Source organism: uncultured Citricoccus sp. (assembly GCF_937871995.1).
GTDB lineage: Bacteria > Actinomycetota > Actinomycetes > Actinomycetales > Micrococcaceae > Citricoccus.
In genome coordinates this window covers 1-56,949 of sequence record NZ_CALMQR010000102.1, presented here as the reverse complement: position 1 = coordinate 56,949, position 56,949 = coordinate 1, and the positions used below count along the sequence as shown (strand labels likewise).

At 73.2% G+C, this 56,949-nt stretch carries 51 protein-coding genes and 3 tRNA genes (1 of these 54 only partly in view); 34 read left to right on the top strand and 20 right to left on the bottom strand.

From position 1 onward, the window contains the following. Both Q0283_RS12200 and Q0283_RS12195 read right to left on the bottom strand, forming a co-directional pair. Positions 1-359, bottom strand: the beginning of a protein-coding gene (locus Q0283_RS12200) for a S9 family peptidase (protein ID WP_298044848.1). The gene continues 1,882 nt to the left of window position 1, outside the view; 359 of the gene's 2,241 nt are visible here — the first part of the coding sequence; the start codon lies at positions 357-359; its stop codon lies beyond the left edge, outside the window. Positions 360-392: 33 nt separating this feature from the next. Then, entirely contained in the window at positions 393-1,799 is a 1,407-nt protein-coding gene (locus tag Q0283_RS12195; protein ID WP_050813572.1) for an NCS2 family permease, read from the bottom strand. 190 nt (positions 1,800-1,989) lie between these two features. On the opposite strand from Q0283_RS12195, the gene Q0283_RS12190 reads away from it, so the two are divergent. Both Q0283_RS12190 and Q0283_RS12185 read left to right on the top strand, forming a co-directional pair. Next, positions 1,990-2,754: an MBL fold metallo-hydrolase gene (locus Q0283_RS12190; protein WP_183527710.1), complete on the top strand. Its 765-nt coding sequence runs from the start codon at positions 1,990-1,992 to the stop codon at positions 2,752-2,754. Then, a complete protein-coding gene (locus tag Q0283_RS12185) occupies positions 2,751-3,974 on the top strand; it encodes an MFS transporter (RefSeq protein WP_298044847.1) in 1,224 nt (407 codons plus the stop codon). The genes Q0283_RS12190 and Q0283_RS12185 overlap by 4 nt, the downstream gene beginning before the upstream one ends. 1 nt (position 3,975) lies before the next feature. On the opposite strand, the gene Q0283_RS12180 is transcribed toward Q0283_RS12185, so the two are convergent. Next, on the bottom strand, positions 3,976-4,899 hold the full coding sequence (locus tag Q0283_RS12180; RefSeq protein ID WP_298044845.1) for a phosphatase PAP2 family protein: 924 nt from the start codon (positions 4,897-4,899) through the stop codon (positions 3,976-3,978). A gap of 108 nt (positions 4,900-5,007) precedes the next feature. Between Q0283_RS12180 and Q0283_RS12175 the strand changes: the two genes are divergently transcribed. The 4 genes from Q0283_RS12175 (at position 5,008) to Q0283_RS12160 (ending at position 10,860) form a co-directional block, all read left to right on the top strand. Next, entirely contained in the window at positions 5,008-5,610 is a 603-nt protein-coding gene (locus tag Q0283_RS12175) for a hypothetical protein (protein ID WP_298044844.1), read from the top strand. 13 nt (positions 5,611-5,623) lie between these two features. After that, positions 5,624-6,643: an o-succinylbenzoate synthase gene (locus tag Q0283_RS12170; protein WP_298044843.1), complete on the top strand. Its 1,020-nt coding sequence runs from the start codon at positions 5,624-5,626 to the stop codon at positions 6,641-6,643. 110 nt (positions 6,644-6,753) lie between these two features. After that, positions 6,754-8,832: a PhoX family phosphatase gene (locus Q0283_RS12165; protein ID WP_298044841.1), complete on the top strand. Its 2,079-nt coding sequence runs from the start codon at positions 6,754-6,756 to the stop codon at positions 8,830-8,832. A 102-nt stretch (positions 8,833-8,934) separates the two neighbouring features. Next, positions 8,935-10,860, top strand: coding sequence for a 2-succinyl-5-enolpyruvyl-6-hydroxy-3-cyclohexene-1-carboxylate synthase (locus tag Q0283_RS12160; protein WP_298044839.1), 1,926 nt, complete (start codon positions 8,935-8,937; stop codon positions 10,858-10,860). On the opposite strand, the gene Q0283_RS12155 is transcribed toward Q0283_RS12160, so the two are convergent. Then, positions 10,857-12,083 carry an FAD-binding oxidoreductase gene (locus Q0283_RS12155; RefSeq protein WP_183527697.1) on the bottom strand — a complete coding sequence of 409 codons (1,227 nt, stop codon included), beginning with the start codon at positions 12,081-12,083 and terminating at the stop codon, positions 10,857-10,859. The genes Q0283_RS12160 and Q0283_RS12155 overlap by 4 nt on opposite strands. An 86-nt stretch (positions 12,084-12,169) precedes the next feature. Here Q0283_RS12155 and Q0283_RS12150 point away from each other — a divergent pair, with 86 nt between their 5' ends. Continuing rightward, positions 12,170-12,619, top strand: coding sequence for an Lrp/AsnC family transcriptional regulator (locus Q0283_RS12150; RefSeq protein ID WP_183527695.1), 450 nt, complete (start codon positions 12,170-12,172; stop codon positions 12,617-12,619). Here the strand turns inward: Q0283_RS12150 and Q0283_RS12145 are convergent. Continuing rightward, positions 12,582-14,021, bottom strand: coding sequence for an isochorismate synthase MenF (locus Q0283_RS12145; protein WP_298044838.1), 1,440 nt, complete (start codon positions 14,019-14,021; stop codon positions 12,582-12,584). The genes Q0283_RS12150 and Q0283_RS12145 overlap by 38 nt on opposite strands. 55 nt (positions 14,022-14,076) lie before the next feature. Between Q0283_RS12145 and Q0283_RS12140 the strand changes: the two genes are divergently transcribed. Together Q0283_RS12140 and Q0283_RS12135 are read left to right on the top strand one after the other, a co-directional pair. Then, positions 14,077-15,396, top strand: coding sequence for a geranylgeranyl reductase family protein (locus tag Q0283_RS12140; RefSeq protein WP_183527691.1), 1,320 nt, complete (start codon positions 14,077-14,079; stop codon positions 15,394-15,396). A gap of 9 nt (positions 15,397-15,405) precedes the next feature. Beyond that, on the top strand, positions 15,406-16,476 hold the full coding sequence (locus tag Q0283_RS12135; protein ID WP_183527689.1) for a polyprenyl synthetase family protein: 1,071 nt from the start codon (positions 15,406-15,408) through the stop codon (positions 16,474-16,476). Here Q0283_RS12135 and Q0283_RS12130 read toward each other — a convergent pair. Both Q0283_RS12130 and Q0283_RS12125 read right to left on the bottom strand, forming a co-directional pair. Further along, entirely contained in the window at positions 16,452-16,949 is a 498-nt protein-coding gene (locus Q0283_RS12130) for an HIT family protein (RefSeq protein WP_183527687.1), read from the bottom strand. The two genes, Q0283_RS12135 and Q0283_RS12130, sit on opposite strands and share 25 nt — an antisense overlap. Continuing rightward, entirely contained in the window at positions 16,946-17,425 is a 480-nt protein-coding gene (locus tag Q0283_RS12125) for a hypothetical protein (protein ID WP_183527685.1), read from the bottom strand. The genes Q0283_RS12130 and Q0283_RS12125 overlap by 4 nt, the downstream gene beginning before the upstream one ends. Positions 17,426-17,567: 142 nt before the next feature. On the opposite strand from Q0283_RS12125, the gene gabT reads away from it, so the two are divergent. Continuing rightward, positions 17,568-18,923, top strand: a complete 1,356-nt coding sequence (gene gabT / locus Q0283_RS12120) for a 4-aminobutyrate--2-oxoglutarate transaminase (protein ID WP_298044836.1) — start codon at positions 17,568-17,570, stop codon at positions 18,921-18,923. Positions 18,924-18,951: 28 nt separating this feature from the next. Here the strand turns inward: gabT and rarD are convergent, their stop codons facing one another. The 5 genes from rarD to Q0283_RS12095 are packed head-to-tail and all read right to left on the bottom strand — an operon-like array spanning position 18,952 to position 26,644. Further along, positions 18,952-19,860, bottom strand: coding sequence for an EamA family transporter RarD (gene rarD / locus Q0283_RS12115; RefSeq protein ID WP_183527681.1), 909 nt, complete (start codon positions 19,858-19,860; stop codon positions 18,952-18,954). Further along, complete coding sequence (gene eccCa, locus Q0283_RS12110; protein ID WP_298044835.1) at positions 19,857-23,921, bottom strand: type VII secretion protein EccCa; 4,065 nt, start codon at positions 23,919-23,921, stop codon at positions 19,857-19,859. The genes rarD and eccCa overlap by 4 nt, the downstream gene beginning before the upstream one ends. Next, positions 23,918-24,991, bottom strand: coding sequence for a hypothetical protein (locus tag Q0283_RS12105; protein WP_183527669.1), 1,074 nt, complete (start codon positions 24,989-24,991; stop codon positions 23,918-23,920). The genes eccCa and Q0283_RS12105 overlap by 4 nt, the downstream gene beginning before the upstream one ends. Further along, positions 24,991-26,349 carry a type VII secretion integral membrane protein EccD gene (gene eccD, locus Q0283_RS12100; protein ID WP_183527667.1) on the bottom strand — a complete coding sequence of 453 codons (1,359 nt, stop codon included), beginning with the start codon at positions 26,347-26,349 and terminating at the stop codon, positions 24,991-24,993. The genes Q0283_RS12105 and eccD overlap by 1 nt, the downstream gene beginning before the upstream one ends. Before the next feature lies 1 nt (position 26,350). After that, the gene (locus tag Q0283_RS12095) at positions 26,351-26,644 is read right to left on the bottom strand and encodes a hypothetical protein (protein WP_183527659.1); all 294 of its coding nucleotides are present in this window, start codon (positions 26,642-26,644) and stop codon (positions 26,351-26,353) included. Between the two features lie 193 nt (positions 26,645-26,837). Between Q0283_RS12095 and Q0283_RS12090 the strand changes: the two genes are divergently transcribed. The 4 genes from Q0283_RS12090 (at position 26,838) to htpX (ending at position 29,994) form a co-directional block, all read left to right on the top strand. Continuing rightward, positions 26,838-27,167, top strand: coding sequence for a hypothetical protein (locus Q0283_RS12090; RefSeq protein ID WP_010143169.1), 330 nt, complete (start codon positions 26,838-26,840; stop codon positions 27,165-27,167). A 55-nt stretch (positions 27,168-27,222) separates the two neighbouring features. Next, entirely contained in the window at positions 27,223-27,525 is a 303-nt protein-coding gene (locus Q0283_RS12085; RefSeq protein WP_010143170.1) for a hypothetical protein, read from the top strand. 126 nt (positions 27,526-27,651) lie between these two features. After that, complete coding sequence (locus Q0283_RS12080; protein WP_298044833.1) at positions 27,652-29,040, top strand: FAD-dependent oxidoreductase; 1,389 nt, start codon at positions 27,652-27,654, stop codon at positions 29,038-29,040. Between the two features lie 90 nt (positions 29,041-29,130). Continuing rightward, positions 29,131-29,994 carry a zinc metalloprotease HtpX gene (htpX, locus tag Q0283_RS12075; RefSeq protein ID WP_183527655.1) on the top strand — a complete coding sequence of 288 codons (864 nt, stop codon included), beginning with the start codon at positions 29,131-29,133 and terminating at the stop codon, positions 29,992-29,994. A 1-nt stretch (position 29,995) separates the two neighbouring features. Here htpX and Q0283_RS12070 read toward each other — a convergent pair whose 3' ends face one another. Then, positions 29,996-30,478, bottom strand: coding sequence for a hypothetical protein (locus tag Q0283_RS12070; protein ID WP_183527653.1), 483 nt, complete (start codon positions 30,476-30,478; stop codon positions 29,996-29,998). A gap of 8 nt (positions 30,479-30,486) precedes the next feature. Further along, entirely contained in the window at positions 30,487-30,975 is a 489-nt protein-coding gene (locus Q0283_RS12065) for a YajQ family cyclic di-GMP-binding protein (protein WP_010143175.1), read from the bottom strand. 130 nt (positions 30,976-31,105) lie between these two features. Between Q0283_RS12065 and Q0283_RS12060 the strand changes: the two genes are divergently transcribed. From Q0283_RS12060 to Q0283_RS12050, 3 genes are all read left to right on the top strand, one after another. Continuing rightward, a tRNA-Tyr gene (locus tag Q0283_RS12060) sits at positions 31,106-31,190 on the top strand. 80 nt (positions 31,191-31,270) lie between these two features. Continuing rightward, entirely contained in the window at positions 31,271-32,437 is a 1,167-nt protein-coding gene (locus tag Q0283_RS12055) for an RtcB family protein (RefSeq protein WP_183527651.1), read from the top strand. A gap of 82 nt (positions 32,438-32,519) precedes the next feature. After that, positions 32,520-33,575: a DUF368 domain-containing protein gene (locus tag Q0283_RS12050; RefSeq protein ID WP_298044832.1), complete on the top strand. Its 1,056-nt coding sequence runs from the start codon at positions 32,520-32,522 to the stop codon at positions 33,573-33,575. Between the two features lie 9 nt (positions 33,576-33,584). On the opposite strand, the gene Q0283_RS12045 is transcribed toward Q0283_RS12050, so the two are convergent. Next, positions 33,585-34,034 (bottom strand): hypothetical protein, encoded by a 450-nt coding sequence (locus tag Q0283_RS12045; protein ID WP_183527648.1) that lies wholly within the window; start codon positions 34,032-34,034, stop codon positions 33,585-33,587. A 207-nt stretch (positions 34,035-34,241) separates the two neighbouring features. On the opposite strand from Q0283_RS12045, the gene trxA reads away from it, so the two are divergent. Next, on the top strand, positions 34,242-34,613 hold the full coding sequence (gene trxA / locus Q0283_RS12040) for a thioredoxin (protein ID WP_183527646.1): 372 nt from the start codon (positions 34,242-34,244) through the stop codon (positions 34,611-34,613). 3 nt (positions 34,614-34,616) lie between these two features. Here the strand turns inward: trxA and Q0283_RS12035 are convergent, their stop codons facing one another. Next, the gene (locus tag Q0283_RS12035) at positions 34,617-35,618 is read right to left on the bottom strand and encodes a DNA-3-methyladenine glycosylase (RefSeq protein ID WP_183527644.1); all 1,002 of its coding nucleotides are present in this window, start codon (positions 35,616-35,618) and stop codon (positions 34,617-34,619) included. A gap of 94 nt (positions 35,619-35,712) precedes the next feature. On the opposite strand from Q0283_RS12035, the gene Q0283_RS12030 reads away from it, so the two are divergent. Together Q0283_RS12030 and Q0283_RS12025 are read left to right on the top strand one after the other, a co-directional pair. After that, positions 35,713-37,203 carry a cystathionine beta-synthase gene (locus Q0283_RS12030; RefSeq protein ID WP_183528553.1) on the top strand — a complete coding sequence of 497 codons (1,491 nt, stop codon included), beginning with the start codon at positions 35,713-35,715 and terminating at the stop codon, positions 37,201-37,203. Between the two features lie 43 nt (positions 37,204-37,246). After that, positions 37,247-38,491, top strand: a complete 1,245-nt coding sequence (locus Q0283_RS12025; RefSeq protein ID WP_183527643.1) for a cystathionine gamma-synthase — start codon at positions 37,247-37,249, stop codon at positions 38,489-38,491. Here Q0283_RS12025 and Q0283_RS12020 read toward each other — a convergent pair. Then, positions 38,478-39,041 (bottom strand): hypothetical protein, encoded by a 564-nt coding sequence (locus tag Q0283_RS12020; protein ID WP_298044831.1) that lies wholly within the window; start codon positions 39,039-39,041, stop codon positions 38,478-38,480. The two genes, Q0283_RS12025 and Q0283_RS12020, sit on opposite strands and share 14 nt — an antisense overlap. A gap of 351 nt (positions 39,042-39,392) precedes the next feature. On the opposite strand from Q0283_RS12020, the gene Q0283_RS12015 reads away from it, so the two are divergent. From Q0283_RS12015 to Q0283_RS11990, 6 genes are all read left to right on the top strand, one after another. Beyond that, the gene (locus Q0283_RS12015; RefSeq protein WP_298044830.1) at positions 39,393-41,270 is read left to right on the top strand and encodes a DEAD/DEAH box helicase; all 1,878 of its coding nucleotides are present in this window, start codon (positions 39,393-39,395) and stop codon (positions 41,268-41,270) included. Positions 41,271-41,340: 70 nt separating this feature from the next. After that, a tRNA-Thr gene (locus Q0283_RS12010) sits at positions 41,341-41,412 on the top strand. 56 nt (positions 41,413-41,468) lie between these two features. Then, positions 41,469-41,542: transfer RNA gene (locus Q0283_RS12005), tRNA-Met, on the top strand. Between the two features lie 176 nt (positions 41,543-41,718). Beyond that, positions 41,719-43,131, top strand: a complete 1,413-nt coding sequence (locus Q0283_RS12000; RefSeq protein ID WP_183527637.1) for an MFS transporter — start codon at positions 41,719-41,721, stop codon at positions 43,129-43,131. Beyond that, the gene (locus Q0283_RS11995) at positions 43,124-45,313 is read left to right on the top strand and encodes a molybdopterin oxidoreductase family protein (protein ID WP_298044829.1); all 2,190 of its coding nucleotides are present in this window, start codon (positions 43,124-43,126) and stop codon (positions 45,311-45,313) included. Before Q0283_RS12000 ends, Q0283_RS11995 begins: the two co-directional genes overlap by 8 nt. Beyond that, positions 45,306-46,877 (top strand): FAD-dependent oxidoreductase, encoded by a 1,572-nt coding sequence (locus tag Q0283_RS11990; protein ID WP_298044828.1) that lies wholly within the window; start codon positions 45,306-45,308, stop codon positions 46,875-46,877. Before Q0283_RS11995 ends, Q0283_RS11990 begins: the two co-directional genes overlap by 8 nt. Here the strand turns inward: Q0283_RS11990 and Q0283_RS11985 are convergent. Genes Q0283_RS11985 through nirB form a run of 3 tightly spaced genes read right to left on the bottom strand, consistent with a single transcriptional unit; the run spans position 46,849 to position 51,274 of the window. Further along, positions 46,849-47,973: a uroporphyrinogen-III synthase gene (locus Q0283_RS11985; protein ID WP_183527631.1), complete on the bottom strand. Its 1,125-nt coding sequence runs from the start codon at positions 47,971-47,973 to the stop codon at positions 46,849-46,851. The two genes, Q0283_RS11990 and Q0283_RS11985, sit on opposite strands and share 29 nt — an antisense overlap. Then, a complete protein-coding gene (gene cobA, locus Q0283_RS11980; RefSeq protein WP_298044827.1) occupies positions 47,970-48,749 on the bottom strand; it encodes a uroporphyrinogen-III C-methyltransferase in 780 nt (259 codons plus the stop codon). The genes Q0283_RS11985 and cobA overlap by 4 nt, the downstream gene beginning before the upstream one ends. Further along, the gene (gene nirB, locus Q0283_RS11975; protein WP_298044825.1) at positions 48,746-51,274 is read right to left on the bottom strand and encodes a nitrite reductase large subunit NirB; all 2,529 of its coding nucleotides are present in this window, start codon (positions 51,272-51,274) and stop codon (positions 48,746-48,748) included. Before nirB ends, cobA begins: the two co-directional genes overlap by 4 nt. A 185-nt stretch (positions 51,275-51,459) precedes the next feature. Between nirB and nirD the strand changes: the two genes are divergently transcribed. From nirD to Q0283_RS11935, 8 genes are all read left to right on the top strand, one after another. Continuing rightward, positions 51,460-51,858, top strand: a complete 399-nt coding sequence (gene nirD, locus Q0283_RS11970; protein ID WP_298044824.1) for a nitrite reductase small subunit NirD — start codon at positions 51,460-51,462, stop codon at positions 51,856-51,858. Further along, entirely contained in the window at positions 51,855-52,610 is a 756-nt protein-coding gene (locus Q0283_RS11965) for a sirohydrochlorin chelatase (protein ID WP_183527623.1), read from the top strand. Before nirD ends, Q0283_RS11965 begins: the two co-directional genes overlap by 4 nt. Next, positions 52,559-52,777, top strand: a complete 219-nt coding sequence (locus Q0283_RS11960; protein WP_298044823.1) for a hypothetical protein — start codon at positions 52,559-52,561, stop codon at positions 52,775-52,777. Before Q0283_RS11965 ends, Q0283_RS11960 begins: the two co-directional genes overlap by 52 nt. A 302-nt stretch (positions 52,778-53,079) precedes the next feature. Then, positions 53,080-53,754, top strand: a complete 675-nt coding sequence (locus Q0283_RS11955) for an S-layer homology domain-containing protein (protein WP_183527621.1) — start codon at positions 53,080-53,082, stop codon at positions 53,752-53,754. A gap of 119 nt (positions 53,755-53,873) precedes the next feature. Further along, positions 53,874-54,320 carry a MaoC family dehydratase N-terminal domain-containing protein gene (locus Q0283_RS11950; RefSeq protein ID WP_183527620.1) on the top strand — a complete coding sequence of 149 codons (447 nt, stop codon included), beginning with the start codon at positions 53,874-53,876 and terminating at the stop codon, positions 54,318-54,320. A gap of 2 nt (positions 54,321-54,322) precedes the next feature. Next, positions 54,323-54,739: a MaoC family dehydratase gene (locus Q0283_RS11945; protein WP_183528551.1), complete on the top strand. Its 417-nt coding sequence runs from the start codon at positions 54,323-54,325 to the stop codon at positions 54,737-54,739. Further along, positions 54,736-55,794, top strand: a complete 1,059-nt coding sequence (locus tag Q0283_RS11940) for a UDP-N-acetylmuramate dehydrogenase (RefSeq protein ID WP_183527619.1) — start codon at positions 54,736-54,738, stop codon at positions 55,792-55,794. The genes Q0283_RS11945 and Q0283_RS11940 overlap by 4 nt, the downstream gene beginning before the upstream one ends. Next, a complete protein-coding gene (locus Q0283_RS11935) occupies positions 55,791-56,831 on the top strand; it encodes an aldo/keto reductase (protein ID WP_183528549.1) in 1,041 nt (346 codons plus the stop codon). Before Q0283_RS11940 ends, Q0283_RS11935 begins: the two co-directional genes overlap by 4 nt. The last annotated feature ends 118 nt before the right edge of the window (positions 56,832-56,949 follow it).

Below are 56,949 nucleotides of genomic sequence, written 5' to 3'. Positions count from 1 at the left end.
GCGTCACCGGTGTCCCGTGCCCGCACGCGGCACTGCACGCCGTACTGCTTGCCCTCCTCGGTGCGGGAGAAGTACCACCAGTCGTCCTTGCGGGCCGGGACGGACAGGTCCGTCTCCACCGTGTGGGCCTTGATCTCGCCGAAGATGGCCGTGCGCAGCGGCTCCTGGTCCTCGGTGACCGCGGCCGTGTAGGCGTTCTCCGCCTCCAGGTGCGCGATGACCTCGGGGGACTCCTTGTCCCGCAGCCAGTCGTAGTCGTCCGTGAAGGCCTGGCCGTGGTGCTCGCGCGGCACGGGGCGCCGCTCGGCGACCGGCGGGTGCGAGGTGGGGGCCGACGTCGTGGTGTCCGAAGAACTCATGGCCACCATTCAACCCCACGCCGGGGGCGTGGATCACAGCCCCAGCAGGCCCCGGAAAACGCCCATGCCGAAGTAGAGGACGAAGGCGGCGGCCACCACCCAGAGCAGCGGGTGCACCTCGCGGGCCCGTCCCTGGGCGGTGCGGATCACCGCGTAGGCGATCATGCCGGCGCCGATGCCGTTGGCGATCGAATAGGTGAACGGCATGAGGATGAAGGTCAGGAACGCCGGGAAGGCGGCACCCAGGTCCGTCCAGTCGATGTGCAGCACCTGCGTGGCCATCATGAAGCCGACCACCACGAGGGCCGGGGCGACCGCCTCGAAGGGCACCAGGTGGATCAGCGGGGTCAGGAACATGGCCAGCAGGAACAGCACGCCGGTCACCACGGAGGCCAGGCCGGTGCGCGCGCCCTCGCCGATGCCGGTGCCGGACTCCACGAAGATCTGGTTGGCCGAGCCGGAGGCGCCGCCGCCGGCCGAGACGGCCAGGGCGTCCACCATGAGGACCCGGTTCAGGTGCGGGATCTGACCGTCCCGGGTGACGTTGCCGGCCTCGCGGGCCAGGCCCACGGACGTGCCCATGGCGTCGAAGAACACGGACAGCAGGATGACGAACACCAGCAGCAGTGCCATCAGGGGGCCGACCTGGCTGAAGGCCGCGAACAGGTCCGCCTGTCCCACGAGGGACACGTCCGGGGCGCTCCAGTCCGGGAAGGACGGGGCCACCAGGGACCAGCCGGTCGGGTTGACGTTGCCCTCGGCGTCCACCGAGGGGCCGATGTGGAACACCGCCTCGAGGATGTTCGCCAGCACGGTGGCCACCACGATCCCGATGAGGATGGCCCCGCGGGTCTTGCGGATCACGAGCACGGAGGTGACCAGCAGCCCGACGATGAACACGAGCACCGGCCAGCCCTCCAGGTCACCACCGGTGCCCAGCCCGACCGGGACGGTGGTGCCGGCGGCGTCCGGCACGCGGCGGACGAACCCGGCGTTGACGAAGCCGATCATGGCGATGAACAGGCCGATGCCCACCACGATCCCCGTCTTCAGGGCGTCCGGCACGGCGTTGAACACCGCCTGCCGGAAGCCGGTGGCCACCAGCACGGCCATGACCAGTCCGGCGATCACCACGAGTCCCATCACGGCCGGCCAGGTCAGTCCCTGGGTCGTGGCGACGGTGATGGCCACGAGCGCGTTGACGCCGAGCCCGGCGGCCAGGGCGAAGGGATGCCGGGCCCAGACGCCCATGACGATCGTCGCGACGCCGGCCACGAGCGCCGTCACGGCGGCCACCCGGCCGATGCCCAGGGTGTCCCCGTTCGCGTCCGCCCCGGAGAGCACGAGCGGGTTGAGCACGATGATGTAGCTCATCGCCAGGAAGGTCGCCAGCCCGCCGCGGATCTCCTGGGCGACGGAGGAACCGCGCCGGGAGATCATGAAGAACCGGTCGAACCCGTTGCGCGGATGGGCCGCGTCCACGGTGTTCAGGGTCCTGGGATCGGATGTCGGTGCTGCGGTATCGGGCCTGGGCATGGGGGCCATGTTAGCGGCGGCGGGCACCGCGCCGCCTACTTCCCGGGGTTCGGCCGCGCGAGAGGGAGGACCGGCCGGGCGGTAGTCTGGCCCGATGCCAGGCACGGGGTGGGTCCAGCTCTCCGCGCACGCCCACGCCCTGGCCCTGCCGGGCTGGCAGGCCAACGTGGGCCTCGTCGTCGGGACGGACCGGGCCCTGCTCGTGGACACCGGTGCCGGGCCGGTCCAGGCCGCCTGGCTGCTGGACCGCGTACGCGAGCTGACCGCCCTGCCCCTGGTGGCGGTCAACACCCACGCCCACTTCGACCACGTGTTCGGCAACGCCTACCTGGCGGACCCCGGGACCGCCGGCGTGGAACAGGTCTGGGGCCACGAGCGCGCCGCGGCCGCGCTGCGCGAGCACGGCGAGGACCAGCGGGGCGAGGTGCGTGCCCTCGAACCGGCCTTCGCCGCCGGTGAGGGGCCCCACGCGCGGATCCTGCCGCCCACGCACACCGTGGGGGACGAACCGCGGACGATCGACCTCGGCGGGGTCGGCGCCACGCTGTTCCACGTGGGCCGCGGCCATACCGACGGTGACCTGCTGGTCGGGGCCGGTGAGGTCCTGTTCGCCGGGGACCTCGTCGAGGAGGGCGCCGACCCGGCCTTCGAGGATGCCTGGCCCCGGGACTGGCCGACCGCCCTGGCCCGGATCCTCGAGCTGGCGGACCGCTACCGGGTCATCGTCCCCGGGCACGGCGCCGTCGTGGGCATGGACCACGTCCGGCGCATGCTGCACGCCATGGAGCGGGCCGTCGGCGGGGACGGTGCGGTGTACGGCGCGGAGCAGTCGGGGCACCTGGCCCGGCGGTTGTCATGACCAGGCCCCACCCGCTCGCCGCGGCGTTCCAGGTCTACGCGCCCTCGGCCGTCTACTCCGTGGGCGTCGGCGCCATCACCCCGGCCATGGCCCCCGCGGCGACCGCGTTCGGGGCCTCGGTGGCCGTGGCCGCCGCCTCCGTCACCCTCGTCGGGATCGGCTCGCTGCTGGCCAACGCGCCCGCCGCGCACCTGGCCTCCCGGGCGGGGGAGCGCAGGACCATCATCGTCTCCGCCTGGACCGGTGCGGTGGGCGCGCTGGTGGCCTGGGCCGCCGTCGCCGGCTGGCTGTCCGTGCCCGACGCCGCCGGGCTCGCCCTGTTCTTCGCCGGGCTGTTCGTCGTGGGCATGGCCGGGGCGGGGTTCAACCTGGCCCGGCAGTCCTACCTGGCGGTCGCCGTCCCGGTCAGCCACCGGGCGCGGGCGATGTCCACCCTGGGCGGCACCATCCGCATCGGCCTGTTCCTCGGGCCGTTCCTGGCCGCGGGGCTGCAGGCCCTCCTCGGCCTGCACGGGGCGTTCGCGGCCGGTGCGCTGACCATGGCCCTGGCCGCGGCGGGAAGCTTCGCCATCCGGGAGCTGCCCGTGCCGGGCCCGGTGGGCGCGGGGACCCCACCGGTCCCGCAGGCCCGGCCCACCCTGCGCTCGCTGGCCCGGGAGCACCGCCGGGTGCTGACCACCGTGGGCGTGGCCGTGATCTGCCTGTCCGCCACCCGGGCCTGCCGTTCCGCCGTCATCCCCCTGTGGGCCACCCACCTGGGGCTCTCACCCGCGGCGGCGTCCGTCATCTACGGGGTCACCGGGCTGGCGGACCTGCTGATGTTCTACCCCTCGGGGCTGCTCATGGACCGCCGCGGCCGGCGCATCGTGGCGGTGTCCTGCCTGAGCGGGCTGGGCCTGGGCATGGCCCTGATCCCGCTCACCGGCGCTCCGGGATGGTTCACCGCGGTGGCGCTGGTGGTGGGGCTGGGCAACGGCTTCGGTTCCGGGATCGTCATGACCCTGGGCGCCGACTACTCCCCGCGGCAGGCCAGGCCCCAGTTCCTGGCCCTGTGGCGGTTGCAGGCAGACGCCGGCATCCTGGCGGGTCCGGCGATCCTCTCCGCGGTCACGGCCCTGGCGGGGCTCGCCACCGGGATCTGGGTGATCGCGGCAATCGCCGGCGCCGGGGCGGTGGTGTTCGCCCGGGCCCTGCCGCGCGGACCCGGGCCGGTGGCCTGACTCAGCGGCGCCCGGCCTGCCAGCGGAAGAAGGTCGAGAGGAACCCGAAGACCAGCAGCCCCGGTCCCACGGAGAGCAGCAGCCCGGCCAGGAAGTGCCAGCCGGAGTGCCAGTCCGGAACCGGGGTCAGGGCGGCCACACCCCCGGCGGCCTGGAAGGCCAGCCAGGCCCCGGCCGTGGCCAGCAGGCCGCCGAGCCAGAGGGCCACGTCCCAGCCGGGGTGGCCCGCCGGCCGCGGATGACGGGCGCTGGGCCTGCCCACCGTGTTCCAGCCGGGTCCCGTGCGCAGGATGACCCAGCCGGCCGCCAGCGCCCAGGCGGCGGCGACCAGGTAGGCCGCCGCCATGTCCGCCGGGCGGTGCCAGGCCTCGATGAACGTGCCCGCCCCCACCGCGGTGGCGAACAGCGCACCGATCGCGGCCGTCGCCGGACGCCACCGCGGGGCCACCATGAGGAACACGGCCAGGGCCGCGGCCGCGGCGAAGGTGGTGTGCCCCGAGGGCAGAGAGTTGCCCGTGTAGTAGGGCACCCCGTTGTCCAGCACCGGCCGGACGAACAGCACGTTCTTGAGGACCTGGGTGGTGAGGTTGGCCCCCGCGAACCCCGCCGCCGCCACCAGCGAGGCGAACCAGCGCCGGCGCCAGACCGTGAGCACCACGAAGACCGCGACCCCGACCACCCCGACGATCTGCGGCAACCGGACCAGCACCACCGTCACCGAGCCGTGCAGCGAGGCGAGCCGGTGGGTGGCGGCCTCCAGGGCCATGTACTCCGCCACCTGGCCGGTGGAGGTGCCCACGAACGCGGTGAAGACCACCAGGAGCAGCGCGATGCAGCCGGCCAGCGCCAGCAGCCAGGCCCAGGGGTCACGGGCCGGCCGACGGGCGGACCGGACGGGCAGCGTGTCGGGAACGGCAGAGGGCATGGGTTCCATTGTGGTCCAGTCGGCTGGGAGGATCCCGTCACCGGTCCGTCGACCATTCTTCGCCGGACCGTCACGCGGGCGACGGACGGGCGGTCTATCCTCGGCCCCATGTCCAACATCGCGGGGACCACTCCCGAGCACGCCGCGGCACGCCAGGCACTCGCCCTCTTCGGCTCCGTCAGCCGCCAGGAACCCATCGAGTGGGCGGGGGAGACACCCCTGGCCCCGCAGCTGGCCCGGTTCTACCGCGAGGTGGGACCCGAGTGGATCGAGATCGACACCGCCGGGCTGCCCTTCCTGTTCTTCCCGCTCGAACGGCTCTGGGACGAGCAGGCCGGTTACCGATGGAACCGGAGCACCGCGGCCCGGCTGGTGGACTGGAACGAGGAGTGGACGGTGGTGGCCAAGCAGGGCGCCGACCCGTTCATCCTCGACGCGAACACCGGCCAGGTCCTCACCGCGCCCGGGGACGACGGCTGGGAGGACCGGTTGGACGACCCGGAGCCGACCTTCGACTCCCTCGAGCAGATGGCGCTGGCCCTGGCCGCCACCGGCAGCGCCTGGGCCCGGTGGGACGACCCGTTCACCGAGGACTGGACCCTGCGTCCGGAGACCACCGCCGCCGTGGTGCAGGCACTGGAGACCGTCCTCGGTGACCACGCCCGCGCCGTGGCCGTGGCCCGCAAGTTCGGGTACCACCACGCACGCTGAATAGGCTGGGGGCATGATCCCGCCCCTGCTGGCCGGGCTGTCGCTGCCCGGTGCCGACGAACTGCTGGACGGCGCCGTCGTCGTCACCCAGCCCCTGCACACCCGCTTCCGCGGCACCACCGTGCGCGAGGCGATGCTGCTGCACGGGCCGGCCGGCTGGGCCGAGTTCTCCCCGTTCCCCGAGTACGACGCGGGGGAGTCCGCCCGCTGGCTCGCCGCGGCGATCGAGGCCGGCTGGCACGGCTGGCCGGCCCCCGTGCGGGAGACCGTCCCCGTCAACGCGACCGTCCCGGCGGTCCGGCCCGGGGACGTCGGGCGCGTCCTGGAGTCCTTCGGCGCGGTCCCGGCCGTCAAGGTGAAGGTGGCCGAAGCGGGCCAGGACGTCGACGACGACGTGGCCCGGGTGGCCGAGGTGCGCCGCCTGCTGCCGGAGGCAGCCCTCCGCGTCGACGCCAACCAGGGTTGGGACCACGCGACCGCCCTGGCGGCGCTGGGCCGGCTGGCCGGGTACGGGCTCGAGTACGCCGAGCAGCCGGTGGCGGGCATCGAGGGGCTCGCCCGGCTGCGCGAGGCCCTGGACCGCGCCGGGATCGAGGTACGGCTGGCCGCCGACGAGTCCGTCCGCAAGGAGACCGACCCCGTGGCCGTCGCCCGGGCCGGGGCCGCGGACCTCGTCGTGGTCAAGGTCCAGCCCCTGGGCGGGGTGCGCCGCGCCCTCGGGATCGTGGAGGCCGCCGGTCTGGATGCGGTCGTGTCCTCGGCGCTGGACACCTCGGTGGGGATCGCCGCCGGGGTGGCGCTCGCCGCCAGCCTGCCGCGACTGCCCCACGCTTGCGGGCTGGGCACCGTGGCGCTGTTCGCCCAGGACGTCGCGGACCCGCCCTGGGTCCCCGACGCCGGCCGGCTCCGTCCCGGTCCGGCCCCCGTCCCGGTGGCGCGGGGCGCGCTGCGCGCCGGCGAGGACCGGCAGCGGTGGTGGCGGGACCGGCTCCGCGCGGCCTGGGCGGTGCTGGAGGCGGCCCGGCCGGCCTGAGCGACGTCCCGCTCACGAAGTGTTCACCGGGACGTCACCGTTTCGCGTCCGGGACGCATCCTTCGGGGTGAACGGTGGATACGCTCATCCACCACCTTGAGGAGATCTCCTTGCTGAAGCGCCAGCTGCCCATGGCCGGCCACACCCGTGGCAACCGTTCGCCCATCACCTGCCAGCTCAAGTGCGGCAACGCCTGCGCCCATGAAGCCCCCAACACCTCGGGCAACACCCACTTCCGGGACATCGCCGACGCCGCGATCTCGCGCCGCGCCGCCCTGGGCCTGGGCGGCGGACTGGCCGCCGCCGTCGTCGTGGGCGCCCAGGCCGTCTCCACCGCCCCGACCGCGGAGGCCCACGGCGGCACCCACCCGAAGGGCGGCGGCAAGCTCGAGTTCCGGGCCCTCAACGGGGTCCCCAAGACCGTGGACGATGTCACCGTGCCGGAGGGCTACGACTGGAAGGCCATCATCCGCTGGGGTGACCCGTTGTTCGCCGACTCCCCGGAGTTCGACATCACCGCCCAGACCGGTGAGTCCCAGTCCCGGCAGTTCGGCTACAACAACGACTACCTGGACGTCATCACCGACGGCCGCGACGACCGCCGTGGCTACCTGGTGTCCAATCACGAGTACACCAACGAGAACATCATGTTCTCCCCGGAGTACATCGCCTCGAACCCCGAGGACGTCGTCAACGCGGGCATCGCGGCCCACGGGATGTCCGTGGTCGAGCTCCGGCGCGAGGGCAGGGGCCAGCCGTGGGAGTACGTCCGCGGCGGGCGGCGCAACCGCCGCATCACCGGCTTCACCCCCTTCGCGGTGGACGGTCCGGCCGCCGGCTCGGACCTGCTCAAGACCGTGGAAGACCCCGAGGGCACCACCGTGCTGGGCACCCTGAACAACTGCGCCGGCGGCACCACCCCGTGGGGAACCGTGCTCTCCGGCGAGGAGAACTTCAACCAGTACTTCGTCGGCACCGGTGCCGCCGAGGAGCGCCGCATCGGCATCAAGCCGGGCCCGACGGAGCGCAAGTGGGAGACCGTCCACGCTCGCTTCAACCTGAACAACGAGGGCTACGCGAACGAGGCCAATCGCTTCGGCTGGATCGTGGAGGTCGACCCGGAGGACCCCACCTCCACTCCGGTCAAGCACACCGCACTGGGCCGGTTCAAGCACGAGGCCGGCACCGCGGTGCTGTCCCGCGACGGTCACGCGGTGGTCTACTCCGGCGACGACGAGCGCAACGACTACCTGTACAAGTACGTCTCCCGGAAGAGGTACCGCAAGGGGGACAAGCGCCACAACATGACGCTGCTCTCCGACGGAACCCTGTACGTGGCCCAGTTCCGCGGGGACTCCCCGGAGTCCGAGATCGACGGATCCGGTGACCTCCCCTCCGACGGCGCCTTCGACGGCCGCGGCCGGTGGATCCCGCTGGTCCGGGGGAACCGGTCCCTGGTGAAGGGCATGACCGTGGACGAGGTCCTGGTCCACACCCGCCTGGCCGCGGACCGGGTCGGTGCCACGCCGATGGACCGCCCGGAGGACGTGGAGACCAACCCGGTCACCGGCAAGGTGTACATGGCCCTGACCAACAACTCGGACCGGACCGCGCAGACCGCGGACGAGGCCAACCCGGTCGCCGGCAACCGTGACGGCCACGTCATCGAGATGGTCGAGCGCCGCGGTGACCACACCGCCGAGCGGTTCTCCTGGAACATCCTGCTGCTCGCCGGCGATCCCGCGAAGTCCGAATCGGCGTACTTCTCCGGGTTCCCGGCGGAGAAGGTCTCGCCGATCTCCTGCCCGGACAACCTGGCGTTCGACTCCGAGGGCAACCTGTGGATCTCCACCGACGGCGCCCCCGGCAAGATCGGCTTCGGCGATGCCCTGCACAAGGTGACCCTCGAGGGCCGCAACCGGGGCCGCGTGGAGCAGTTCCTCTCGGTCCCGGTGGATGCCGAGACCTGTGGCCCGGTCATCCACGACCGCGACAACTCGGTGTTCGTCAACGTCCAGCACCCGGGCGAGGACGGCGAGTGGGGCAAGCACACCTCGTACTTCCCGGACTACCTGCCGGCCTCCGGCCCGGTGCAGGTGCGGGACCGGGTCGCCGTGCCGCGCCCCTCCGTCGTGCAGGTCTTCTCGACCTCCGGCAACAACGGCACGGGCAGGGGCCGGCGCCACTGACCTGAGCCGACACCCGGGCCGACCCCGAGCGGTGCACGGATCTCCTCCGTGCACCGCTCGGCCGTTAACCTGCTGATCAGCCTCCCTCCGTAGGATGTGCCCATGGAGCACTCCCCGGACCCCACGCCCGCCCTGGATTCCCTGCAGGTTGCCCGCACCGTCACCGACGCCCTGCTCGAGGGCGGACTGCGCGAGGCCGTCATCGCGCCCGGCTCCCGCTCCGCCCCCCTGGTCTACGCCCTGGCCGAGGCCGAGAAGGCCGGGCGGGTGCGCCTGCACGTGCGCATCGACGAACGCGTGGCCGCCTTCACCGCGCTGGGCCTGTCGCTGGCCTCGGGCCGGCCGGTCGGCGTCGTGACCACGTCCGGGACCGCGGTGGGCAACCTGCTGCCGGCCCTGATGGAGGCCGACCACGCGGGCGTGCAACTCATCGCGCTGACCGCGGACCGTCCGGTGGAGCTGCAGGGCACCGGGGCCAACCAGACCACCGCCCAGGACGGGATCTTCCCCCTGCACGTGCGTTTCTCCCAGACGCTGTCCGGAGACGTGCCGGCGCCCGAAGGGTCCGACGAGATCCCCGCCTGGCTGGCCGCCGAGGCGGCCCGGGTCTCCGGTCCGGACGCGGACCCGGTGGCCGCCGCGCTGCGGGAGCACCGCGAGCACCTGGCCAGCACGGTCTCACGCGCGCTGCTGGCGGCCAACGGCTTCGACACCGAGGACGTCGAGGGCTTCGGCGGGGTCCCCGGGGTGGCCGTCCGCGAGTCCGCCCCGGGCCCCGTGCACCTGAACCTGCGCTTCCGGGACCCGCTGGTGCCGGACGCCTCGGACGTTCCCGAGCCAGGCTGGGACGCCGGCGCCGGCGAGGAACTGCTCACCGGACCGGACGGGGACCTGGTCATCAGCCCCGTGGACCTGAGCGAGCAGCTGGACCTGGAGGTCTCGCGACTGCACGAGGCCCGCACCGTGGTGGTGGCCGGGCACGGTTCCGGACCGCTGCCCGCCGCGTTCGCCTCGGCGCTCGGGCTGCCGCTGTTCGCCGAGCCGGGGTCCAACGCGCGGTTCGGCCCCAACGCGATCGGTGCCTACCCGCTGCTGATCGGATCCGCCGGGGGGCTGGGGGAGGACTCGCACCCGCTGGCCGGGCGCATCGAGCAGGTCATCCTGTTCGGCCGGCCCACCCTGACCCGCCAGGTCACCGCCCTGCTGGGCCGGGAGGACCTGCACACGGCGTTCCACCAGCCCGAACCGGTGGCCTGGTTCGTGCCGGGCAGCCGGCGCGAGCGCCCGGTGGAGGACCTCGAGGAGCTCGCCGTCGTGGCCGGCCGCGGGCCCACCGGCTGGCTGACGGACTGGCAGCGGGCCGGCCACCGCGCCCAGTCCGCCCTGGACGAGGCGCTGGCCACCCGGCACGACGACGTCGGCCACCCGGGAGCGCTGCGCACCGGACAGCTGGTGGCCACCACGGTGGCGGGCCCCCTGGTGCTGGGGTCCTCGTCCGTGATCCGGGACGTGAACCTGTCCTGGCGACCGCCCACGGCCCCGGCCTCGGTGGTCTACGCCAACCGCGGGCTGTCCGGGATCGACGGCACGGTCTCCACCGCCAGCGGCATCGCCCTGGCCACCGGCCGGCGCACCGTGCTGCTGTGTGGGGACCTGACGCTGCTGCACGATGCGGGCGGGTTGCTGGTCGGGCCCGGGGAGGCCGAACCGGACCTGGACATCGTGGTGGTCAACGACCGCGGCGGGGCGATCTTCGCCGGCCTGGAGCACGGGGAGGTGGCCGGGCGCCCGGGCATGGGCCCGGTGGTGGAACGGTTCTTCGGCACGCCCCACGCGGTGGACGTGCGGGCGCTGTGCGCGGCCTACGGCGTGGAGTGGGCGCCGGTCACCAGCGAGCGGGACCTGATCGCCGCCCTCGGCCTGGGCAACCCGGTCCGGGGGCGCCGCGTGCTGGAGCTGCGGTCGGACCGGGCCGCCCGGCCGGAGGTGCGCCGGCTCGTGGAGCAGGCGGTGCGGGACAGTTTCTAGCGCAGCGGGTCGAACGGGGCGATCGCCGGGTCGGTCCGGCCGGTGAGCATCTGCTCGGCGAGCAGCCTGCCGGTGGCCGGGCCCAGCACGACGCCCCACATGCCGTGACCGCCGGCCACGAACACGCCGGGGGCGCGGGTGGCGCCCACGATCGGCAGCCCGTCCGGGGTCACCGGGCGTGAGCCGACCCACTCGTCCTGGCGGTGGTCCAGGTCCACCCCGGTCATCAGGTTCCGGGCCTGGTTGACGATCGCCTGGATCCGGCGGGGCTGCAGCGGCTCGTCGGGCCCGCGGAACTCCATGGTGCCGGCGATCCGGAACCGCCCCTGGTACGGCGTGCAGGCGATGCGCTGGAACGGCAGGTACACCGAGTGCCGCGCCGGCTGCTCGGTGGCCACCGTGAACGAGTAGCCGCGGCCGGCCTGGACGCGCACCTTCACGCCGAGGCCACGCACCAGCCTCGGCAGCCAGGCGCCGGTGGCCACGACCACCGCGTCCGCGCCCAGCGCCTCGCCCGTGGAGAGCACGACGCCGGGATGGGCCCCGCCGGTCGTGATCGAGGTGACCTCGGCGTCGGTGCGCAGGGTCCCGCCCCGGGCCACCACGGAGTCGGCCAGGGCCTGGACGAAGGGCCCGGGCTCGATGAACCGCTGGCCGTCCAGGCGGTAGACCACGCCGACCGCGTCGGAGAGCTGGGGGGCCAGCTCGCGGGGGTGCTCCACCCGCTCGAGCGGCACGTCCTGCCCGTGCCGGACGACGCCCTCCACCTCGCGCAGGAAGCCGGTGGCGTGGCGCTCCTCGGTGAACCCCACGATGAACGGCCCCTCGCGCGTCCACGAGTCCACCCCCGAACCGGTCAGCTCGTCGAAGGCCTCCAGGGCCATCCGGTCGATCGGGGTCAGGGCCGCCATGGTCCGGTCCCAGGTCCGGTGGCTGGCGTGGGCCATGAACCGGGCGAAGAAGGACCACGTCGCCGGGTCCCAGCGGGCCGGGACGTGCAGGGCGGCGTCCGGGTCCAGCAGCGCGGTGGGGCCGTAGGTCCACAGCCCGGGCTCGGCGAGGGGGATGGTCTTGCCGGGGGAGAGCCAGCCGGCGTTGCCCCACGAGGACCCGGCGGCCACGCCCTCCCGGTCCAGGACCGTGACGTCCACGCCCCGTTCCTGCAGATGCCAGGCCGTGCTGAGGCCCACGATTCCAGCGCCGATGACGAGTGCAGTGTTCATGCTGACCAGCGTGACAGATCTCACCTAGTCTGGGGGTGACAACGGCGGAATCCTCGCGTTCCGCCCAGAAATCGAAGGATTCCACCGTGCCCGACGAGATCGACCTGGCCCTGCTGCGGGTCCTGCAGCGCAGCGGCCGGATGCCCTTCAGCGAGCTGGCCACGCGGGTGGGGATCGCGGAGTCGACCTGCCACAAGCGGGTCCGGGCACTCGTGGCCTCCGGCGCCATCTCGGGCTTCCACGCCACCGTGGACCCGGTGGTGCTGGGCCTGGGGCTCGAGGCGCTGATCTCGATCCGCCTGCACTCCCACGCCCGGGCCGGGCTCAAGCGGTTCCAGGACTACCTGGAGCGGTTGCCGGCCACGCAGCGCGTGTACTTCGTCTCGGGGGACCGGGACTTCCTGCTGCACGTGGCGGTGCAGGACGCCGCCGCCCTGCGCACGCTGGTGTCCGAGACCCTGAGCGTGCGCGAGGAGGTGGCGGCCACGAACACGTCGGTCATCTTCGAGCACGCCCCGGGCCGGCTGGCGGACTGAGCTCGGACGGGACGGCCCCGGCGCGCAGGCCCAGGGCCTGGAGCATGGGCCGCATCTTCGCACCGGTCTCGGCCAGCTCGGCCGCCGGGTCCGAGGCGGCCACGATCCCGCAACCGGCGTAGAGGCGCACCGTGTGCTCGTCCTCGACGACCGCCCCCCGCAGCGCGATGCCGAACTCGCCGTTGCCGTTGCCGTCCAGCCAGCCCACGGGACCGGCGTAGAGGCCCCGGTCCAGGCCGTGCTCCTCGGCCTCGAGCCGGTGGATGAGCGCGGCGGCGGCGTCCCGCGGGGTGCCGCACACGGCCGCGGTGGGGTGCAGCACCTCGGTCAGCGCCAGGGCACCGGGCCCGGTGCGCCGGACGCCGTCCGCGCCCACCAGCCGCGCCGTGACGTCCGTGGCGAGGTGCCAGACGTTGGGCAGCTCGAGGACGAACGGCTCCTCGGGGGCCTCGAGCGCCGTGGTGAAGGGCCGCAGACGCTCCGTCAGGGAGTCGACGGCCAGGCGGTGCTCGTGACGCTGCTTGCGGTCCTCGACGAGGTGCCGGCGGGCGTGGTCGGCGCCGTCCGCGCCGGACGGCGCGCCGTCGCGGTCCAGGGTGCCGGCCAGCACGCGGGCCCGGGCCGTGTCGCCGTCCACCTTGACGAGCATCTCGGGCGTGGACCCGATGAGCCCGCCCACCGAGTAGGTCCAGCAGTCCCGGTACTGCTCCGTCAGGGTGCGCAGCACCTGCGGGACGTCGACGGCACCGGTGACCACGGCGTCCCGGGCCAGGACGAGCTTCGTCAGGGTCCCCGCCTCGATCTCCCGCACCCCGCGGGCGACGGCCTCGCGGTACCCGTCCGCGGAGATGGCGCCCTCGGTGAGCTCGAGGGCGGCGGTGGCCGGCCGGGGGCGGGCCGGGGCCGCGAGGAGGGCGGCCAGACGCTCCTCGGCCTCCCGGACGCCGGGGCGCCAGCCGGCGGCCGCACGCGCCGCGTACTCGGGGGAGTCGAGGTCCACCTGCCAGGACAGCCAGGTCCGGCCTCCCGTGGACCCGACGACGAACTCGGGGACCACGAGGACCGAGTCGGCGGGGCTGTCGTCGGCGAAGGCGAACGCGGCGAAGGCGAGGGGGGCACGGCGGGGCAGGCCGGCGTCGGGCAGGGTGGTCCGGGACGTGTCCGCGGCCTCCGCGGCCGTGGCGGCCATCCACCAGCGCCGGGCGGCGTCGAAGCGGCCGGGCCCGGTGGTGGTGAACCGGGCGGCGGTGCCGAGTCCGACCATCCCCTCACCGAAGCGGATCCAGGCGCACTCGTCGCCGGAGACCAGCAGGTCCGCCAGGGCCGCGCCCCCGGGGACGGGGCGGGCGGAGGTGACGGACGCCAGTCGCGGTGGGGGCGCCCCAATACCGGGGGTGTTCATGACCCGTCAAGCCTACCGGCCCGGCAGGGTCCGGCCGGTCTGGGAGAATGGCCGGGTGGAACCTGCAACGAGAACCCGGGTACTGATCGCCGGGGGTGGCCCGGCCGGGGCGACGGCGGCCTGGCACCTGGCGAGCGCCGGCGTCGAGGTCATCGTCCTGGAGAAGACCGCCTACCCGCGGGAGAAGGTCTGCGGGGACGGGCTGACGCCGCAGGCGGTGCGCGAGATGAACCTGATGGGCCTCGCCCACGCCCCCGAGGACGGCTGGCAGCGCATCCGGGGCCTGCGGCTGGTGGCCGGGGGCCGCGCCGTGGAGGTGCCCTGGCCCCAGACGGACACCTGGCCGGACTACGCCCTGGTGCGCACCCGCAACGACTTCGACGAACTCCTCGCCGCCCACGCCCGCGCCGCCGGCGCCACCATCCTGGAGCGCCACTCGGTGAGCTCGGTGCTGCGGGACGGGGCCGGCACCGTGACCGGGCTGCGCGCCGAGCTGCTGGACGGCCGGGGCCGGAAGACCGGCGAGTCCCGTGACTTCCACGCCGACGTGGTGATCGCCGCGGACGGCAACTCGACCCGCACCGCCGTATCGGCCGGGCTGTCCAAGCGCGACGACCGGCCCATGGGCGTGGCCGTGCGCGCCTACTACTCCTCCCCGCGCCACGACGACGAGTGGATGGAGTCCTGGCTGCAGCTCCCGGACGCGGACGGCAACCTGCTGCCCGGCTACGGCTGGCTGTTCCCCCTGGGGGACGGCACCGTCAACGTGGGGCTCGGCATCCTGGACACCTCCCCGCAGTTCGGCAAGCTCGACTACCGCGCCATCCTCAAGGACTGGAGCGGGGCCCTGACCGAGACCTGGGGGCTGAGCGAGCAGACCCGGGAGTCGAGGATCCTGGGCGCGGCCCTGCCGATGGGCTTCAACCGCACCCCGCAGCACGTGCCCGGGATGCTGCTGGTGGGGGACTCGGCCGGCATGGTCTCCCCCTTCAACGGGGAGGGCATCTCCTTCGCCATGGAGGCCGCGCGGCTGGCCGCGGACGTCACCGTGAGCGCCCTGCGGCGCGCCACGCCGGCCGGCCGCGAGGCCGAGCTCGCCCGGTACCCGCTGCTCACCCACGAGACGTGGGGCGGGCACTTCGCCCTGGGGTCCTCGTTCGCCCGGCTCATCGGCCACCCCGCCGTGCTCAGGGCCGCCCTGGCCACCGGCATGCGGACACCGGCGATGCTGCGCCGGGTGGTGCAGGTGATGGCGAACCTGGTGGACGCGGACGGCACCGCGCCGGTGGACCGGCTGGTGCGGCTGCTGGAGTCCGCGGTCCCGGCGGCCACCACGCTGGGGCCCGATGCCTCCCGCGAGGTGAAGGTTGGATAGGCTGTCCCGGTGACCTCTCCTGAACCCGACGTCTCCGTGGGCAGCCTCGCGCTGCCGCCCGGCTTCGAGCGCCTGGCCGAGAACGGCGAGCTGCTGGCCACGGTGGCGACCGCCCTGGACCGGGTCGAGCAGGAGCTCGCCGAGGCCGTGGCGAACGCCGACCAGCTGGCCGACCTGACCAGCCGCCACCTGCTGGAGGCCGGCGGCAAGCGCGTCCGTCCCCTGCTGACCGTGCTGTCCTCCCTGCTGGGCGACCCCGGCGTCGGCACCGGGCAGGTCGGCGAGGTGTCCGCGGCGGTCCGCTCGGCCGCCGTCGTGATGGAACTGACGCACCTGGCCACCCTGTACCACGACGACGTCATGGACGAGGCGCCCGTGCGCCGCGGGGCACCGGCCGCCCACGAGCTGTGGGGCAACTCCGTGGCCATCCTGGCCGGGGACCTGATCTTCGCCCGGGCCTCGCAGCTGATGGCCTCGCTCGGGCCCGAGGCCGTGGCCATCCAGGCCCGCACCTTCGAGCGGCTCGTGATGGGCCAGTTGTGGGAGACCGTGGGCCCGCAACAGGACCAGGACCCCCTGGAGCACTACCTGCGCGTGATCTCCGGCAAGACCGGGTCGCTCATCGCCGCGGCCGGCCGCCTGGGCGCCTTCTTCGGCGGCGCCGACGAGGCCACCGTGGACACGCTGGAGGACTACGGCGAGAAGGTCGGCATGGCGTTCCAGCTGGCCGACGACGTGATCGACCTGACCAGCGCCTCGGCCACCTCGGGCAAGGTCCCCGGCACCGACCTCAAGGAGCGGGTGCCCACCCTGCCGGTGCTGCTGCTGCGCCAGGAGGCCGCCCGCGGGGACGCCGCGGCCCGGTCCGCGCTGGAGCTGGTGGACGGGCCGCTGGACACGGACGAGCAGCTGGCCACCGCCGTGGCTGCCGTGGCCGCGCACCCGGTGATCGAGTCCGCGTGGGAGATCACCCGCGGCTGGGCCGACGACGCCCGTGCCGCCCTGGCCCCCCTGCCGGACTCGCCCGTGAAGGACGCCCTCGAGGCCTTCGCCGACTACGTGGTGCGCCGCGACGCCTGAGCCAGCACGTCCTCCAGGGTGATGGCGAGCTCCCGGGCCTTCAGGGCCCGGACCTCCGGCTCGACGGCGTGCCGCATCTGGCGGTAGAGCATGTCGTCACTCCAGCGCGGGAACACGTGCAGGTGGTAGTGCCACACGTGCTGGTTCCCGGCCGGTTCGTTGTGCTGGCGGGTGGAGATGCCCTCCGGCCCCCAAGCCCGCTTCATGGCCAGGGCCACGTGACGGGCCATCAGCGCGATCCTCTGCAGCACGTGGTCCGGGAGCTCGTAGAGCGTCTCGTAGTGCCGGGCCGGGGAGATCATCGCGTGCCCCTCGTACGGCCCGAAGCCGTCCACCGCGATGAACACGATCACGTCCTCGTCCTGGTAGACGAGGTCCTCGAGCTCGCAGCGGTTGTCCGGGTCGGACACGTCGCCGTCGACCAGGCCGCAGAACGGGCAGACATACCCTTCGGGGGCGTGGGACGGGATCACGCGTCCTCGCCCTCCTCCTCGAAGGTCCACTCCAGCAGGTCCAGGGTGAACTCGCTGAAGGTGCCGCCCTCGCAACTCCACTCGCCGTGCTCCTCGTCCGCCCCGGTGGTGCGGCGCCAGACCAGCGGGTCCGGCAGGGAGACGTCCGCGACCGGCAGCCCCCAGACGGTGCTCTCCTCGGCATCCTCCAGGAACATCAGGTACCCGTCCCGGACGTCCAATTCGTCGGCGTCCCAGAAGAAGTGCCCGGTCTCCAACAGGTCCGGGCAGTTGCCCAGGGCCTGGTGGAACTCGTAGAGCGCCAGCGGGACGCGGAAGGTGCCGCCGGCGGCCCGCGCGGCCTGCGCGGCGGGCGAGGCGGACAGCAGGGCGTCCAGTTCACCGGCCTCCAGGCCGTCCTCGGGTGACCACGGGGCGTCCAGGTGGGCGGGGACGAGGTCCTTGAAGCGGGCGAGGAAGAGGGGTTCGGCAGACATGGTCCTCAGTCTAGGCTCCGGCCCCGACCGGCCGGCCCCGGCCCCGCGCCGGCCGGCGCCCCGCCGGGTGCGCTCCGCGGACCGGGGTGCCGTGGAGCCCCGCCCTATCTCTGCCGTGGGCGGCGCCACTACGCTCGTCGTCATGACCATCGAGTACCGCCTGGACCAGCATCGCACCCTGACCACCGACCTGCCGGGCCCGCGCTCCGCGGCCCTGGCCGCCCGGCGCGAGCGGGTGGTGGCCGCCGGGGTGTCCTCCGGGCAGCCGTTCTACGTCCAGGACGCCGACGGCGGGATCCTGGTGGACGTGGACGGCAACGCGTTCATCGACCTCGGGTCCGGCATCGCCGTGACGAGCGTCGGCGCCTCGGCCCCCGCCGTGGTCGAGGGCGTGCGGGAGCAGGTCGGGCACTTCACCCACACCTGCTTCATGGTCGCGCCCTACGAGGGGTACGTGGCCGTCTGCGAGGCCCTGGTCGAGGTGAGCCCGGGGGACCACGCCCAGAAGGCCGTGCTGTTCAACTCGGGTGCGGAGGCCGTGGAGAACGCCGTCAAGATCGCCCGCATCGCCACCGGCCGCTCCGCCGTCGTGGCCTTCGACCACGGCTACCACGGCCGGACCAACCTCACGATGGCCCTCACCGCCAAGAACGCGCCCTACAAGGGCGGGGACGGGACCACGTTCGGCCCCTTCGCCCCGGAGGTCTACCGGGCCCCGATGAGCTATCCGTTCCGCGAGGAGAACCCGCAGATCACCGGCCACGAGGCCGCGGAGCGCGCGATCCGGATGATGCAGAGCCAGCTCGGCGGCCGGAACGTCGCGGCGATCGTTATCGAACCGGTCCAGGGTGAGGGCGGGTTCATCGTCCCGGCGCCCGGCTTCCTGCCGCGACTGGCCGAGTACGCCCGCGAGCAGGGCATCGTGTTCATCGCCGACGAGGTGCAGACGGGGTTCTGCCGCACCGGGGCGTGGTTCGCCGCGGAGCACGAGGGGATCGTCCCGGACCTCATCACCGTGGCCAAGGGCATGGCCGGAGGCCTGCCGCTGGCCGGCGTGGTGGGCCGGGCCGAACTGCTCGACGCCGTCCACGGCGGTGGCCTGGGCGGCACCTACGGCGGCAACCCGGTGGCCTGCGCGGCCGCCCTCGGCGCGATCGCCACCATGCGCCAGGAGGACCTGAGCGGCCGGGCCCGGCGGATCGAGGAGATCGTCCGTCCCCGCCTGGAGGCCCTGGCCGCCCAGACGGGCGTGATCGGGGACGTCCGCGGCCGCGGCGCCATGCTCGCCATGGAGTTCGTGCGGCCCGGCACCCGTGAGCCGGACGCGGAGATCGTGCAGGGGATCATCGCCGGCTGCCGGTCCCAGGGCGTGGTGATCCTCAGCGCCGGGACCTACGGCAACGTCATCCGGCTGCTGCCGCCGCTGGTGATCGGCGAGGACCTGCTGCTCGAGGCGATGGACGTGCTCGAGGCGGTCGTCCGCGACGCCGCGGGGTGATCCCCGCCCGGGCTGCCCGGGCCCGGGATCACCCCCGCGGCTGCCGCCGTGCGGCCCGCAGCGAGTCCCAGCTGAGCACCAGCAGGGCACACCAGACGAGGATGAACCCGGCCCACCGGCCGGCGGTCATCTCCTCACCGAAGACCAGCAGCGCCACGAGGAACTGGATCACCGGGGTCAGGTATTGCAGCATGCCCATCACGGACAGCGGCAGGCGCCCGGCGGCGGCACCGAAGAGGATCAGCGGGATGGCCGTGACCAGTCCGGAGGCGGCCAGGATCCAGAAATGACCGGCACCTTCGGAGAGCAGGGTGAGCCGGCCCGATGCGGACAGCCACCAGACACCGGCCGCCATCACGGGGACCAGGACCACGGTCTCGGCGGCGAGCGAGGACACCGGGTTCACGGAGACCCCGAGCCGGTTCTTGGCGATCCCGTAGCCCCCGAAGCTCAGGGCCAGGCCCACCGCGAGCCAGGGGAAGGACCCGTGACCGACCACCATGACCGCTACCGCGGCCACGGACAGGCCCACAGACACCCACTGGGCCGGGCGCAACCGTTCGCCGAACATCACCACGCCAGCCAGGACGGACACGAGAGGCAGGATGAAGTAGCCCATCGCCGCCTCCAGGGTCTGCCCGGAGACCACCGCGTAGGTGTAGATGGCCCAGTTCGCGCCGATGAGCACCGAGGCGAGGGTGGTGGCTCCCAGGCGGCCCGGGCTGCCCAGGAGCCGGCCGACCTCGTGCCAGCGACGCAGGGCGAACAGCAGCACGGCGCAGGTGACCAGGGTGAAGCCGATGCGGACCAGGACCACTTCCAGCGCGGTCGCCGGGGCCGTGGCGGCCACGTACAGCGGCAGCCCGCCCCAGAACAGGTAGGCCCCCGCCCCGTAGGCCAGCCCGCCCGGGGTGACGGGACGCTGGGCCGTGGTCACTGCGAGGCGCCGTCGTAGAAGGTCTGGACCGTCATGACGGGCTTGCCCGTGACGAGCAGCTGGCCGCGCCCCGGGGGCAGCCTGCGCGCCTTGACGCCGTTGATGAGGCTGCCCTCGCCCTTGTCCCCGGACAGGATCAGCGCGGAGGTCCCGTTGTCCCGCAGGGTGGAGAAGAAGGTCTCGTACATGCCGCGGGAGGACCCGCGCACGCGCCGGGTCAGCACGTAGTTCATCCTCAGCTCGGCGGCCATCGGGATGAACGGGACCAGCGGCGCCAGCGGGGACTGGCCCCCGCCGACGGTGAGGATGTCGTAGTCGTCGATCAGGGCGACCATCCGGGCGCGGCGCTGGGGGACCGACTGGTCCTGGCCGGGGTCCTGGCGCTTCTTGATCTCCTGCAGCACGGCGTTGGTCAGCTGGGCGCCCACGGCCGCGTTGGTGGCGTAACCGCCCAGGTAGTCCTCCGGGACCTCGTCACCGAGCACCCGCCGCGGGTCCCAGACCACGAAGAACAGCTCCTCGTCGGTGTGGGTGGCGGTGAAGCGGCGGATGACGTTGCGCAGCAGGTTCGTCTTGCCCGTCTCCTCGTCGCCCATGACGATGAGGTTGCGGTCCTTGTGCTCCAGGTCGAGGCACTCGGTGCCTAGGTCCAGTTCGCGCAGCCCCAGCGGGAGCAGGCCCTGCCGTTCGGGCGTGGGGCAGGTTGCGGCCTCGACGACGCCCGGCAGCACCCGGACCTTCATGGCCGAACCGGTGGTGAAGGACCCGACCTGGCCGACCAGCTCCCTGAGCCCGTCGGTGACGGAACCGGGTTCGGCCCGGCCGTCGATCCGCGGCAGGGCCACGTGGGCCTGCAGCCCGGCCGGGGTCAGGGCGCGCCCGGGGGCCTCCGGATTGACGTTGTCCGCCAGCCTGCGGTCGATCGTGGACTCGCCGGCATCGGTCAGGCGCAGTTCCAGCCGGTGCGTGAAGAAGGACTGGTGGGTGGAGCGGACCTCGTTGTTCCGGCTCACCGTGGTGACCACGTGGATGCCGTAGCCGCCGCCGCGGGTCATGATCGCGGTGACCTTGGGCACGAGCTCCTCGAACTCCTCGGCGAACTGGCCGTGGCCGTCGACCACCAGGAAGATGTCCGCGCTGGGCAGCTCGGGCAGGCGGCCCTCGGCGTGCATCCTGCGCATGGTCGGCAGGGAGTCGATGGCGTACTGCTCGAAGATGCGCTCGCGGTGGGCGAGCATGCCCGCCACCTCGTCCACCGTGCGGGTGATGACCTCCCGGTTGGTGCGGATGGCCACCCCGCCCACGTGCGGCAGCTGCTGCAGGGGCAGCATCCCGGCCCCGAGCAGGTCGACGCAGTAGATGCCGACCTGGTGCGGGGAGTGGGTCAGCGCCAGCGCGCCGACCAGGGTGCGCAGCGTGGTCGACTTGCCGGACTGCGGGCCGCCGTGGACCAGCAGGTTGCCGGAGCCGGCGGTGAAGTCGATCTCCCACAATCCCTGCCACTGGCGGGCCGGGTCGTCGAGCAGGCCGATGGGCACGGTGAGGTCGCCGCCGGCGGGCAGCCGCAGTCCGTCGCCGGTGTTCCTCGGCTCGCCCACCGCCTGGTCCAGGGTGATGGCCGGCGGCAGCGGCGGCAGCCAGATCGGCTGCACCGAACGGGGGAAGGTGCGCAGGGTGTCCATCATGGTGGACATCACCGTGGGTCCGGTGGTGCGGCGGGCCGGGCCGTCCTGCGTCACGGACCCCGCCGGGGCGGCCCCGCCGGTCCCCGCGGCGGTGCGGGCCTCCTCGAGCACGAGGGCGTAGTCCGTGGCCCGCAGCACGGGCGGGACCTCGTCCGCCGGGTCGGGGACCTCGGCCTCGTCCTCGAACACCTCGTCCTCCATCGGGCCGGAGACATAGCCGGCCTTGAACCGCGAGTACACGGTGGTGTCCACCTTGAGGTAGCCGTACCCGGGCAGCGGGGGCAGGTGGAAGGCGTCCGGGGTGTCCAGCACCGTGCGGGACTCGGACTCCGAGAGGGTGCGCAACCCGATCCGGTAGGACAGGTAGGTCTCCAGACCGCGCAGCTTGCCGGCCTCGATGCGCTGGGAGCTCAGCAGCAGGTGTACGCCGATCGACCGGCCGATGCGCCCGATGGACAGGAACAGGTCGATGAAGTCCGGGCGGGCCGTGAGCAGTTCGCCGAACTCGTCGATGATGACGACCAGGTGGGGCAGCGGCGGCAGCGGCCTGTCCTGCCGGCCCGAGGCCAGTTGCTCCTCGCGGTGGATCTGGTAGTCGGTGATGTTGGCGATGTTCCCCGCGGACCTCAGCACCTCCTGCCGGCGCAGGATCTCCCCGTTCAGGGAGGCGTAGACGCGCTCGATCAGGGTCAGGTCGTCCGAGAGGTTGGTGATGATGCCGGTGACCTGCGGGGCGCCCTCGAACGGGGCGAAGGTGGCCCCGCCCTTGAAGTCGACCAGCACCATGGCCAGCACCTCGGGGGAGTGGGTGGCCAGCAGGCCGAAGACCAGCGAGCGCAGCATCTCGGACTTGCCGGAGCCGGTGGCGCCCACGCAGAGCCCGTGCGGGCCCATCCCCAGTTGAGCGGCCTCCTTCAGGTCCAGCAGCACCGGCTTGCCCTTCTCGTCCGGCCCCAGGGGAACCCGCAGGAAGTCCGCGTGGGGACGCGGCTGCCACAGCCGCTCGACGTCGGCCCGGTCCAGCTGCGGGGACAGCTCCAGCATCTGCAGGAAGGACCGTGAGGCGGCGGTCTCCGCCCCGGTGCGCTCGAGCGAGTCCAGGGAGAGCCGCAGGGGCGCCAGCTCGGAGACGATCCCGGCCGCGGTGTGCTCGTCCAGCGGGTCCAGCCCGCCCTCGGTGCGCTCGGGGCTGCCCTGGTCCCGGGTCCGGTCCTCCAGCAGGAAACCGGTCCGGCCGTCCGGGCGCGGGCCCTGGCCGGTGAGGCGCAGGGAGACCTCGGAGGGTTCCTGCAACCGGTCGGCGCACAGGTGCAGGGCGGTGATGCCCCGGGCCTGGAGGCTGAAGTGGGAGTCGCCGAAGTCCAGGTCCTGGGCGTCCGCGCCGTAACCGTCCACCACCACCACGAGCCGGGACAGGGTGGGCGGGCCGGAGGTGAGCTCGGTGCCGAACCGGGTGTTCTCCCCGGCGGCCTTGGAGCGGTACTGCAGGTCGGCGTCGAGCAGTTCCAGCAACGAGCCCGCGTCCGGGGCGATGAGCTTGACCGCGCCGGTGAAGTGCTGGGCGGAGGTGTCGTCCAGGTGGGGGAGCAGTTCGAGCCAGTCCCAGTCCGGGCGCCGGTGACGGGGCGTGATGACCGCGATCCGCAGGTCCTCGGGGGACTGCAGGGCCGCGGCACCGGTCAGCAGGGACCGGGTCACCTGCAGGACGAACTCGCGCGGGCCCACCACGGAGATGTTCCCGGCCGAGTCCAGCGGCACGGTGACCGGCATGTGCGGGGCGGCCTCGAAGCGGCGCTGGAGCACCTCGGCCTCGCGCACCATGAACTCGTCCTGGATGGCCGTGGCGGTCTCCAGCAGGTTCACGCCGATGTCCCGGGTGGGCAGGTGCCCCGAACCGATGCGGCAGCGCAGGAAGTCCTCGTGGTAGCGGCGCCGCTCCCAGAGCCGGGCCGGGTCCCGGACGATGTCGAACAGGGCGGCCGGCGGCGGGCTGGCGGTCCGGGCGGCCTGCTGCGCCTCGATCTCCTCGTCCCGCAGCCTCGCGCGGGTGCGCTCCAGGTACCGGGTGTAGGTGTCCCGCAGGATGGTGCGCTGCCGGTTGGCCTTGCCCCGTGTGGAGATGAACATGGCCACGCCCACCACCACCGAGACCATCATGGCGATGGCGCCCACGGCGGCGAACGGGCTCTGCCGGAACGTCATCATCACCATCATCGAACCGCCGGCGGCGAGCATCGGCAGGATCGTCATGATGCTGCCGCCCCCGGCCTCGGCGGCCGCGGGGTCGACCGGCTGGGGGCCCTCGATCGAGAACGGCCGGAACCGGCGTGCCGGCGCGGACGTCCGCGCCGGGCGGTGGACGACCTTCTGGCTCACCGGTGCCCTCCCCGCGCCGGACCGGCCCCGTTCGCCAGGCCCAGGACACGGCCGGACAGCTCGGCCACGGCCATCCGGTTCTCCGGACGCGTCAGTGGCAGGGACACCCCCACCCCGGTGGCCAGGTGCCGGTCGTGGCGCAGGGCCACGGACAGCACGCCCACCCGGCTCAGGGCCGCGGCCTGGGCGAGCGGGTCCAGGACCCCGGCCGCGTCGGTGGCGACGACGGCGGCCGCCACCGGCACCGAGGACAGGAACGGGTCCTCCCGCCAGTGCCGCAGGTACCCGGTGGCCTCGTCGATGCCCGCGGGGGTGGCCGGCGTGACGAACACGGCGGCGTGGCTGCGGGCCAGCGCCGCGGCCGCGTCCGGGGACTGCGGCCCGGTGGGGCAGTCCAGGACCGTGACGGGGAAGTACCGGGAGAGGCCGGAGAACAGCGCGGTGGTCGCCGCGTCGCCCAGTGGGTGGCCGGCCACCCGGGGCCCGGTGTGGAACAGGTCCTCCCCGGACACCGCCATCCGGGAGCCCACCTCCTCGAGGGTGGCCGAGGTCATCGCGGACAGTTCGGCCGCGAGCTGGTCCGCGCCGGGGGCGGGCACGGACAGGGTCGTGCTGCCCAGGCGCAGCCCGAGGGAGCCCAGGGCGGGATCCAGGTCCACGGCGGCCACCGGCTCGGGGCGCAGCGCCGCGAAGGTCCGGGCCATCATGGCGCTCACCGTGGTCTTGCCGGCGCCGCCGCGCAGGGACACCACCGCGATCCGGCGCCCGGTGGTGACCGGGGCCTGGATCACCCGGGCGTGGGCGGCCATCCGCTCCGGGGTCGGGTCGTGCCGGAACAGGGCGCCCAGCGCGCGGGCCGAGCGGGCCCACAGGGACAGGGCTGGCCGGCGGGCGTACTGCCGGGCCGCCCGATCGGCGACCGGCTCGAAACCGGTCAGCGGGTCGTCCTGGCCGCGGGCCACGTCGGACCGCAGGTCCACCGGGGTGGACCACCGGGCGTCTGCGGAACCGGGGAGGGGGCGGTCCGGGAGGGGGCCGGCGTCGGTCCAGGGATCGTTCAGGCGGGTCATCAGAAGGTCTCCAACAGTGAGGCGTAGATCCCGAAGTAGCCGATGAGCAGCGGGATGACGGCGAACAGGGCCAGGCCCTCGAGGGTGTCCCCGGTGCGGCGCACCCGGGCCTGCGCGTGTTCCGGGAGGGTCACCGAGAGACCGGAACCGGTCAGCAGGGCGAGGCCGAGCAGGACCACCAGGAACACGGCGTCGGCCTCGGGCAGGAAGTCGACGGCCAGCCGGACCAGGGCCAGCACCCCGGTCGCGGCGGCCAGGTACAGCGGGATGCGCTGGGCCGCCAGCGGGAAGGACCGCGCCCGCAGCCCGACGGCCAGGGCCAGGAACGCCAGCATCGGCAGCGAGAAGGCGTGCCCGCGGGTGTCGGTGCCCACCAGCCACACGGCCAGCGCCAGGGACACCGCGCACGCGACGGCGCTGGCGATCAACCCGCCGTGGGCCGATTCGATGGCCCGCCGGGCGTCCGTGCGCAGCACCGGCCGGCCGCCGGCCTGGCCGTCGTCCAGCCCGGCCAGCCCGGAGGCGCCCAGGGCGATCGTCGGCAGCAGGCCCAGCACCAGCAGCGTGACGACCCCGGCGATGCCCGCCGCGCCGACGGTCACCTCCGCGTCCCTGCCGCCGATGGCCCACGCGGCGACCGCCGGGGCCACCGCCCAGGTCAGGGTGAGCCCCCCGGTCACGGCGGCGGCGATGAACATGGACAGGGGCCGGCGGACCACGAACCCGAGAAACCCGAGCACGAGCGCGGTCAGCGCCCCCAGGCCCACCGCCAGCCATGGGGTGTCCAGTCCCAGGCGCACGAGCCCGGTGGCCGCGAACAGCGCCCCGGTGCCGGTCAGGGTCCCGGCGACCGCCCGCATCCGTCCCGGGGCGGCCAGGGACGCGCCGGTGACGAGCAGCACGGCGGCCACGCCGAAGCAGGCCCACCCGGTCCAGGCGTCCTCGGCCAGGAAGCGGTCCAGCAGCCCGACGACGGCCAGCCAGGCCCCGAGGGCGGCGAGCACCCCGCAGACGAGGAACCGGTAGGTGTCCGACCAGCGTCCGGGCACCGCGTCGGTGGCATCGGAGACGGTGTCGTTGAGGTCGTAGATGATCGGGGCCGGCGGGGCCTCGGTCTGCGAGACCAGTGCGAGGCGCTCGCCGTCGAGCACCCCGGCCTCCGCGAAGGTCTGCACGGCGGGCACGGTGTCCCCGTCGGAGCGCACGAGCACCTTCGCGCCGAGGGACTCCCGGGGCCGGTCGTCGAGCACGTCGAGGATCTGCGGCATCAGCGCCCCGACGGGGGTGTCCGAGGGCAGCAGCAGGTCCGCGTTGCGGCGCTCGCCGGACAGGGAGATGCGCGTGTAGGGGTGGGGCACGTCAGGACCTTCCGGGCAACGGGGAGGAGGAGGGGGCGGCGTTCAGGGACTGGCTCTGGCGCTGTTCGCGCTCGGCACGTTCGTCCTGCCAGTTGGTGATGACCATGACCACGAAGGAGATCGCCACGCACAGGGCGCAGGCCAGGGCCGCGGTGACCACGCCGTAGACGAGGACCCGGGTCCGTTCCCGCCAGCGCCGCTCGGTGGGGTTGGCGCCGAAGAGGAAGGCGGACGTCAGCCGGTTCCGGCGCACCTCCACCGATTCGATCAGCTGCGCGTCGAAGTCCATCGCCATGGGCTGCGATCCCCCTCTCGTGTCCCGTCACCGACCCTGCCTATCATTCCAGTCCCGGCGGCCCCGGACGGACACCCCATACCGGCCGGACATGGGTAGTTCTCCCCATCGGGGCCGGTTGACTCTCCCCGGCCCGGGCTCGGAGGATGGGACCACACGCCACGGGGCCACCGGGCCTATGACACCCAAGGGGATGAACCAGCTCATGAAGCTCGAGATGACGGACATCGACGTCTTCCACAAGTCCATGCAGGACTCCGGTGACTCCGGGGAGCAGCTGCTCGCCGAGGTCGTGAACCTCGAGAACGCCGTGGAGCAGCTCAAGCACACCTTCAAGGGCTCCGGTGCCGTGGCCTACAACAACTTCATGGTCGAGGTCGACGCCTGCGAGAAGAAGCTGTACGAGGCGTTGGGCCTGATCAACGTCGGCCAGGGCGAGATGTACAAGTCCTACGTCGACCAGGAGGAGACGATGACCTCGGACGCCGAGGCCCAGCCGGTCGACTTCCCGATGGGCCGCTGAGCCGCCCGGCGCACCCCTCGCCCCTCCCACCCGACCCCCGAAAGGACCATGACCCATGAGCACCATCTCCTACGACTCCGGCGCAGCCGCCTCCTACGAGGCCGAGGTCGCCGCCATCACCGGCCGCATCGAGGGCATCATCGGTGACCGCGAGTCCCAGAAGAACTACGTCGCCTCCAACTACCAGGCCACGGACAACGACGCCGACTACGACATGGTCGAGCAGAAGTGGCTCGAGGCCGCCGACGCCGTGCGGGCCCTGGTCGTGCAGGCCCGTGAGCTGATGGAGAAGAACGACGACACCGCGGCCACCGCGCACTCCCGTGCCTCCGGCGCCATCGCCGGCATGCGCGCCTGATCCCCCGGTTCTCACCACCCAGGGGCGGTGACCTGCACCACGGAGGTGCACGTCACCGCCCCTCGCCGTCGCCCGGAGGATAGACTGGAGTGCTGTCTGCTCTCTCGTCTTACGGAAGGACACTTCGTGACCTCTGCCCCCGACCGCCCCCTTCGCCTCGCGATCGTCGGAGCCGGGCCGGCTGGCGTGTATACGGCAGACCTGCTGACCAAGGCCGAACGGGACTTCGAGCTCAGTATCGACCTGTTCGACCGCTACCCCGCCCCGTACGGGCTGATCCGCTACGGCGTGGCCCCGGACCACCCGCGGATCAAGGGCATCGTCAAGGCCCTGCACAAGGTGATGGACCGCGGTGACATCCGCTTCCTGGGGGACGTGGACTTCGGCACCGACCTGACCCTGGAGGACCTGCGCCGCCACTACGACGCGGTCGTCTTCTCCACCGGTGCCATCCGGGACGCCGACCTGGACATCCCGGGCATCGGGCTCGAGGGCTCCTTCGGCGCCGCCGACTTCGTGTCCTGGTACGACGGCCACCCGGACGTGGACCGCGAGTGGCCGCTGACCGCCAAGGAGGTCGCGGTGATCGGCAACGGCAACGTGGCCCTGGACGTGGCCCGGATGCTCTCCAAGCACGCCGATGACCTGCTGGTGACCGAGATCCCGGAGAACGTGTACGCCGGCCTGAAGGCCTCCCCGGTGACGGACGTGCACGTCTTCGGCCGCCGCGGCCCCGCCCAGGTGAAGTTCACCCCGCTGGAGCTGCGCGAGCTGGCGCACTCGAAGGACGTGGATATCGTGCTCTACCCGGAGGACTTCGAGTTCGACGCCGCCTCCGAGGAGGCGGCCGCCTCCAACAACCAGGTCAAGACCATGGTCGGCACGCTGACCAACTGGCTGGTCGAGGAACAGGACACCGGGGCCTCGCGCCGGCTGCACCTGCACTTCCTGCAGCAACCGGTGGAGGTCCTCGGCGAGGACGGTGCGGTCACCGGGCTGCGCATGGAGCGCATGGAACTGGACGGCACCGGCAACGTGAAGGGCACGGGGGAGTACACCGACTACCCGGTCCAGGCCGTCTACCGCGCCATCGGCTACCACGGGTCCCCGGTGCCCGGGCTCGCCTTCGACGAGCGCCGGGGCGTCATCCCCAACGACGCCGGCCGGGTCCTGGACGGGAACGGCACCCCGGTGCCCGGTGTCTACACCTCGGGTTGGATCAAGCGCGGCCCCGTGGGCCTGATCGGCCACACCAAGGGCGATGCCCTGGAGACGATCGGGTGCCTGCTGGAGGACCAGTCCGATCTGTGGACGGCCGAGGTCCCGGACGAGCAGTCGATCCTGGACCTGCTCACCGAGCGCGGGGTCCGGTACACCACGTGGGAGGGCTGGCTGAAGCTGGACGCCCACGAGCTCTCCCTGGGCGCCGCGGCCACCGAGTCCGGTCCGGTCGAGCGCGAGCGCGTCAAGGTGGTCGCGCGCGAGGAGATGGTGGACATCAGCCGCGCGCAGTGATCGCCGCCGGCCTCCGCAGCCCGGCCCCGCGGGGAATCTGCGGGGGCCGGGCTGCGTTGTAGCGGACACGAGACCCGAGAGGACGTGGGCGTGCACCGCCACAACAACGGACTGAAGACGACCCTGCTGTTCGCGGGCATGTTCGCCGTGCTGCTGGCCATCGGTGGCGCGATCGCCGCCGGCACCGGACGGGCGGCGTGGATCTGGGTCTTCGCGCTGATCGGCGTGGCCTCCACCGCCTACAGCTACTGGAACAGCGACAAGATCGCCATCCGGTCCATGCACGCCTACCCGGTCACCGAGGCCGAGCAGCCGGAGATGTACCGGATCGTCCGCGAGCTCTCCGACCGGGCCGGCCAGCCGATGCCGCGGCTCTACGTGGCGCCCACGCCGTCCCCGAACGCCTTCGCGACCGGACGGAGCCCGCAGCACGCCGCCGTGTGCTGTACCGAGGGGATCCTGCGGATGCTCAACGCCCGGGAACTGCGCGGCGTGCTCGGGCACGAGCTGATGCACGTGTACAACCGGGACATCCTGACGTCCTCCGTGGCGGCGGCCATGGCCGGCGTCATCACCTCGGTGGCGCAGTTCCTGATGTTCTTCGGGGCCGGCCGGGACAACCGCAACGTCAACCCGCTGGCCCTGATCGCCCTGTCGCTGCTCGCCCCGATCGCGGCGTCCCTGATCCAGATGTCCATCTCGCGGACCCGGGAGTACGACGCGGACGAGGACGGGGCGAAGCTGACCGGTGACCCGCTGGCACTGGCCTCGGCCCTGTACAAGCTGGAGCACGGGATCCAGGCCGCGCCCCTGCCGCAGGAGCCCCGGCTGGAGACCACCGCGCACCTGATGATCGCCAACCCGTTCCGGGACGTGCGGAAGCTGTTCTCCACGCACCCGCCGATGGGCGACCGCGTCCGGCGGCTGGAGGGCATGGCCCGCCAGCTCGGCTGAGTCACTCGGCCGGGGCCAGCCCTCCGGCGCGCTGCCAGGCCCGGACCAGGTGGTCCTGCACGGGGTCCTCGGCCAGCTCCTCCGCCCTCTTCTCGGCCTCGCGCAGGGCGCCGTTGGAGGCCTGCCGGGCCTCCTCCGCCACCGCCCGCTCGTGCCGGAACCAGGCCCGGTCCTCGAACCGGGGCTCGTCCGCGATCGACTCCAGCTGCTGGGTCACCAGCCGGTGGTTCTGCTGCACGGCCCTGAGCCGGTCGGGTTCCAGCGCCTGCGCCACGAACCCGCCGTGCACCACCAGGCCCCGGCGGGCGTCGATGCCGTGCCGCAGGGCCAGGGCCAGCAGCCGTGCCGGTTCCACCGTGCCCGGGTCCGGCCGCCAGTCCAGGTCGGCCAGGCGGCGTCGGCCGGCCTTCTCATCGGCCAGGGCGAGGCCGAGCTCGATGTCGGCGGTGTAGACGGTGCTGTCCGGGGTGATCAGGTAGAGCACGGCGTCTCCTAGCGGAAGTTGATGAACTGCAGGTCGGCGTCCTCGAAGTCCTTGAGCAGGGCGATGGTCGACTGCAGGTCGTCCCGTGACTTGGAGGAGACCCTCAGCTCGTCGCCCTGGATGGTGGCCTTGACCGACTTCGGTCCCTCGTCACGGATCAGCTTGGTGATCTTCTTCGCGGTGGGCTGGTCGATGCCCTCCTTGATGGAGGCCTCCAGGCGGTACTCCTTGCCGGAGGCGTACGGCTCGCCGGCGTCCAGGGACTTCAGGGAGATGTTGCGCTTGACGAGCTTGGACTGGAACACGTCCAGAACCGCCTTGACGCGCTCCTCGGAGTTCGCCTTCATCAGGATGGACTCCCCGCTGAAGTCGAGTTCCGCGCCGACGCCCTTGAAGTCGTACCGCTGCGCGATCTCCTTCTGGGCCTGGTTCAGCGCGTTGCTGACCTCCTGCTTGTCGACCTTGCTGACCACGTCGAACGTCGAATCGCTGGCCATGTCTCCTCTTCCGTGGGGGGTGGTTTCCGGTGTCGTGGCCAGCCTACCCGTCACGGATTTCAGAATCAGGGCAGGGCTCCGGTAAAGTGAGTTCTCGCCTGCTCCACGGATGCGTCCGGGGAGGGCCCGCGGCAGATTACCCGAGCGGCCAAAGGGGGCTGACTGTAAATCAGCTGGCATTGCCTACGGGGGTTCGAATCCCTCATCTGCCACCAGTGAACGGCGCCAAGGCCCCGGGACCACCACGGTCCCGGGGCCTTCGGCCTTCCCGGGCCCGCACGGCACCATGGTGACCATGGAGCACATCACCGACCGGCTCGTCAGCTGGGCCTCCCTGCTGGACGAACAGACCCGCGAGCAGGCCCTCGCCACCTCCCGGCTGCCGTTCATCCACCCCCACGTGGCCCTGATGCCCGACGCCCACCTGGGCAAGGGCGCCACGGTGGGCTCGGTCATCCCCACGCTGGGGACCATCATCCCGGCCGCCGTGGGCGTGGACATCGGCTGCGGCATGATCGCCGTGCGCACCCAGTTCTCCGCGTCCGACCTCCCGCAGGACCGCGCCGCGGTGCGGCGGGCCATCGAGCGGGCCGTGCCCCTGAGCGCCGGCCACTACAACAGGACGGTCAGCCCGACGGCGGCCCCGCGACTGTCCGAGCTGGCCGACGCCGCCGCGGCGGCCGGCCTCGACCCGGCCTCCTACGCCGGGAACTGGGAACTGCAGCTGGGATCACTGGGCTCGGGCAACCACTTCATCGAGATCTGCGTGGACGAGCAGGACCGGGTCTGGACGTTCCTGCATTCCGGTTCCCGCGGGGTGGGTAACCGGATCGCCCAGCACCACATCCAGGTGGCCACGGCCCGGGCGCGCCGCTCGGGGGTCAGCCTGCCGCACCCGGACCTCGCCTACCTGGACGAGGGCACCGAGGAGTTCGACCGGTACATCCGCGAGCTGCGCTGGGCCCAGCACTTCGCGCTGCTCAACCGCGAGGAGATGATGGACCGCGTCCTGCGCCAGGTCTCGGACTGGATGCGGGCCCCGGTGCAGGAGCAGGAGAGGATCAACTGCCACCACAACTTCACCGAGTCCGAGCACCACTTCGGCCGGCAGGTCTGGGTCTCGCGCAAGGGCGCCATCCGGGCCACGGCGGGGGAGCCGGGACTGATCCCCGGATCCATGGGCACCGCCTCCTACGTGGTGGCCGGCAAGGGCAACGAACTCTCGCTGAACTCCTCCCCGCACGGGGCCGGACGCTCCTACTCCCGCAGGGCCGCCCGCCGGACCTTCACCCTCGCCCAGTTGCGCGAGGCCATGGCCGGCATCGAGTACCGGGACACGGAGGCGTTCCTGGACGAGATCCCGGCCGCCTACAAGCCGATCGACCGGGTCATGGCCGACTCCGCGGACCTGGTCTCCGTCCGGCACGCCCTGCGCCAGATCGTCAACGTCAAGGGCGACTGAGCGCCCCGGCACTCCTTGCTACCGTGGTCGGGGCCCCTGCCGCCGTCACGCCTGCCCGCCACTGCCCGAGGACTGCACCACCATGCCCCATCACGTCGAGCCCGAGCCGGAACACGCGCCGGGACCGAGACACCGTCAGACCTCCGTGCCCGGGAACCTGGTGCGCGGCGCCCTCATCGGCCTCGTCGAGACCGTCCCCGGGGTCTCCGGAGGCACGGTGGCCCTCGTGGTCGGCATCTACCACGACCTCATCGACTCCGCCTCCCACCTCATCTCCGCCCTGCGGATCGCGGTGACCGGGCCTGACCGCGGCGCGGGGGTGCGGCGCCGGCTGGGCCTGGTCCGCTGGCGCGTGGTCCTGCCGGTGCTGCTGGGCATGGTGGCCGCCGTGTTCACCGCCGCCGGTCCCGTGGCCGATGCGGTGGACGCCCACCCGGTGCAGACCCGCGCGCTGTTCTTCGGCATGGTCCTGGCCTCCGTGGCCGTGCCCGTCCGCATGATCCTCCACGACCTGGAGCACCGCCGCGTCCTGGCCGATGCGCAGGACGACGTCTCCCACCTGCGCCTGCGCCCCTGGCACCTGGCCGCGGGGCTGGCGGCCGCCGCTGGGACCTTCGTCCTGGTCTCGCTTCCACCGACCTCGGTGGAGGCCCACCCGGCCGTGATCGTGCCCGCCGCCGCCGTCGCGGTCTCCGCACTGGTGCTGCCGGGGCTGTCCGGGTCCTTCCTGCTGCTGACCTTCGGCCTGTACGAGCCGACGCTGCGTGCCGTGGACGAGCGGGACCTGGCCTATCTGGGCCTGTTCATGCTCGGCATGGTGATCGGCCTGGCGGTCGTGGTCAAGGTCCTGAAGTGGCTGCTGCATCACTGGCACACCCTCACCCTGACCCTCCTGACCGGTGTGATGGCCGGGGGCCTGCGCGTGCTGTGGCCCTGGCAGGATGAGCGGCGCGGTGTGCACGGGCCGGACGCCGACCTGGGCCAGGCGATCGGCCTGGGCGTCCTGGGGTTCCTCGGGGTGGCCGCACTGGTGACCCTGGACGCATGGATGATCCGCCGCCAGCTGCGCGCGGAGACGATGGTCGAGGCCGTGGCCGATCCCGAGCCCGGGCTCGAGATCGGGGCCGAGACCAGGTAGGGGGCGTCCTCACGCCGCGAGGGGCAGGGGCGTCACGTCCCAGATCGTGCAGAACGCGTCGTCGTCGAGCCCCATCACGGCCTGGTAGTACGCCCACGCCCACGCCGGGGCGCCGTTGGAGTCCGGCGGGGCCACCGGGCAGTCCCCGGGATGCAGCCAGGCGCCGTCCACGCAGATGAAGTCCAGATACCCGGCGATCGCCCCGTCACGGGGCGGCCTGAGGTTGTCCTTGAGGTCCGCGGCCTTCGCCACCCCGTAGAGCTCCGTGGCCTCCGGGTCCAGCACCAGCCCGCAGTCCCGCCCGAACGCCTCGACCCAGTCCATCGACTCCCGCAACGCCTCCTCCGGATCCGGTCGCTCCACCACCACCATCACCGTCGAGCGGCGCCCGGGCAGCAACGGTCCGGGGCCCGCCGGGCCGCGCTTGCCATGACTCGGGGGGATCGGTGTCATCGTCATCTCGTCCTCCAGGGGGTCGTGGCCCCGATCGCCGGGGCCGGTGAGGGCCACGCTAGGAACGGGCGCCTGCCGCCCGCCGGGGGGCATCCGCCCGACCGTGGGGGACCGGCGGGAGGCGGTCCCCTGTGGAGGAAGGCGCCTGTGCATTCACTGGCAACCTGGGGATACCGCGGATCCACCCGGCCGCCGCACGGTTAGGGTGGGGGGATGGCAACCACCGAGATCACCGAACCCGACTTCGAGACGACCCTCACCGAGAACGACATCGTCCTGGTGGACTTCTGGGCCGACTGGTGCGGCCCCTGCAAGCAGTTCGCCCCCGTCTACGAGCAGGTTTCCGCACGGCACGAGGACGTCGTCTTCGCCAAGGTGGACACCGAGGCCGAGCGCAATCTGGCCGCCGCCGCGAACATCACCTCGATCCCCACCCTGATGGCCTTCCGGGACAAGGTCCTGGTCTACGCCCAGCCCGGCGCGATCAACGCCACCCAGCTCGAGGAACTCGTCTCCGCCGTCAAGGGCCTGGACATGGACGAGGTGCACAAGCAGGTCGCCGAACAGCAGGGTCAGCAGCAGTAGCGCTCACCGCCGGCGGTGGTCCGCCGGCGTCAGCCGCGGCCCGAAGCGGCTGAACCGGTACCCGGACAGGCCGATCAGCCGGACCACGCGCTGGCGGTGCCCGGCATAGGGAGCCAGCAGCCGCAGCATCCCGGCATCGTCCGTGCGCCGGCCCGTGAGGGCCTCGCCCACGTGGTGGGCCAGGTGGAAGTCCCCGACCGCCACCGTGTCCGGCGCCCCGTGGGTGCGCTGGACCGTCTCGGCCGCGGTCCACGGCCCGATCCCCGGCACGGTGCACAACCGTCCCACCACGGACGCCGGGTCGTCGTCGGCTCCCAGCGGGTCGGCCCCGAGCCGGTCCAGCGCGGAGGCCCTCTCCGCCACCCGCAGCATCGCCCGCGACTGCGCCGGCTGGACCCAGCCGGCGTGCCAGCCCCAGCTCGGCACCTGGCGCACCGCCGCCGCCGTGGGCGCCAGCAGCATCCCCTCCGGCGCCGGCCCCGGGGGCCTCTCGCCGTAGCCGCGCACCAGCCAGCGCCAGCCCGAGCGCGCCTGGTCGTGGGTGACCTTCTGTTCCAGCACGACCATCAGCAACTGGTCCACCACCCGCCCCGTCGCCGGCAGTCGCAGCCCCGGATGCGCGCGCCGGGCCCGCACCACCGCCGGCGGCAGCCCCGAGGCTCCCGAGGCGAGCAGCGCGTCGAAACCGGACCAGTCGTCGTCGAGCCCCAGCAGGGACGGCGCGGCGGCCACCGCCGCCTGGGCACCCGGCCCCCAGGCCAGCACCGGGATCCGGCCGGGCGCCAGTGGGGACGGCGCCGGGCGGACGAGCAGCGTCACGGGATCCCCGGCGCCGGGCTGGCGGAAGCACAGCCAGACCCCCTCGGGGCGGGACTGCACCGTGGGATCGGCGTGACCGCGCTGCAGCACCCCCAGCGTCAGCCGCACGTCCACCGGGATCCCCGGCTCCAGGATCACCCCCGCATCCGGGGCCGGCAGGGTGCCGGAGGGGGTGGTCGTGTGCATCCCTCCATTCTCCCGCACGCCAGCGGTCACGCGGATTCACGCTATTGCCGCCCCGGACCGGCCCGGCGGTAGCGTGGAGCCCATGACAGAGCAGATGCACTACGCCGAGAACGTTCTCGGGCTCATCGGCAACACCCCGCTGGTGAAGCTCAACCGGGTCACCGAGGGCATCAGCGCCACCGTGCTGGTCAAGCCCGAGTACCTCAACCCGGGCGGATCGGTGAAGGACCGCATCGCCCTGGCGATGATCGAGAACGCCGAGGCCGAGGGGAAGCTGGCCGCCGGCGGCACCGTGGTCGAGCCGACCTCCGGCAACACCGGCGTCGGCCTGGCACTGGTGGCCCAGCTCAAGGGCTACCACTCCGTCTTCGTCACCCCGGACAAGGTCGGCCAGGAGAAGCGGGACGTGCTGCGGGCCTACGGCGCCGAGGTCGTCGTCACCAAGACCTCCGTGGCCCCGGAGTCCGAGGAGTCCTACTACGGCGTGGCCAACCGCCTCGAGCGGGACATCCCGGGCGCCTACCAGCCGAACCAGTTCTTCAACCCCTCCGCCCCGCAGTCCCACTACCAGACCACCGGCCCGGAGATCTGGCGGGACACCGCCGGACGCCTGACCCACGTCGTCATCGGCGCCGGCACCGGCGGGACCGTCACCGGCACCGGCCGGTACCTCAAAGAGGTCTCGGCCGGCCGCGCGTCGGGCCCGGTCAAGGTGGTCGTCGCGGACCCGGACGGCTCCATCTACTCCGGCGGCACCGGCCGCCCGTACTTCGTGGAGGGCGTCGGCGAGGACATGATGCCCGGCAACTACGACCCGTCCGTGCCGGACGAGGTGATCGCGGTGGACGACGCCGCCTCCTTCGAGATGACCCGCCGGCTGGCGGCCGAGGAGGGGCTGCTCGTGGGCGGGTCCTCCGGGATGGCCGTCGTGGCCGGGCTGCAGGCCGCCCGTGACCTCGGCGAGGACGACGTCATGGTGATCATCCTGCCGGACTCCGGCCGCGGTTACCTGGGCAAGATCTTCAACGACGGCTGGATGGACGAGCAGGGCTTCGAGACGGCGCCGGCCGAGTCCGTGCTGCCGGCCGGCGGGGTGCCCGGGGGAGTCCCCGACGTCGGCGCCGCCACCGCACCGGGTGCCGCGGGTGGTGCCCCCACGGGTCACTGGGAGGGCACCGTGAAGGACCTGCTGGCCGCGAAGTCCTCGGTGCTGCCCGGATCCCTGCCGGACGTCGTGACGGCCCCGAAGGACGCCACCCTGGCCGACGCGATCTCCACCATGAACCGCTTCGGCGTGGACGCCCTGCCGGTGGTCAGCGCCCCGCGCGACGACCTGCGCGTGGGCGAGGTGCTCGGCGCGGTGGACGTGGGGGCGCTGACCGACCTGCTGGCCTCCGGCCGGGCCCTGCCGACGGACGCGGTCCTCGACCACGCCGGCCCGGCCCTGCCGAAGGTCAACGTCCACGCGACCCTGGCCCAGGCCCGCGAGGCCCTGCGCACCGCTCCCGCCCTGATGGCCACCCACCACGGCGTGGTGACCGGCATCGTCACCCTGCACGACCTGCTGGCCCGCGTGGCCCGCTGACCTGCTCTCCCGCTCTCCCGTTGTCCCGCTGAAAGGATCCGTCATGACCGAACGTGCCGCCGAGCCCGCCGAGAACGTCCAGACCGACCGGCCCGCCGGGGCGGAGGACTACGACTACACCCTCCACCCCACAGCGGGCTTCAACACCCGCGCGATCCACGCCGGCCAGGCCTTCGAGCCGATCACCGGCGCGGTCGTGCCGCCGGTGCACCTGTCCACCACCTACGCCCCGGAGTCCATCGGCACCCTGCGCCGGGGTTATGACTACGGCCGCGGCACCAACCCCACCCGTGACGCCCTGCAGGAGCAGCTCGCCGCCCTCGAGGGTGGCGTGGACGGCGCCGCGCGGGCCTTCACCTTCGGCTCGGGGCTGGCCGCCGAGAACGCGCTGATCCACGCCGTGGCCGCCCCCGGGGCCCACATCGTCATGGGCAACGACGTCTACGGCGGCACCTACCGCCTCATCGACAGGATCCTGGGCCCGTGGGGCATCGGTCACACGGTGGTGGACATGGGTGACGTGAACGCCGTCGAGCAGGCCATGGCCGCCTCGAAGGCCTCCATCCTGTGGCTGGAGACCCCCTCCAATCCGCTGATGAAGGTCTCCGACATCGCCGCCCTCGCGGACGTCGCCCACTCCGGTGGCGCGCTGCTCGTGGTGGACAACACCTTCGCCACGCCCTACCTCCAGCTTCCGCTCGAGCTGGGCGCGGACGTCGTGGTGCACTCCACGACGAAGTACATCGGCGGGCACTCGGACGTGATCGGGGGTGCCGTGGTGGTCAACGACCCGGAGATCGCGGACAAGGTCCAGTTCCAGCAGTTCGCCGCCGGCGCGGTCAACGGCCCCCTGGACGCCTATCTGACCACCCGCGGTCTCAAGACCCTGGGCGTGCGGATGGACCGGCACGTGGCCAACGCCTCCACGATCGCCACCTGGCTGCAGGACCGTCCCGGCGTGGAGCGCGTCCTCTACCCGGGGCTGCCGGACCACCCCGGCCACGAGCTGGCCGCGCGGCAGATGCGCGGCTTCGGCGGCATGGTCTCCGTGCAGTTCACGGGCGGGGCCGCGGCCGCGAAGAAGGTGGCCGAGTCCACGCGGCTGTTCCAGCTCGCCGAGTCCCTGGGCGGCATCGAGTCGCTGATGAACTACCCGGCCGAGATGACCCACGCCTCCGTGGCCGGCACCGAGCTGGCCGTGCCGGACAACCTGGTGCGACTGTCCGTGGGCATCGAGGACGTGGCCGACCTGATCGACGACCTGGACCGGGCGATCAGCTCGCTCTGAGCCGGCGGCGCACCGGGGGCAGCCACAGCAGGGCGGCCCCCGCCAGCAGGACCGCGGCGATGGCGATTAGGGCGGGATTGCCGCGCACGACCAGGGGGATGCCCACGATCACCGCGACCCCGGTCAGCAGGCCGGCGGCACTGCGCCGGCCGCGCATCAGCTGGACGGCACCGATCCCGGTGGCGACGGTGAGCACGCCGGTGAGGCCGGCCAGGACGTACTGGCCGGCCGCACCGTCGAGCGGTGTCTCTGGGACGACGTCGGTGCGGCCCGTGAGACCGGCCACCAGGAACGCCGTGGCCAGCAGGAGGAACAGCGCCGTCACCGCACCCCACCACCAGCGGGCGGTCCGCAGCAGCACGGAGCCCCCGACGTCGGCGCGCGCCTGGCGACGTCGCCGCTCCTCGCGCTCGAGCCGGGCCTCGGCCTCCGCCCGCTCCTGACGGGCGGCGCGGGCCCGCTCGGCGTCCTGCCGCTGTCCGTCGAGGAACGAGCGCGTGGCCTTGCCGGCGGCGCGGGCGAAGCGGTGGTCGGGGTTCTCGTGAGGCACGTCTCGAGCCTAACGGCAGGGCCGGGGCACGGGATGCGTTAGACTTGAGGCACCATTCCGGTCAGAACCCCTGTGTACGCCCTCGCGAAGGGCGTCGAGTTGTGTGGCCCCTCCCGACACCGTGTCGGAGCAGCGGGCGGCCGGTCCTTCACACCCCAGCCGTTCCTCCGTCGAGGTCGTGGCCCGCCCGTGCGGTGACCATCCCCTGACGGAACCGGCCGGGCGCGGACCGCCAGGTGAGTATGGAACGGGCGTGATGTTGGACCGCGCCTCGGGGAGCACCGGAGAGAAGCAATCCGTTGCGTTGCGGCGCCCAACCGGCCGCACACCCGACCCTGAAAAGGAACACCCGTGTCCGAACACGCCCAGAATGACCACGCCCAGGCCGAGACCGAGGCCGACACCCTGACCGAGACCCCGGCGGGCCCGGCGTTCTCCACCCTCGGCATCGACAGCCGGGTCCTGGCCGCCATCGAGGACCTCGGCTACGAGACCCCCTCGCCGATCCAGGCCGAGACCATCCCGCTGCTGCTGGAGGGCCGCGACGTCGTCGGGCTGGCCCAGACCGGTACCGGCAAGACCGCCGCCTTCGCCGTCCCGGCGCTGTCCCGGCTCGCCGAGCTCGCCGACGTCAACGGCCCCGCGAGCACCCCGCAGATCCTCGTGCTGGCCCCGACCCGCGAACTGGCCCTGCAGGTCGCCGAGGCCTTCACCACCTACGCCAAGCACATCAAGGGCGTCACCGTGCTGCCCGTCTACGGCGGTGCGCCCTACGGGCCGCAGCTGTCCGGGCTCCGCCGCGGCGCCCAGGTCGTCGTGGGCACCCCGGGGCGCGTGATCGACCACCTCCAGAAGGGGTCCCTGGACCTGTCCGACCTGCAGTACATGGTGCTGGACGAGGCGGACGAGATGCTGCGCATGGGCTTCGCCGAGGAGGTGGACCAGATCCTGTCCGCCACCCCGGACCAGAAGCAGACCGCCCTGTTCTCGGCCACCATGCCGCGCGCCATCCAGCGCATCTCCGGCAAGTACCTCAACGACCCGGTCGAGGTCACCGTCGCCGCGAAGAACACCACCGCCGGCAACATCCGCCAGCGCTTCCTCCAGGTCACCCACCAGTGGAAGCTGGAGGCCATGACCCGCATCCTCGAGACCGAGGAGCACGACGGCGTGATCGCCTTCGTGCGGACCCGTAACGCCACCGAGGAGCTCACCACCAAGCTCAACGCCCGTGGCTTCCGCGCCGCCGCCATCTCCGGTGACGTGGCGCAGAACCAGCGCGAGAAGACCGTGGAGAACCTGCGCGCCGGCCGCATCGACATCCTGGTGGCCACCGACGTCGCGGCCCGCGGCCTCGACGTGGAGCGCATCAGCCACGTCATCAACTACGACATCCCGCACGACACGGAGTCCTACGTCCACCGCATCGGCCGCACCGGCCGCGCCGGCCGCTCCGGGGACGCCGTGCTGTTCATGACGCCGCGGGAGAAGTACCTGCTGCGCTCCATCGAGAAGGCCACGCGCCAGACCGTGGAGCAGATGCCCATGCCGTCGGTGGCGGACGTGAACTCCTCCCGCCTGGACAAGTTCAGCTCCCAGATCACCCAGACCCTGGCCGAGGGCGAGCTGGAGGTCTTCCGGGACCTGGTGGACTCCTACGTGGAGGAGAACGACGTCGCCCCCGAGGACGTCGCCGCGGCCCTGGCGAAGATGGCCCAGGGCGGGCGGCCGCTGCTGGCCGAGGAGCCGGACCTGCCGCCGGCGAAGATGGCCCGCCGCGACCGGGACTTCGACGGCAACGACCGCGACGCGCGGGACGGCCGGGGTTCCCGTGGCCCGCAGCGCGGCCCCGCCGAGGGCAACGCCACGTACCGGATCTCCCTGGGCCGCCAGGACCGGGTGCAGCCGGGCAACATCGTGGGTGCCCTGGCCAACGAGGCCGGGCTGCGCTCGAGCCAGATCGGGCACATCGACATCCGTTCGAACCACTCCCTCGTGGAACTGCCGGAGAACCTGACGGGTCAGCAGTGGGACGCCCTGGGCAACACCACCATCAACGGCCGCCCCATCGGCCTGCAGCTGGACACCGGCCGCCCCACGCGCTCCGAGCGCGAGGGCAAGCCGTTCCGCTCCGGCGGGGCCCACAAGGGCGGGCACAAGGGCGGTTTCAAGGGTGGCTTCAAGGGCGGTCGGAAGTCCTTCGACAAGCCCTCGCGCGACCGGTACTGACCGGTGACGGACGTGGCACTCCACCCCGATTTCGCATCCGCGGAAATCGCTGGTAGAGTTTCACGTCGTTGCCCCGATAGCTCAGTGGTAGAGCGCCATCTTGGTAAGATGGAGGTCCCGGGATCGATTCCCGGTCGGGGCTCTGGAATGAGAGCCCGTGCGCAGTATGTATCCGCGGCACGGGCGCTCTCATTTCATGGCGGCGTAGCTCAGCTGGTTAGAGCGCACGACTCATAATCGTGAGGTCGGGGGATCGAGTCCCCCCGCCGCTACGGACGAGGACCTGGACCCCGGTGGGGTCCGGGTCCTTTTTCGTGGGGCCGGTCATCTCACAGACCGGCCGGGGACCGGTGAGACACGTTTTCCCTCCCCGAAACCATTCCGCGACGCCCGCGGAAACACCCTCCTGGCAACGTGGCGGTCAACCGCGAGCCGAGAGGAACCCGCCATGGCCCTGACCGAGGACCGCACATTCACCGCCCCCGCCCCCGAGGCCGTCCCGGGAGCACCACCCACGGACCGGCTCGTCGTGGGTCCCGGCCGCTGGGTGTCCAACTGGCAGCCGGAGGAGCCGCGGTTCTGGAACGGTCCCGGGCGGCCCGCCGCCCGGCAGAACCTGTACTGGTCCGTGTTCTGCGAGTTCCTCGGTTTCGCCGTCTGGCAACTGTGGTCCGTCACGGTCGTGTTCCTGCCGGCCGCCGGCTTCGACCTGAGCACCTCACAGCAGTTCTGGCTCGTGTCCCTGCCACCGCTCGTCGGCGCCGTGCTGCGGGTGCCGTACAGCTTCACGGTGGCCCTGTTCGGCGGGCGCAACTGGACGGTCATCTCCGCCCTGTTGCTGCTGGTCCCCACGGTCGCGCTGGCCGTCGCGCTGTCGACTCCGCACACACCGGTCTGGGTCCTGTTCGCCGTCGCCGCCACGGCCGGTTTCGGCGGAGGCAACTTCGCCAGCTCGATGGCCAACATCACCTTCTTCTTCCCGGCCCAGGAGAAGGGGGCGGCCCTGGGCCTCAACGCGGCCGGCGGCAACATCGGCGTGGCCGTCGCGCAGTTCGCGGTCCCGCTCGCCGTGACGGTGCTCGCCATCGGCACCTTCGGCCCCGCCCTGCCGATGGCCGGACTGGTCTGGATCCCGCTGATCCTGATCGCCGCCTGGGGCGCGCACCGCTACATGCACAACCTGTCCCACGCCCGCAACGACCTCAAGGGCTCCCTCTCGGCGTTGCGGGAACCGCACCTGTGGCTGATCGCCCTGATCTACATCGGCACCTTCGGCTCGTTCATGGGATTCGGCTCGGTCTTCCCCACCCTGATCTCGATCATGTTCCCGGCCTTCTCGGGCCTCGAGCTGTGGGGCGCGGTGATCTCGATGGCGTTCCTCGGTCCCCTCGTGGGCTCGCTCGCCCGCCCCTTCGGCGGCAGGCTGGCCGATCGGCGGGGCGGGGCCACCGTCACCCTGGCCTGCTTCCTCGCGATGGCCGCGGTCACCGCCGGCGTGGTGCTCACGCTGCCCTGGCAGAACTTCTGGCTCTACCTCGGACTGTTCCTGGCCCTGTTCACCCTCACGGGGATCGCCAACGGCTCCAGCTACCGGATGATCCCACTCGTCTTCCGCCTGACCGTCCGGGCGGACGACCCGGTCGGGCATGAGCGCAAGTCCTCCGCGGCCCTGGGCCTGATCGGTGCCGTCGGGGGCTTCGGCGGATTCATGATCCCCCAGGTCCTGCGGGCCTCCCACAGCGCCCACGGGTCCTTCGACGCCGCCTTCTGGGCCCTCGCGGCCGCCTACCTCGTCCTGGCGGCCTTCACCTACCTCGTCTACCGCCGCCCCGGCTCGATGCTGGCCCGAGCCCATGTCTGAACCGGTCCGGACCACCACGCACTGCCCCTACTGCGCCCTGCAGTGCTCGATGACCCTCACCGTCGACGCGGCCGGTCCCGGGGCTCCGTCCGTGGCGGTGGCGGGTGCGGAGTTCCCCACCAACCGCGGCCGGCTCTGCCGCAAGGGGGCCACCGCCGCCGCGCTGCTGGGGGACCGCCCCGACCGCCTGAGCACCCCGCTGCTCCGGGACACCCAGGGCGGCCCCCTCCGGGAGGCCTCCTGGGACGAGGCCCTCGGCCGGGTGGCCACCCGCATCGCCGCGCTGCAGGGCACCCACGGCCCGGATGCCGTCGGGGTCTTCGGGTCCGGCTCGCTGACGAACGAGAAGGCCTACATCCTGGGCAAGTTCGCCCGGACCGCCCTGCGCACCTCGCGGATCGACTACAACGGCCGGTTCTGCATGGCCTCCGCCGCCAAGGCCTCCACCGAGGTCCTGGGACTCGACCGCGGACTGCCCTTCCCCCTGACCGACCTGGACGACGCCTGCACCGTGCTGCTGCTGGGCTCCAACGTGGCGGACACCATGCCGCCCTTCGTCCAGCACCTGGAGAGCGCCCGCGACCGGGGCGGGCTGATCGTCGTGGACCCGCGACGCTCCAGCACCGCGCAGCTGACGGCGGAGGGCTGCGGGCACCACATCGCCCCGGCCCCGGGCGGTGACCTGCCCCTGCTGCTGTCGGTGGCCCACGTGATCCTCGCCGAGGGCCTGGAGGACGGGGACTACCTCCATCGCCGGACCACGGGACTGGCCGCCTTCCGCCGGTCCGTGGGGGACTGGTGGCCGGAGCGCGCCCAGACGGTGACCGGGGTGTCGGCCGGGCGCATCCGGTGGCTGGCGCGGCACCTGGCCGCCGCGGCCCGGGCCGCCAGGGCCGGCGGGGACCCGGTCTTCATCCTCACCGGGCGGGGCGTGGAGCAGCACCGCGACGGAACGGACACCGCGCGCGCGGCCATCAGCCTGGCGCTGCTCCTCGGCCTGCCGGGGACGCGAGGCGGCGGTTACGGCACCCTCACCGGCCAGGGCAACGGCCAGGGGGGCCGGGAGATGGGCCAGAAGGCGGACCAGCTGCCCGGCCTGCGGTCCATCACGGACCCGGCCGACCGCGAGGCCGTGGCACGTCAGTGGGGGACCACCGCCGCGTCGCTGCCAGGTCCCGGCCTGCCGGCGACCCAGCTGCTGCACACCCTTGGAACGCCCCAGGGCGTCCGGGGGCTGCTCGTGCACGGTGCCAACGTCGTCGTCTCCGCCCCGGACGCCACTCGCGTGGAGGCCGGCCTGCGGGCGCTGGAGCTGCTCGTGGTCTGCGACTTCTTCCTCTCCGAGACCGCCGGGCTGGCCGACGTGGTCCTGCCGGTCCTCCAGTGGGCCGAGGAGGACGGGACCATGACCAACCTCGAGGGCCGGGTCCTGCGCCGCCGCAAGGCCGTCGATGGTCCGCCCGGGGCCCGTTCGGAGCTCTGGATCCTGGCCGAGATCGCCCGCCGCCTCGGCAGTGAGGTCCCGCTGCCCGACGAACCCGCCGAGGCCTATGCCGAGATCCGCCGCGCGACGGCCGGAAGCCGGGCCGACTACTCGGCGCTGGCGTGGGAACGGATCGGCGAGGTGGCCCCGTACTGGCCCCTCACCGAACCCCTCACCGGCACCGGCCCCCAGGAGGTGACCGTCAGCGGGGAACCGGTGGTCGGAACGCCCCGGGTCTTCGCCGAGCGCTTCGGCCATGCCGACGGCAGGGCCCACCTCGGGGCGATCCACGTCCGTGCGCCGCAACCGGCCTCCTCCCAGGGGCTGACGCTCACCACCGGACGGCTCATGGAGCACTACCAGTCCGGCACCCAGACCCGGCGGGTACCGGCCCTGCTGGCCGTCCACCCCGAGGCCACCGTCAGCGTGCACCCGGCCACGGCCGGCCGGCTGGCCCTCGAGGACGGCGCCCCGGCCGAGCTGCGCAGTGCCGCCGGGACCCTCCGGGCCCGCGTGGTGCTCGACGCCGGCCTGCGCACGGACACCGTGTTCGTCCCCTTCCACTTCACCGGTCAGGGCACGGCCAACCGGCTGACGGCCGGACTGCTGGACCCGCACAGCCAGATGCCGGAGTTCAAGAACACCCCGGTGACCCTCCACCCGGTCCGCCAGCCCGCTGCGGGGTCAGGCCATGAGTAGTCACGTGGTGGTCGTGGGGTGCGGGCCCGTGGCGGCCCGGCTGGTCCAGGAACTGCGCCCGGCACTGGAGTCCGGTGCCGTGCGCATGACCGTCCTGGGGGCCGAACCGGTCCCGGCCTACCAGCGGATCCGCCTGGGGGACGTGGCCAGCGGGCGCATCCGGGGCGGGGACCTGTCCATGCTGGATCCGGGGGAGCTTGCGGCGATCGGCGTCGGGATCCGGACCGGGACCACCGTGACGGGCCTCGACCGGGCCCGGCGGACGGTGCGACTCGGCCGGGGTGGCCTGGACGAGACCACGCTCGGCTACGACCGCCTGGTCCTGGCCACGGGCGCCGAGGCGGTCATCCCGGACTTCCCGGTGTCCGGCACCGTGGGCCGGGGCATCTCGGTCGCGGCCTCGGCGGGCCAGCGGCCGGTCGGCGTCATGGCGCTGCGCGAGATGTCCGAGGCCGAGCAGCTGGGCCGGGCCGTGCGCGCCGGCAGGCCCGTCGTGGTGCTCGGTGGCGGGGTCCTGGGCGTGGAGGCGGCCCTGGCGCTCGCCGAGGTGGGCGCCCCCGTCACCCTGCTGCACCGCGGACACCTGCCCCTGGGGCGCCAATTGGACCCCGATGCCGGCCGCCTGTTGTTGCGCCAGCTCACCGGGGCCGGGGTGCAGGTCCGGCCGGACTGCGGGGTCCAGGAGCTCGAGGTCAGCGCCCGCGCCGAGGACCGGGCCACCGCCGCGGACGGCGTCCCCCACCTCGTGGGCCTCCGCACCACCCAGGGGCGGCGGATCCCCGCGGCGCTGCTCGTGGCCTGCACGGGCGTCCGGGCCCGGGACCGGCTCGCCGCCGACGCCGGACTCGACACCCTGCCCCGCGGCGGGGTGGTCGTGGACGGTGACGGACGGTGCCCCGACGACCCGGCCGTCTTCGCCATCGGTGACTGCGCCGCGCCGTCGGGTGCCCGGCCGAGCGGGCTCATCGGCCCCGGCTGGGACCAGGCCCGGGCCACCGCCCTCGCCCTGCGCGAGGACCTCGGCTGTCCGGCCGCCGTCGAGCTCGATGCCGCCGGACGGCCGGTGCCCGGCCCCGAGGCGTCCCCGCACCGGCTGGATCCGCTCGTCGTGAAGTCGCACTCGTTGTCCGTGGCCTGCGCCGGGGACCCGGACGCGGACCCCTGGGACCCGGACGGGCCGAGCGTCTCCACGTGGGCGGACCCGGGGGCCGGGCAGTACCTGCGCATCGTCACCGACGGGGAGCGGATGCTCGGGTTCGTGGCGATCGGACTGCCCCGGTCCGCGGCGGAGCTGTCCCGTCATGCCCTGACCGGTGTCCTGCCCGCGGCGGACCGGTCCGCGCTGCTGGCCCTGGAACACGCCGCGGGGGACCGCGCCCTGGGACCGGAGGACGTGCTCTGCCGGTGCTCGGGTGCCACCGCCGGCCAGGTCGGGGACGCCGTGGCCGGCTGCGCGACGGTGGACGAGGTCGGGGACCGCTGCGGGGCCGGTACCGGTTGCGGGACCTGCCGCGGGCGGATCGAGGAGATGCTGGCTAGACCGCCAGTCGATAGCCTCGTTTGACGACGGTGCTGACGACGCCCGCGACCGGCAGCTGCCGGCGCAGGCGCCAGACGAGCATCTCCAGGGCGTGCTCGGACTCGCACTGGCGCAGGGTCGCGACGAGGTGGGCGCGGGTCAGCACGGCGCCCCGCGCGTCCGCGAGTTCGCGCAGCAGCGCGAGCGGGCCGGGTGGAAGCCGCACGGGGCCGGCCGGCCGCTCGGTGAAGTGCACCTGGTCACCGCGGATCTCCAGGGGGCCCACGCGGGTGTCCACGCGGAGGACCCCCTGCTGTTCCAGGTGTTCGCACACCAGCCGGATCATGGCCCCCAGGCGCCAGCGGGAGGGGACCAGCGGACGCAGCCCGGCCTCGTGCAGCGGCCCGGCGGTCACGGTCCCGACGACGGCCGTCGCCACGTCCGCGCGCAGCGCCTCCAGGAGGGGCTCCAGGCGCCCGTACTGCTGGGCGACGGCGAGGAAGGCCTCGACCGCGGGGGCGGCCGTGAAGGTGAGCACGTCGAGCTGGCGGTCGATGGCGGCGTCGATCATCCGCAGCAGGTCCGAGTCCTGGGCCGGACGCGCCCACGTGTACGGCATCACGGTCAGCACCCGGGCCCCGGCCTTCTCGAGGCGGGAGACCTGCTGGTGGTCGAGCATGCCGTGCAGCTGGAAGGCCACGGTCCGTCCCCGGAGGTTCCGGGTGAGCAGCAGGTCCACGAGCGAGGCCGTGCGCTCGTCCTGCGGTGCGCCGACGTCCTCCAGTCCGGCGGCCCGGACGGCACCGCGGGCCTTGGGCCCGCGGACGAGGATCGAGGCGGCCTCCAGGGCGCGGTGGAGCTCGGGGCCGAGCCCGTAGGCGTCGGCGGCCTCCGTCCAGCGGCGCATCCCGTAGGCCGTGGTGATGACGGCGTAGTCCGGCAGGGCGTCGATGACCCGGCGCGTGTCCCGGTGCAGGGTGACGGACTCCGTCAGGGGGGCGATGCGCAGCGCCGGGGCGTGCATCACCTCGGCGCCGCGGCGCTGGAAGGCGCAGATGAGCTCGTCGCTGCGCCGGTCCGAGGTCACGCCGATGCGGAACCCGGCCAGGGTCTGGGGCAGCGCCGGGGGCAGGTCGCTCATGCGGTCCCCGCCACCCCGGCCAGCTCCCGCAACCGCTCATCGGCCCCGGGCGCCAGCCGCACGACCTCCCCGATCACGAGGACCGCGGGGGAGCGCATGCCCTGGACGGCGGAGGCGGTGAGGATCTCCGCGAGCGGGGCGATGCAGACCCGCTGCCGCTCGGTGCACCCGCGCTCCACGATCCCCACCGGCATCCGGGGGTCCACGCCGTGGCGCATCAGCCCGATGGCGGTATGGCCGAGAGTGGCCATGCCCATGAGGACGACGGCGGTCCCGCCCAGTCGCGCCAGTCCGGACAGTTCCAGCTCGGAGAGCGGGTCGTGGCCGGAGATCACGGTGAACGCCTTGCTCAGACCGCGCGCGGTGACGGGGATCCCCGCCGCGGCCGGGACGGCCACCGCGGAGGTGATGCCCGGGACCACGGTCACCGGGACCCCGGCCTCCTCGCAGGCGGCCACCTCCTCACTGCCGCGGCCGAAGACGAACGGGTCCCCGCCCTTGAGCCGGGCCACGCGCAGCCCGGCCAGGGCCGAGGCCACGATCAGCCGGTTGATCTCCGCCTGGGGGACCCTGTGGTGCCCGGGCTGCTTGCCGACGTCGACCAGGTGGGCGTGCGGCGCCCACGCGGCCAGGTCGTCCGTGGGGGCGAGCCGGTCGTAGTACACGACGTCGGCGTGGGACAGCACGCGCAGCGCGCGCACCGTCAGCAGGTCGGCCGCCCCGGGGCCGGCACCGATGAGCGTGACCGAGCCCGGTGCCGGCACCGCCCCGGTCACCGTTCACCCCGCACGGGGATGCGCGGTCCCGACAGGACCACGGAGCCCGCCCCGGCCGGCTCTGCCGACCCGGCCGGGGCGTTGACGAACGTACGGAACCGGCGTAACCGTTCGGGGTCCTCGAGGGTCGCGGCCCACTCGTCCCGGTAGGTCTCCAGGTGGTCGGCGACCACCCGTTCCAGGTCCGCGGCGATCCCGAGGGAGTCATGCACCACCACGTCCTGCACGTGGTCGATCCCGCCGGGCAGCTCCTCCATCCACCGGGCCGTGCGCTGCAGGCGCTCGGCGGTGCGGATGTAGTAGACGACGTACCGGTCGATGTACCGCAGCAACGTCTCGTCGTCGAGGTCCTTGGCGAGCAGTACCGCGTGGGCCGGGGTGGCTCCTCCGTTGCCGCCCACGTAGAGGTTCCAGCCTTCGGAGGTGGCGATCACGCCCACGTCCTTGCCGCGGGCCTCGGCGCACTCCCGGGCACACCCGGAGACGCCGAACTTCATCTTGTGGGGGCTGCGCAGCCCCCGGTAGCGCTCCTCGAGCCGGACGGCCATGGCCACGGAGTCCTGCACCCCGTAGCGGCACCACGTGGAGCCCACGCAGGACTTCACGTTGCGCAGGGCCTTGCCGTAGGCCTGGCCGGACTCGAAGCCGGCGTCCACGAGACGCCGCCAGATCGGGGGCAGCTGCTCCAGGGTCGCCCCGAACAGGTCGATCCGCTGAGCACCCGTGATCTTGGTGTACAGCCCGTAGTCCCGGGCCACCTCCGCGATCACCGCGAGCTTCTCCGGGGTGATCTCGCCGGCCGGGATGCGGGGGACCACCGAGTAGGTGCCGTCCTTCTGCAGGTTCGCCAGCGCACGGTCGTTGGTGTCCTGCAGTCCGCCGCGGTCCCCGTCGAGGATGTACTCGCCGTGCAGGGTGGCCAGCACGGAGGCCGCCACGGGCTTGCAGATGTCGCAACCGAGGTTCACGGCCGGGTCCGCGGGCGTGCCGAAGCGGGTGACGATCTCGCCGAAGGTGGTCAGCCGGGTGGACCGCACGGCCTCGAACAGTCCGGACCGGGACAGGGCGAAGTGCTCGCACAGCGCGGTGGAGACCTCCACCCCCAGCTCGACCAGTTGCCGCTCCATGACCTTCTGGGCCGCCGGCAGGCAGGAGCCGCACTGGGTCCCCACCCCGGTGCAGGCCTTGAGCCCGGCGAGGTCCGGACAGCCACCGCACACGGCCCGGCGCAGGTCCCCGGCGCTGACGTCACGGCAGGAGCAGACCTGGGCCTCGTCCGGCAGCGCCAGGTCCGGCGGGGCGCCGTTGCCGGCCGCGGAGAGGAACGCCCCGGCCTCCCCGGGCAGCTCACGTCCGAGCATGGGGCGCAGCGCCGCGTAGGGGCCCGCATCGCCCACGAAGACCCCGCCGAGCAGGGTGCGCGCGTCCTCGGAGACGACGAGCTTCTGGTAGACCCCGCCGGTGGGATCGGCGTACACGACCTCCAGGGCGCCGGGGGCTGCGGCGAGGCCGTCCCCGAAGCTGGCCACGTCCAGCCCGGCGAGCTTGAGCTTGGCGGCGGTGTCGAAGCCGGGGAAGGTCCCGGAACCGCCGCACAGCCGGTCGGCGACCACCTCGGCCATCGTGTTGGCCGGAGCCACCAGCCCCATGCACTCGCCCCCGAAGCTGGCGGCCTCGCCGATCGCCCAGACATGCGGGGCCGACGTCGCACAGGTCTCGTCGATGACGAACCCGCCGCGGGGACCGATCTGCAGCACGCCGGCACCGAGCTCATCGCGGGCGGTGATGCCCGTGGCCGCGACCACCAGGTCCACCGGAAGGCCCTCGCCGGAGGGGAAGCGCAGCCAGCCACCCTCCAGCGCGCTGGGGCGCTCGCCGAGCCGCAGGACGTACCCCTGGTCGCGCAGCAGGCGGTTGAGGGTGCGGCCGCCGAACTCGTCCAGCTGCGCGTTCATGACCCAGGGGCGGGAATGGACCACGGTGACGTCCGCGCCCAGGGCCCTCAGCCCGCCGGCGGCCTCCAGGCCCAGCAGGCCGCCGCCGATCACGGCGGTCTGCGGCGGGCGCCCCAGCCGGGTGGCGAGCTCCGCCACCCGGCCGCGCAACCGGTCGACGTCGTCGATGGTCCGGTAGACCTCCAGGTCCCCGGCCCCGGGGATCGCCGGGCGTGCGGCGTCGCTGCCGGTGGCCAGGACCAGGTCGTCCCAGCCCAGGGTGCTCCCGTCCGCCGTCGTCAGCGACCGCGCGGCGGGATCGATGGCGGTGACCCGGCATCCGGTGCGCAGGCTCACCCTCGGGTCGTCCCAGGGGCCGGAGCCGGAGCCCAGGGGCAGGTCGTCGGTGGCGTCCAGGAAGCGCCGGGAGAGGGCCACGCGGTCATAGGGGGCCCGTGGCTCCTCGGTGAACAGGGACACCCGCAGGTCATCACCGCGGGCCAGCAGGGCCTCCACCAGCCGGTGGGCGGCGGGGCCGCCACCGACCACCGCCACGGTCCGGTTCGTCGATCGGATCGGTCGCACAGTCATGGGTCCATCCCCTCGCATCGAAGGATCACCACGCTATGAGGGGGCCGTTTCCCCACCGTGTCCCCGGTGTAACGGCTGGGTGACGCCCCCCTCACCAGGCGGCGGCCGCGGAGGAGAGGACACCGTTGCACGGGCGAAACATCACGGGTGACCCCCTGGAAACACGCGTTTCCTACGGTGGATCCATGACCCTCACCGCGACCCACCCAGCGTCCGCCCCGCACGCCGTCACCGGCACCGCCACGGCATCCGAGCCGGCCGCCGCCTGGCACCCGGTGTGTCCCCTCGACCGGCTCGAGCCGCTGTGGGCCGAGGCCGCCCTCGTTGCGGGGGAGCAGCTCGCCGTCGTGCGGCTGCCCTCCGACGAGGTCCTCGCCGTCTCGCACTGGGACCCGTACGCGAACGCCCCCGTCATGGCCCGCGGGATCGTCGGCTCCCGGCAGGGCCGGCCCACCCTGGCCTCGCCCCTGCACAAGCAGGTGTACGACCTCGCCACGGGCCAGTGCCTCACCGACCCGGCCCTGCGGCTCGCCACCTTCCCGGTGCGGGTCCGCGACCGGATCGTCGAGGTGCGCGCCGCGTGAGGGACCGGCCGGCCCTCATCGCCGTCTCCCACGGCACGGCCGACCCCGCAGGGCAGGAACGGATCACCGCGCTGGCCCGGGCCGTGCGGACGCGGACCCCGGCGGAGGTCCTGCTGACCCACGTGGACGTGCAGTCACCGCCGGTCGGGGAGGTGGTGGCGGCCCTTCCGCCGGGCCGGGCCGCCGTCGTCGTACCGGTGCTGCTCTCCGCGGGGTATCACGTGAAGGTGGACCTGCGCGAGGCCGCCGGCGGGCTCCCGGTGGCCGGCGCGCTGGGCCCGGACGAGCGGCTGGTGGAGGTGCTGGCGCGGCGGGCGCTGGGCTCCGGGTTCGTGCGCGGTCACCACCGGGTGGTGCTGGCCGCGGCCGGATCCACCGACGCCGGTGCGGTCGCCGACTGCCGTGCCGTCGCCGCGCGGGTGGCCGCCCGGCTGGGCACCGAGGTGACCGACGCCTACCTCTCGGCCGCGCGGCCGGGGGTCGCCACCGCCGTCGGGACCGCCTGCCGCCAGGACCCCGCCCGGCCGGTGCTGGTGCTGAGCTACCTGCTGGCGCCGGGGTACTTCCAGTCCCGGCTGGTCGCCGAGGCCGCCGCGGCCGGAGCGGCGGCCACCACGGCCCCGTTGCTCGGGGAGTCGGGACCGGTGCCGGTGGAGCTCGCGGACCTCGTGGTCAGCCGGTACCGCGCTACCGTGGAGGGGTGTTCAATCCCTGGGAGAACGGCTCGAGGGCCTACCGCATCACGCTGCTGACCGGCACCGGGCTCATCCTGTCCGGCATCCTGCTCTCCGTCCTCGGGGGAGCCCTCACCCTCACGCCCCTGCAGTGGGGCGCGATCGGGCTGATCGGCGCCGGCCTCATCACGCACCTGGCCGCCCAGGTCCTGCGGATCCGGGACGCCCGCCGCCGCCACCGGTGACCGTCCGGTCCCGCACGCCCTGGCGCAGTGGCCGCGGGGAGGCCCTCACCCGGACCGGCCCGGGCGGGGTCACCGCCGTCGACGAGGACACCCGGCGACCGTCGAGCGGGACACGTTCAACGGGACGGACGCGGCCCGTGGCAGCGCCCCATGGCCCGGAGGAGGCCATCCGGGCCACGGGGGTGCCGCAGTGCGCGAATGTTATCGGAAACCTGCAAGTCGGCGCAATGTGACGCTTGACACGGTGGGATGCGGAGGGATGGAATGACGGCGTCAGTACCATCTCAGCGAAGGGTCGTCTCATGAAAAACCACCGTCGCCTTTCTGGGGCAGTCGCCATCGGCCTCACGGCAGTCCTGGCCGGCGCCATGGCCGCCCCGGGCTTCGCCAGCACCACCGATCCGGGGGACACCCCGCCGGAGCCGGATCGTCATAGCGGGAACTTCACGGACAACCCTCGCGGGTCGGCGTTCTTCACGCCGGTGCGGTGGATGGCCCGTCATGACATCTCCGTCGGCTACACGGACAACACGTTCCGGAAGAACCAGAACGTGACCCGTGGGGAGACCACGGCCTTCCTGTACCGGTACATCGATCCGGAGGACTTCGAGTCGCCGGACGAGTCGCCGTTCAGCGACGTCAATGCCGGTGGTGCGTACTACGCCTCGATCACCTGGGCGTCCGCCGAGGAGGTCACCGCCGGCTACGCCGACGGCACCTTCAAGACCTCCCGGGCGGTCACCCGTGGTGAGTTCGCCGCGTTCCTGTACCGCTGGGACGAGCCCCGTCGGCACGTCTCCCCGGAGACCTCGCCGTTCGAGGACCTCAACCCGGGCGGCGCGAACTACGACGCGATCACCTGGCTGGCCTCGAAGGGCATCACCGTCGGGGACACCCAGGGCAACTTCAACCAGTCCGATCCGATCACCCGCGGGGAGATCTCGGCCTTCATGCAGCGCTACCACGCGTTCGGCTGACCCCTTCCGGCACGAGTACGTGACGCCATCCCCCTCGGGGGGGTGGCGTCACGTCGTGTCCGGGCGCGGGTAGTCTGGACAGCGGCCGCCGACCACCCCGTCACCAGGAGGACCGACCCGTGAGCGTGAACCCGGACCTGCAGGGGCGGAGCTATCCGCCGACCCAGCCCTACGCCGTGGGGCGGGAGAAGATCCGCGAGTTCGCCGCGGCCGTCAAGGCCGGTCACCCGGCCCACTCCGACCTCGAGGCGGCCCGCGCGCTCGGCCACGCGGACCTGGTGGCCCCGCCCACCTTCGCGGTGGTCCTGGCCCAGCGCGCAGAGCAGGCCGTCGTCCAGGACCCGGACTCCGGCATCGACTTCTCCCGGGTGGTCCACGCGGACGAGCGCTTCACCCACCACCGGCCGATCGTGGCCGGTGACGAACTGGTCGCCACCGCCACCGTGGAGACGGTCAAGTCCCTGGGCGGGCACTCGATGGTCACCACGCGCGCGGACATCGCCACCACGGCCGGGGAACCGGTCAGCACCGTGCGGTCCACCCTGCTGGTCCGCGGAGAGGAATGAGCATGCAGAAGGGCGACTCGATCGGCTCGACCACCATCCGCCTCGACCGCGCGGACCTGGTCCGCTACGCCGGTGCCTCCGGGGACTTCAACCCGATCCACTGGTCCGAGTCGACCGCCCGCTCCGTGGAGCTGCCCGGCGTGATCGCCCACGGCATGCTGACCATGGGGGCGGCGGTGCAGCTCGTCACCGACTGGTGCGGGGACCCCGGCCGGATCCTCGACTACCAGACGCGCTTCACCCAGATGGTCCCCGTCCCCGAGGACGGCGGGGCCACCCTGGAGGTCACCGGCAAGGTCGGGGCCGTGGACGCGGAGGCCGGCACGGCCCGGATCGACCTGACCGTCACCGACCCCGGCAACGACGGCGCGCGGGTGCTGACCAAGGCGCAGGCCGTGGTCCGGGTGGACCAGCCGTGAGGCTGGCGGACCACACCACCAGCCGCGTGGGCGGGCCCGCCGACCACTGGGTCACCGCCACCTCCGAGGCCGCCGCCATCTCGGCGATCCGCCTGGCCGACGAGTCCGGGAGCCCGCTGCTCGTGCTCGGCGGCGGCTCCAACACCCTGATGGCCGACGCCGGCTTCCCCGGCACCGTGGTCCAGCTCGCGTTCGCCGGCATCGAGCAGCGCTCGGCCGACACCGTGCGGATGGCCGCCGGACAGGACTGGGACAGGGCGGTGGCCTGGACCGTCGGGCACGGCCTGTCCGGGCTCGAGGCGCTCTCCGGCATCCCCGGGTCCGCCGGGGCCACGCCCGTGCAGAACGTGGGCGCCTACGGGGCGGACGTCTCCCAGGCCCTGGTCTCGGTCCGCGCCTGGGACCGGCAGGCCGGCCGGGTCGTCGAACTGGCCAACGCCGACCTCGGCTTCGGCTACCGGGACTCGGTGATCAAGAGGTCCCTGCTGGAGGATCCGGAGGCGACCACCCCGCGCTGGATCGTGCTCTCCGTGGACTTCAGGCTCCGGAGCGCGGGAACCGCCGCCCCGGTCCGCTACGCCCAGTTGGCCCGGGCCCTGGGCGTGCGGGAGGGGGAGACGGCGCCCCTGGCCCTCGTGCGCCAGGAGGTGCTGTCCCTCCGCGCGGGCAAGGGCATGGTCCTGGACCCGGCCGACCACGACACCTGGTCCACCGGGTCGTTCTTCACCAACCCCGTCGTCCCGGACGCCGTCCGGGCCCGGTTGCCGGAGGGCGCTCCGGCATTCGGCGCGGGACCGGGCCGGGTCAAGCTCTCGGCCGCCTGGCTGATCGAGCACGCCGGCTTCGGCAGGGGCTACGGGCTGGGGGAGGCGGAGCGGCACCTGGCGAACGGCCGCGCGTCGTTGTCCACCAAGCACACGCTGGCCGTGACGAACCGGGGGGAGGCCTCCACCGAGGACCTGCTGGCGGTCGCGCGCACGGTGCGGGACGGCGTCGAACGGGCCTGGGGCGTGCGGCTGCACCCCGAGCCGGTGCTGGTGGGGTGCGCGCTGTGATCCCGGACAGTCACCGTCCCTACGTGGCGGCTCCGGAGCGGTACTCCTCCACGGAGTACCGCCGCGTGGGCACCAGCGGCCTGCACCTGCCCCCGATCAGCCTGGGACTGTGGTGGAACTTCGGGGACAACCGGCCCTTCGACGTCCAGCGGCAGATCCTGCGCCACGCCTTCGACCACGGCATCACGCACTTCGACCTGGCGAACAACTACGGTCCGCCCTACGGCGCCGCGGAGGAGAACTTCGGGCGGATGATGCGCCGCGACCTCGCCCCGTACCGGCACGAGGTCATCGTCTCGTCCAAGGCCGGCTGGGACATGTGGCCCGGGCCGTACGGGAACCTGGGGTCGCGCAAGTACCTCATCGCCTCGGCGGAGGAGTCGCTGGAGCGGATGGGCCTGGAGTACGTGGACATCTTCTACTCGCACCGCGCGGATCCGCACACCCCGGTGGAGGAGACCGTCGGCGCCCTGGACACCCTCGTGCGGCAGGGCAAGGCCCTCTACGTGGGCATCTCCTCGTACTCGGCGGAGCGCACCCGCCAGGCCGCCGCCGTCGCCCGGCAGCTCGGGACCCCGCTGGTCATCCACCAGCCCGCCTACTCGCTGCTGAACCGCTGGGTGGAGGACGCGCTGCTGGACACCCTGGCGCGGGAGGGCATGGGCTCGATCGCCTTCACCCCGCTCGCCCAGGGGCTGCTGACGGACAAGTACCTGGACGACGCCGGTGCCGTGCCCAGCGGCGGCCGCGGTTCCCTGGCCGGTCACGTCACCGAGGAGAACCTGGCCACGGTGCGCGCCCTGGCCGGTCTGGCCGCCGAGCGCGGCCAGACCCTGGCCCAGCTGGCCATCGCCTGGCTGCTCCGCGAGGGCGGGGTGAGCTCCGTGCTGCTCGGGGCCTCCTCCACGGCGCAGCTGGACGAGAACCTCGGCGCGCTGGCGAACACCGTCTTCACGGACGCCGAACTGGACCGCATCGACCGGGTGGCCGGACGGGAGTCCACCATCAACCTCTGGGACGTGTCCTCCTCGATCTAGTCCGGGCCCGGCTCCGGCACGTTTCCGGTCCGGGACGACGACGGCGGCGGGGGCAGTCGGGCGCGCGGGCGCGCCATGGCGCGGCTGCCGTCGGTCACGCTGCGGGCCGGCGACCGCC

What these genes read in the sequence shown, in the direction of transcription:
- nirB (WP_298044825.1), bottom strand. Translation starts at nt 51,274, where the DNA reads ATGACTGTGCGACCGATCCGATCGACGAACCGGACCGTGGCGGTGGTC.
- Q0283_RS12155 (WP_183527697.1), bottom strand. Translation starts at nt 12,083, where the DNA reads ATGAACACTGCACTCGTCATCGGCGCTGGAATCGTGGGCCTCAGCACG.
- Q0283_RS11945 (WP_183528551.1), top strand. Translation starts at nt 54,323, where the DNA reads ATGCAGAAGGGCGACTCGATCGGCTCGACCACCATCCGCCTCGACCGC.
- Q0283_RS11985 (WP_183527631.1), bottom strand. Translation starts at nt 47,973, where the DNA reads ATGAGCGACCTGCCCCCGGCGCTGCCCCAGACCCTGGCCGGGTTCCGC.
- Q0283_RS12030 (WP_183528553.1), top strand. Translation starts at nt 35,713, where the DNA reads ATGCACTACGCCGAGAACGTTCTCGGGCTCATCGGCAACACCCCGCTG.
- Q0283_RS12145 (WP_298044838.1), bottom strand. Translation starts at nt 14,021, where the DNA reads ATGAACACCCCCGGTATTGGGGCGCCCCCACCGCGACTGGCGTCCGTC.
- Q0283_RS12025 (WP_183527643.1), top strand. Translation starts at nt 37,247, where the DNA reads ATGACCGAACGTGCCGCCGAGCCCGCCGAGAACGTCCAGACCGACCGG.
- Q0283_RS12085 (WP_010143170.1), top strand. Translation starts at nt 27,223, where the DNA reads ATGAGCACCATCTCCTACGACTCCGGCGCAGCCGCCTCCTACGAGGCC.
- Q0283_RS12000 (WP_183527637.1), top strand. Translation starts at nt 41,719, where the DNA reads ATGGCCCTGACCGAGGACCGCACATTCACCGCCCCCGCCCCCGAGGCC.
- Q0283_RS12065 (WP_010143175.1), bottom strand. Translation starts at nt 30,975, where the DNA reads ATGGCCAGCGATTCGACGTTCGACGTGGTCAGCAAGGTCGACAAGCAG.
- Q0283_RS12050 (WP_298044832.1), top strand. Translation starts at nt 32,520, where the DNA reads ATGCCCCATCACGTCGAGCCCGAGCCGGAACACGCGCCGGGACCGAGA.
- Q0283_RS12195 (WP_050813572.1), bottom strand. Translation starts at nt 1,799, where the DNA reads ATGATCTCCCGGCGCGGTTCCTCCGTCGCCCAGGAGATCCGCGGCGGG.
- Q0283_RS11955 (WP_183527621.1), top strand. Translation starts at nt 53,080, where the DNA reads ATGAAAAACCACCGTCGCCTTTCTGGGGCAGTCGCCATCGGCCTCACG.
- Q0283_RS12160 (WP_298044839.1), top strand. Translation starts at nt 8,935, where the DNA reads ATGGAGCACTCCCCGGACCCCACGCCCGCCCTGGATTCCCTGCAGGTT.
- Q0283_RS12185 (WP_298044847.1), top strand. Translation starts at nt 2,751, where the DNA reads ATGACCAGGCCCCACCCGCTCGCCGCGGCGTTCCAGGTCTACGCGCCC.
- Q0283_RS12190 (WP_183527710.1), top strand. Translation starts at nt 1,990, where the DNA reads ATGCCAGGCACGGGGTGGGTCCAGCTCTCCGCGCACGCCCACGCCCTG.
- Q0283_RS12045 (WP_183527648.1), bottom strand. Translation starts at nt 34,034, where the DNA reads ATGACGATGACACCGATCCCCCCGAGTCATGGCAAGCGCGGCCCGGCG.
- Q0283_RS12105 (WP_183527669.1), bottom strand. Translation starts at nt 24,991, where the DNA reads ATGACCCGCCTGAACGATCCCTGGACCGACGCCGGCCCCCTCCCGGAC.
- Q0283_RS12125 (WP_183527685.1), bottom strand. Translation starts at nt 17,425, where the DNA reads ATGTCTGCCGAACCCCTCTTCCTCGCCCGCTTCAAGGACCTCGTCCCC.
- Q0283_RS12090 (WP_010143169.1), top strand. Translation starts at nt 26,838, where the DNA reads ATGAACCAGCTCATGAAGCTCGAGATGACGGACATCGACGTCTTCCAC.
- nirD (WP_298044824.1), top strand. Translation starts at nt 51,460, where the DNA reads ATGACCCTCACCGCGACCCACCCAGCGTCCGCCCCGCACGCCGTCACC.
- Q0283_RS12055 (WP_183527651.1), top strand. Translation starts at nt 31,271, where the DNA reads ATGGAGCACATCACCGACCGGCTCGTCAGCTGGGCCTCCCTGCTGGAC.
- Q0283_RS12170 (WP_298044843.1), top strand. Translation starts at nt 5,624, where the DNA reads ATGATCCCGCCCCTGCTGGCCGGGCTGTCGCTGCCCGGTGCCGACGAA.
- gabT (WP_298044836.1), top strand. Translation starts at nt 17,568, where the DNA reads ATGACCATCGAGTACCGCCTGGACCAGCATCGCACCCTGACCACCGAC.
- Q0283_RS11995 (WP_298044829.1), top strand. Translation starts at nt 43,124, where the DNA reads ATGTCTGAACCGGTCCGGACCACCACGCACTGCCCCTACTGCGCCCTG.
- Q0283_RS12180 (WP_298044845.1), bottom strand. Translation starts at nt 4,899, where the DNA reads ATGCCCTCTGCCGTTCCCGACACGCTGCCCGTCCGGTCCGCCCGTCGG.
- Q0283_RS12035 (WP_183527644.1), bottom strand. Translation starts at nt 35,618, where the DNA reads ATGCACACGACCACCCCCTCCGGCACCCTGCCGGCCCCGGATGCGGGG.
- trxA (WP_183527646.1), top strand. Translation starts at nt 34,242, where the DNA reads ATGGCAACCACCGAGATCACCGAACCCGACTTCGAGACGACCCTCACC.
- Q0283_RS11990 (WP_298044828.1), top strand. Translation starts at nt 45,306, where the DNA reads ATGAGTAGTCACGTGGTGGTCGTGGGGTGCGGGCCCGTGGCGGCCCGG.
- Q0283_RS12095 (WP_183527659.1), bottom strand. Translation starts at nt 26,644, where the DNA reads ATGGCGATGGACTTCGACGCGCAGCTGATCGAATCGGTGGAGGTGCGC.
- Q0283_RS12175 (WP_298044844.1), top strand. Translation starts at nt 5,008, where the DNA reads ATGTCCAACATCGCGGGGACCACTCCCGAGCACGCCGCGGCACGCCAG.